At 42.5% G+C, this 47756-nt stretch carries 30 protein-coding genes and 1 other RNA gene; 17 read left to right on the top strand and 14 right to left on the bottom strand.

The genetic code is table 11. The features are described from left to right. Together RMX89_RS28045 and RMX89_RS28040 are read left to right on the top strand one after the other, a co-directional pair. On the top strand, positions 1-219 hold a 219-nt coding region (locus RMX89_RS28045; RefSeq protein WP_322691231.1), incomplete at its 5' end, for a hypothetical protein. A gap of 82 nt (positions 220-301) precedes the next feature. After that, complete coding sequence (locus tag RMX89_RS28040; protein WP_322691230.1) at positions 302-2638, top strand: EF-hand domain-containing protein; 2337 nt, start codon at positions 302-304, stop codon at positions 2636-2638. A 211-nt stretch (positions 2639-2849) separates the two neighbouring features. Here the strand turns inward: RMX89_RS28040 and RMX89_RS28035 are convergent, their stop codons facing one another. Then, complete coding sequence (locus tag RMX89_RS28035) at positions 2850-3080, bottom strand: hypothetical protein (protein ID WP_322691229.1); 231 nt, start codon at positions 3078-3080, stop codon at positions 2850-2852. Positions 3081-3235: 155 nt separating this feature from the next. Here RMX89_RS28035 and RMX89_RS28030 point away from each other — a divergent pair, with 155 nt between their 5' ends. The 3 genes from RMX89_RS28030 to RMX89_RS28020 all read left to right on the top strand — a co-directional run bounded on the left by RMX89_RS28030 (position 3236) and on the right by RMX89_RS28020 (position 12217). Beyond that, entirely contained in the window at positions 3236-7501 is a 4266-nt protein-coding gene (locus tag RMX89_RS28030; RefSeq protein WP_322691228.1) for an ATP-binding protein, read from the top strand. A gap of 442 nt (positions 7502-7943) precedes the next feature. Next, the gene (locus RMX89_RS28025) at positions 7944-10166 is read left to right on the top strand and encodes an EAL domain-containing protein (RefSeq protein ID WP_322691227.1); all 2223 of its coding nucleotides are present in this window, start codon (positions 7944-7946) and stop codon (positions 10164-10166) included. A gap of 467 nt (positions 10167-10633) precedes the next feature. Beyond that, positions 10634-12217, top strand: coding sequence for a mechanosensitive ion channel family protein (locus RMX89_RS28020; RefSeq protein ID WP_322691226.1), 1584 nt, complete (start codon positions 10634-10636; stop codon positions 12215-12217). Positions 12218-12537: 320 nt separating this feature from the next. On the opposite strand, the gene RMX89_RS28015 is transcribed toward RMX89_RS28020, so the two are convergent. Then, entirely contained in the window at positions 12538-13479 is a 942-nt protein-coding gene (locus tag RMX89_RS28015; RefSeq protein WP_322683090.1) for an N-acetylmuramoyl-L-alanine amidase, read from the bottom strand. A 586-nt stretch (positions 13480-14065) separates the two neighbouring features. Between RMX89_RS28015 and RMX89_RS28010 the strand changes: the two genes are divergently transcribed. From RMX89_RS28010 to bchH, 3 genes are all read left to right on the top strand, one after another. Further along, positions 14066-15220 carry an L-histidine N(alpha)-methyltransferase gene (locus RMX89_RS28010; protein WP_322691225.1) on the top strand — a complete coding sequence of 385 codons (1155 nt, stop codon included), beginning with the start codon at positions 14066-14068 and terminating at the stop codon, positions 15218-15220. A gap of 8 nt (positions 15221-15228) precedes the next feature. Continuing rightward, positions 15229-15840 carry a hypothetical protein gene (locus RMX89_RS28005; RefSeq protein ID WP_322675507.1) on the top strand — a complete coding sequence of 204 codons (612 nt, stop codon included), beginning with the start codon at positions 15229-15231 and terminating at the stop codon, positions 15838-15840. 84 nt (positions 15841-15924) lie between these two features. Continuing rightward, positions 15925-19644, top strand: a complete 3720-nt coding sequence (gene bchH / locus RMX89_RS28000) for a magnesium chelatase subunit H (protein ID WP_322691224.1) — start codon at positions 15925-15927, stop codon at positions 19642-19644. A gap of 158 nt (positions 19645-19802) precedes the next feature. Here bchH and RMX89_RS27995 read toward each other — a convergent pair whose 3' ends face one another. Next, entirely contained in the window at positions 19803-19979 is a 177-nt protein-coding gene (locus RMX89_RS27995) for a hypothetical protein (RefSeq protein ID WP_322691223.1), read from the bottom strand. Positions 19980-20180: 201 nt separating this feature from the next. On the opposite strand from RMX89_RS27995, the gene RMX89_RS27990 reads away from it, so the two are divergent. The 7 genes from RMX89_RS27990 to RMX89_RS27960 all read left to right on the top strand — a co-directional run bounded on the left by RMX89_RS27990 (position 20181) and on the right by RMX89_RS27960 (position 36544). Next, on the top strand, positions 20181-20621 hold the full coding sequence (locus RMX89_RS27990) for a hypothetical protein (protein WP_322691222.1): 441 nt from the start codon (positions 20181-20183) through the stop codon (positions 20619-20621). A gap of 1121 nt (positions 20622-21742) precedes the next feature. Then, entirely contained in the window at positions 21743-28408 is a 6666-nt protein-coding gene (locus tag RMX89_RS27985; protein WP_322691221.1) for a HAMP domain-containing protein, read from the top strand. Positions 28409-28465: 57 nt separating this feature from the next. After that, positions 28466-29206, top strand: coding sequence for a cytochrome c biogenesis protein CcdA (locus RMX89_RS27980; RefSeq protein WP_322674274.1), 741 nt, complete (start codon positions 28466-28468; stop codon positions 29204-29206). A 31-nt stretch (positions 29207-29237) separates the two neighbouring features. Continuing rightward, the gene (locus RMX89_RS27975; RefSeq protein WP_322691220.1) at positions 29238-30638 is read left to right on the top strand and encodes a cytochrome c biogenesis protein; all 1401 of its coding nucleotides are present in this window, start codon (positions 29238-29240) and stop codon (positions 30636-30638) included. Positions 30639-30866: 228 nt separating this feature from the next. Further along, positions 30867-31946, top strand: a complete 1080-nt coding sequence (pstS, locus tag RMX89_RS27970; RefSeq protein WP_322674276.1) for a phosphate ABC transporter substrate-binding protein PstS — start codon at positions 30867-30869, stop codon at positions 31944-31946. Between the two features lie 412 nt (positions 31947-32358). Continuing rightward, entirely contained in the window at positions 32359-32955 is a 597-nt protein-coding gene (locus RMX89_RS27965; RefSeq protein WP_322674277.1) for a hypothetical protein, read from the top strand. 292 nt (positions 32956-33247) lie between these two features. Beyond that, on the top strand, positions 33248-36544 hold the full coding sequence (locus RMX89_RS27960; RefSeq protein WP_322691219.1) for a filamentous hemagglutinin N-terminal domain-containing protein: 3297 nt from the start codon (positions 33248-33250) through the stop codon (positions 36542-36544). 420 nt (positions 36545-36964) lie between these two features. Here RMX89_RS27960 and queF read toward each other — a convergent pair whose 3' ends face one another. The 6 genes from queF to RMX89_RS27930 all read right to left on the bottom strand — a co-directional run bounded on the left by queF (position 36965) and on the right by RMX89_RS27930 (position 39318). Beyond that, positions 36965-37351 (bottom strand): preQ(1) synthase, encoded by a 387-nt coding sequence (queF, locus tag RMX89_RS27955; protein ID WP_322674279.1) that lies wholly within the window; start codon positions 37349-37351, stop codon positions 36965-36967. A 114-nt stretch (positions 37352-37465) separates the two neighbouring features. Then, positions 37466-37867 (bottom strand): hypothetical protein, encoded by a 402-nt coding sequence (locus tag RMX89_RS27950; protein WP_322691218.1) that lies wholly within the window; start codon positions 37865-37867, stop codon positions 37466-37468. A gap of 164 nt (positions 37868-38031) precedes the next feature. Beyond that, on the bottom strand, positions 38032-38418 hold the full coding sequence (locus RMX89_RS27945; protein WP_289795595.1) for a phasin family protein: 387 nt from the start codon (positions 38416-38418) through the stop codon (positions 38032-38034). Between the two features lie 25 nt (positions 38419-38443). Next, positions 38444-38540, bottom strand: an RNA gene (gene ffs, locus RMX89_RS27940) — signal recognition particle sRNA small type. A gap of 37 nt (positions 38541-38577) precedes the next feature. Next, entirely contained in the window at positions 38578-38844 is a 267-nt protein-coding gene (locus RMX89_RS27935; RefSeq protein ID WP_289795594.1) for a YciI family protein, read from the bottom strand. Positions 38845-38982: 138 nt separating this feature from the next. Then, the gene (locus RMX89_RS27930) at positions 38983-39318 is read right to left on the bottom strand and encodes a KGK domain-containing protein (protein WP_322691217.1); all 336 of its coding nucleotides are present in this window, start codon (positions 39316-39318) and stop codon (positions 38983-38985) included. A gap of 116 nt (positions 39319-39434) precedes the next feature. On the opposite strand from RMX89_RS27930, the gene RMX89_RS27925 reads away from it, so the two are divergent. Next, positions 39435-39986, top strand: a complete 552-nt coding sequence (locus RMX89_RS27925) for a 2'-5' RNA ligase family protein (protein ID WP_322691216.1) — start codon at positions 39435-39437, stop codon at positions 39984-39986. A gap of 18 nt (positions 39987-40004) precedes the next feature. On the opposite strand, the gene RMX89_RS27920 is transcribed toward RMX89_RS27925, so the two are convergent. Both RMX89_RS27920 and RMX89_RS27915 read right to left on the bottom strand, forming a co-directional pair. Further along, a complete protein-coding gene (locus tag RMX89_RS27920; RefSeq protein WP_322691215.1) occupies positions 40005-41306 on the bottom strand; it encodes a response regulator in 1302 nt (433 codons plus the stop codon). 106 nt (positions 41307-41412) lie between these two features. After that, positions 41413-43794: a hybrid sensor histidine kinase/response regulator gene (locus RMX89_RS27915; protein WP_322691214.1), complete on the bottom strand. Its 2382-nt coding sequence runs from the start codon at positions 43792-43794 to the stop codon at positions 41413-41415. Between the two features lie 713 nt (positions 43795-44507). Here RMX89_RS27915 and RMX89_RS27910 point away from each other — a divergent pair. Next, complete coding sequence (locus RMX89_RS27910; RefSeq protein ID WP_322691213.1) at positions 44508-45842, top strand: lipid-A-disaccharide synthase; 1335 nt, start codon at positions 44508-44510, stop codon at positions 45840-45842. A 149-nt stretch (positions 45843-45991) separates the two neighbouring features. On the opposite strand, the gene RMX89_RS27905 is transcribed toward RMX89_RS27910, so the two are convergent. From RMX89_RS27905 to RMX89_RS27895, 3 genes are all read right to left on the bottom strand, one after another. Further along, positions 45992-46378: a hypothetical protein gene (locus tag RMX89_RS27905; protein ID WP_322691212.1), complete on the bottom strand. Its 387-nt coding sequence runs from the start codon at positions 46376-46378 to the stop codon at positions 45992-45994. 141 nt (positions 46379-46519) lie between these two features. Next, positions 46520-47209 (bottom strand): Uma2 family endonuclease, encoded by a 690-nt coding sequence (locus RMX89_RS27900; protein ID WP_322691232.1) that lies wholly within the window; start codon positions 47207-47209, stop codon positions 46520-46522. A 94-nt stretch (positions 47210-47303) separates the two neighbouring features. Next, positions 47304-47606 carry a hypothetical protein gene (locus RMX89_RS27895; RefSeq protein WP_322691211.1) on the bottom strand — a complete coding sequence of 101 codons (303 nt, stop codon included), beginning with the start codon at positions 47604-47606 and terminating at the stop codon, positions 47304-47306. Positions 47607-47756: the final 150 nt, after the last annotated feature.

Below are 47756 nucleotides of genomic sequence, written 5' to 3'. Positions count from 1 at the left end.
GAACTTTCTGGACGAATGTTTGAACTTTCTGGACGAATGTTTGAACTTTCTGGACAAATGTTTGAACTTTCTGGACAAATGTTTGAACTTTCTGGACAAATGTTTGAACTTTCTGGACGAATGTTTGAACTTTCTGGACGAATGTTTGAACTTTCTGGACGATATGTGGCATCATCTTCACGACTAACAATCTGCCAAGCGCCGAACCTACTTACTTAATATAATTAAACACCATTGAAGTAGCTGTTATAAAACATGGTAATAAATTTATTAGTGATAGATATAGAATTGGAACAAAACCATGATTGATGAACAAGAAATAGAAAAATTGTGGCAAGCTTTCAAAGTATTAGACGTAGACGGCAACGGCGCGATCTCAACCGAGGAACTAGGGGAGGTAATGCGATCGCTAGGGCAAAATCCCACAGAAGCGGGGCTGCGTGACTTGATTAAGGAGATTGACGTTGACTTATCAGGCACTATCGATTTTGAAGAATTTAAAACGCTGATGATTGCGAAAGTAGGCGATCGCCAAAGTCGCCTGAAATTAGCCTTCAGTGCCTTTGATGAGGACGGTAGCGGTGAAATTACTGCCGTTGAGTTGCGGACAGTGATGACTCAGTTTGGGCTGACAGACGCTGAGTTGAAAGAGATGTTGCAGGAAGTAGATCATGATGGCGATGGCTCAATTGACTTTGAGGAATTCTGTCAGCTAGTACCGGAGGAATCAGAAAGCAAAACTGGTTATCAAGATTCACCGATTTCCCTGAACAGTTCGCTCAAGACAGTTGCTACTTCCAATGAAGCCGCAGCAGCCAGCAGCCAGCCGACGCCAGAAGCAACGACTCCAGAGTTGGCACAGCTAAAAGAACAGTTAGCGCAACACCCAAACTCACCGAATCAGAAAAAAAGCGGTACGTCTCCCTTACAAATGCAGATAGGTTTGTTTCGTTTGATTCAAGGAGCAGCCTACCGCAGTTTCCGTGAGAGTTTCTCTGCAAATCACGAAACTCACTTGCGGGTGAAAAACTTGCCATACAGAATTACTGATTTTGTGGAGTTTGTTAAACAGGCGATCGCACTTTACAAAGCATTAGGTATAGTATCCGAAGATTGCTACCCCGTTCTAGATGCAGTGGTGAAATCAATTGCTGATGAATACGCCCGATTGCAGGAGCGGATTAAGAACTGGCAAACAGTGGCAAAGACACCAGAAATGTTGGCAGAACAGCAAGCGATTTTAGAAGCGCGGAGTAAATTTGCCAATGTCAAAGAAAAGTTTGCTGCCGGAGTCGAGTTTGCAATTACGATCAAAAAGAAAAGTCTCAGCTTGGGTGACATCGTAGAAGGTGTGCTGGCCATTAATGAACTCAATCGTCTCAGAGGAATAGAACTGAACGAAGAAATGGCTCCACCACCAGTTAAATCTCAGGCAAATCCAAAAGACTATTTGCACAAGTGGAACCGCGTCATTCTCTCCCAAGCAACTGAGGAAATAGATGGTGCAATCATGCCAGTAGCATACTGGTATGAGGACTTTATGCCGAAATTGTTGGCAGCCTTTAGTGTTTCTAGCACAGCAGATATCCAAAGTAACACCGTACCCGACCAAGCGGCTTTGGATGAATGGTATCAGTGTACAAAAAACTCAGGAGAATTTAACCGCTACGGGGCGGATGTTGCCGAAAATTTTCCCCGTTGCACTCCCAAACAGAAATTGATCCTCAAACAAGCATGGCGGTTAACGCATCACTACCTGAATGGAGTCCAGAAACGCCGCGAACGCCTAGAATTTGGGCGAGAATCAGGAGCGCTATCGCAGTATGTAGCATTCATTGATGTCTATCTAGATCGGACTGAGGTGAAGGATTCCCAAATGCGAGTCAGCTTCCCCTACTACATTGGCCCGGCAGTGTGGCGCTTTTTCCATACTACAGCTGAGATTGTGTCTACCAAGACCGATGTACAGCAAAAAGCCGCAATCGCAATCTTCAAAGATTTCTTCCAACTGTTTGCCACAATGTACCCCTGTCCTTACTGCCGACACCACCTGAATATGTATGTTGTCCAAAATAAGGAAGTGGATATGTATCCTGTAGAATACCTGGTACTTGGGCGCGACCCCAAGCTGACTGACTTTGAGGTATCATTGGAGGCAAAATTATCTACCGTCGTAGATGGTTCTTCCCTGCGCTTATTCTTCTGGAAACTGCATAACACCGTTTCTTCTTCCATTGCGCGATCGGAAGAATGGTATCACAAGGATGAAAAAGCATTCTACACCACCCGTTTTTGGCCCAGCCTTGACTCTGAGTTAGCAAGAGCCAATGCACTCAAATACACCAGCATAGAAACTGCTCGCATCTACAACATCTATGGAATTCTGAAGCCATTGGCACGGCTGACAGGGGTAAAAACAGAATTGCCAAAGCTGCTGGAGAAGGGCGATGCGAATAACCTCAAGGAAGCGTGTATAGTTGCACAGAACCACATCAAGGATTTAGAGGAAGCTGTCATTAACGGACAATTTCTCCAAGAAACATACTACTTTGAACCTAGCCTTGTGGATAAAGCTCCACTCTTCACCCCTGAAGAAGAAGAGTTTGCCCGAACCGGTATGTTTACAGAAACGATTTAAATACTTATAAGACTATCCCTTCAACGTAAGTAAAAGTTTTGGTCAAAAAATTCCTCTTTAATCTTTTTGCTCTGTGTTTTTTCTGTCTGAAGTAGTTAAATAAATTACTTTTAAATTGCACAGACGCGGAGCGCACAAAGAGAAAAAGAGAGATTTTTCCAGTCACCTTGAAAGGGGTAGTCTTAACTTAGAATGCTTTAATTCCCCTCCTTCAAAGTTTCCTCGGCAGGGGAATTAAAGCGCGATCCATTATTAAAACGCGTCTGCTTGAGCTACAGCGTGCCAAATGCTTGTGGCTAGCGATCGCCGTTGCAACATCATTGTCTAATGAGAATTGCCCTTGGTAGCTAGCTTGAAATATCGATGATATAAAGGAGACAATAAAAATAGCCAAAGTAGAAGCTTGCCCCGAAAAGGCAATTTCAATGCTTTGAAAAGTCACAGTAGAGTTGGTATCTCACCCTGTATATGCCTTTGAATATCCTCTAAAATAAGTGTTTAGAAGCGTAAAGGTCTAGTCTAATTTATAGAGGATTTTTTCTAAAAGATAACCACCGATGTAGCCTGTAACCGTACATGACCAATCGAGAGGAATTAATGAAGAACGAGTCAACGTTAGCAAGCAACGCCAACGTAAATTTCCTTATCGGTGGAGGTGAAATGGGGGCTAGGATGCGAGAACAGGATTGGTCAAAAACGTCCCTTGGCCCAACACAGCAGTGGCCGCAGAGTTTGAAGACTGCCGTGCGAATTATGCTAACTTCCCGTCAACCCATGTTTGTTTGGTGGGGCGAGGAACTGATTAACCTTTACAATGACGCTTATAAAACTATTATTGGCGGCAAACATCCAGAAGCATTTGGACAGCCGGCTTCATACGTGTGGCGGGAAATATGGGATCAGGTTGGGCCTCGCGCCGAATCAGCAATGCTGAAGAATGAGGGTACTTACGACGAAGCGCTACTGCTAATTATGGAGCGCAATGGCTACCCAGAAGAAACCTATTATACTTTTTCATATAGCCCGGTTCCTAATGACCAGGGCGACACAGGTGGGATCATCTGCGCCAACACAGAGGACACGCAGCGAATTATCAGCGAGCGTCAATTGGCACTTTTGCGCGAACTAGCGGCGAGGACAGCAGACGCACGGACATTCGATGAAGCCTGTACGCTAAGTGCGAGTTGTCTGGAGAGCAACCCTTACGATCTCCCGTTCGCCATGATTTATCTGGTCGATCCCGATAAGCAAGAAGTTTTTTTGGCTGGAACGTGCCGCATTGGGCAAAATCACGTAGCAGTTCCAGAAACAGTGGCTCTCGATGCTGATGGGGTTTGGCCCTTTGCGGAAGTGAGCAAAACGCATCAAGCCAAACTGATTTCCGATTTGGAAGTGTCTTTTAGTAGTCTACCCTGTGGTGTTTGGCAGCGATCGCCCCATCAAGCGATCGCAGTACCCATTGCCGCATCTGGTCAAAGCGGAAAAGCTGGTATATTAATCGCTGGTTTGAACCCCTTCAGGCTATTCGACGACAATTATAAAGGATTCATTGATTTAGTTGCGGCTCAAATTGCCGCCAGCATCGCTAATGCCCAAGCTTACGAGGAAGAACGCAAACGCGCTGAAGCCTTGGCAGAAATCGATCGCGCCAAAACCGTCTTTTTCAGCAACGTCAGCCACGAGTTCCGTACCCCACTGACTCTGATGTTGGGGCCATTAGAAGACACCTTAGCCACCTGTGCTACTCTGCTTCCAGCCAAAGAACGAGAGCAGCTAGAAATGGTGCAACGCAACGGACTTCGGCTGCTGAAACTGGTCAACAGCTTGCTAGATTTTTCACGCATTGAAGCCGGAAGGGTTCAAGCCTCTTATGAACCCACCAACCTTGCCACCTTCACCGCAGAACTAGCTAGTGTATTTCGTTCCGCAGTAGAACGGGCAGGGATGCAGTTATCAGTTAATTGTCCTGTCCTGCCAGCACCAGTGTATGTAGATCGAGAGATGTGGGAAAAAATTGTTCTTAACCTACTCTCGAATGCCTTCAAGTTCACGATGGCTGGAGAAATTGCAGTCAGTTTGCAGTGGTTAAATGACCATGTTGAGTTTGCAGTCAAAGACACAGGAATCGGTATCCCAGCCGCAGAAATCCCCCACCTTTTTGAACGATTCCACCGCGTCAAAGGGGCGCAAGGACGAACTTTTGAAGGGTCAGGAATTGGATTATCACTGGTGCAAGAATTGGTGCAAATGCATGGTGGAACAGTTAATGTTACCAGTCTTCTTGGAGTAGGCAGTTGCTTTACTGTGTCAATTCCAACAGGATATGCTCATTTGCCTCCAGACCGAATTAGTGCCCCGCGAACTTTAGCTTCAACTGCATTAGGTGCAACACCTTATTTAGAAGAAGCCCTGCGGTGGCTACCGGAAGAGGCAGGGGAGCAGGGGAGCAAGGGGGCAGGGGAGCAGGGGAGCAAGGGGGCAGGGGAGCAGGAAGTATTTTCCCTTCTGCCTCTTTGCCCCTCTGCACCCTCTGCTCGGATTCTCTTGGCGGATGACAACGCAGATATGCGCGATTATGTTAAGCGGCTATTAAGTCAACAGTATGAGGTGGAATCAGTGCCGGATGGTTTAACTGCTTTGGATTCGGCTCGTGGACGTGTCCCCGATTTGGTACTGACAGATGTGATGATGCCTGGATTAGATGGCTTTGGACTGCTGCAAGCATTACGAGCCGATCCGCTGACGCAAAAAGTTCCCATCATCCTGTTGTCGGCACGGGCGGGAGAAGAGGCACGGGTGGAAGGGTTAGAAGCGGGAGCCGATGATTATCTGATTAAACCTTTCTCTGCCCGTGAATTGTTGGCGCGGGTAGAGGCAGCCCTAAAAATGGCTCGTCTCCGCCAAGAGGCAATGGAACGCGAGCAAGGGTTGCGAATTGAAGCTGAGGTCGCCAAAGCACACCTAGAGACTGTTATCGCTGGTATTCAAGACCAGTTCTTTGTATTGGATCGAGAGTGGCGTTATAGCTTTGTCAATGAACAGGTAGCAGAAATTGTTGGCATCCCCAAAGAAGAGTTGCTAGGTAAGATCGTTTGGGAAGTGTTTCCCGATATGGTTAAAAGCGAGTTTGATACTGAGGTTCATCGGGCGATCGCCCAAAATACTGTTGTTCAGTTTGAATACTTTTATCCAGCTTCGCAGCGCTGGTTTGAAAACCGCGTCTACCCCTTTGCAGAAGGAGTCAGCATTTTTGTTACAGAAATTAGCGATCGCAAACAAGCAGAAAAAGCACTTCGGGAAAGCGAAGAAAAGTTCCGCAACATGGCTGATAATGCCCCCTTCATGGTTTGGGTGACAGACACCAATAGCTACTGCACCTATCTCAGTCAAAGCTGGTACGATTTTACAGGTCAGAGCGAGGAAATGGGTTTGGGATTTGGCTGGTTAAATGCTGTGCATCCAGAAGACAGCAATGACACCAGGAATGTTTTTCTGGAAGCTAGTAGCAGTTATTCGGCTTTCCGTTTGGAGTACCGCTTGCGGCGCAAAGATGGCAAATATCGCTCTTGCATCGATGCTGCGAATCCGTGGTTTGGAGTGGACGGTGAGTTTAAAGGTTATATCGGCTCAGTGATTGACATTACCGAACGCAAAGTCGCAGAAGCCGAACGCGATCGCCTCCTAAAACTCGAGCAAACTGCCAGAACTGAAGCCGAAAGAGCCAACCGGATTAAAGATGAGTTTCTGGCGGTACTTTCCCATGAATTGCGATCGCCTCTGAATCCGATTCTTGGTTGGGCGAGACTGTTGCAGACTCGTGAGTTTGACACAGCAGCCATAAAGAAAGCGATCGCAACTATCGAGCGGAATGCTCAATTACAAGCTCAACTAATTGAAGATTTGCTTGATGTCTCTCGAATCTTACAAGGCAAGCTCAACCTGAAGATGTTACCTGTCAACCTAGTACTGGTGATTGAGGCGGGATTGGAAACAGTCCGTTTGGCAGCAGAAGCCAAAAATATTCAAATTCAGACGATGCTGGATGCTTCTTTCGGGCAAGTTTTGGGTGATTCCGGTCGTTTACAACAAGTTATTTGGAATCTCTTATCGAATGCCGTTAAATTCACTCCTGAAGGAGGAAAAATTGATATTCAACTAGAGTACGTTGGCGCTGAAGCTCAGATTACCGTCAGCGATACAGGTAAGGGAATCAGCCCTGAGTTTCTGCCTTACGTGTTTGAATATTTTCGTCAGGCTGATGGCACGACAACCCGAAAATTTGGTGGATTGGGGTTAGGGTTAGCAATTGTGCGTCATTTGACCGAATTACATGGCGGCACGATTCAGGCAGAAAGTTTAGGTGAGGGGCAAGGAGCTATTTTCCGAGTCCGGCTACCACTAATTAAAAAAGATTTAACCCCAAAACCAAACATAGATATTGCTGCACTAAATCCTTCTCCTGCGATTGAAATCCTGGCAGGCAGCCAAATCTTAGTTGTAGATGATGACGATGATACCCGTGACTTTCACACATTTGTACTAGAACAGGCTGGAGCAATGGTGACAGCAGTGACATCAGCAAAAGAAGCATTACAAATTTTGGCAGAGTCAGAACCAGATATGCTGCTCAGTGATATTGGAATGCCAGAGATGGATGGCTATATGCTAATGCGCCAAGTTAAAGCATTGCAGGCAAATCAAGCCAAACAAATTCCGGCGATCGCTTTAACTGCTTATGCTGGAGAAATCAATCAGCAACAAGCACTTGAATCGGGGTTTCAAAAGCATCTGTCTAAACCCGTCGAACCAGAGGAATTAATCAAGGAAATTGCAATTCTAATTGGTAGAAGTGGGCATGTCTAAGTATAGTGGAGCCAATTTCAAAGTCTCTCTCCCAACATTGGGAGAGGGATTTAGGATGAAAGCTCTTTGATTCATGGCTTAATTTATTAACTTGTTTTAAATATTTTGTTATTTATTGAGGTCTATTCATTCTTCAAAAAGATATATTTACTCTGAATTAATCTAGCTAAACGCTGTCACTAATTTGGCTAACTTTACTTTTACTTTGTAACTTAAATTGTTAATATAACTCCTCTTTTTGTTGCTTGATTGTACAAAATACCTCGGCAATTACTTGGGCTTCTAGTATAAATTTTGGTATGTGTCGCAAAGTCACTTACTCAGCTAAATTATGCAGTTTACTTAACTCATCAAATCTTCATGTATTTGAAGTGTAGTTTATCTTTTACAGTAAAAATAATGGGAATAATAGAATAAATCGGATTGAGCAAATTATTTAGCTATGAGCCAAATATGTCCTATCTCCAAAACCTGTGCTTGTCGCAATATTGCACGCTGCCGGACTAAGGAAGCAGGTAAGCTCTTTCTCTGGTTCCCCGTTTCACATACCCTGATAAAAGTCACCTCCTACCTACAGCAGTTTTCCCTTAAGTATGAACTGATGCACGAGCGACCAGGTTTGAGTTTGGAGTGTAGACCCGGACAGTCTCTAGAAATTGCCCGTAACCTGGCCAAACTACTTGCACCAAGAGAATTAAAAGAGACGCAAGTCCTTTTCATGCAAGGCACTTTCCAACCTCAACTCCATGATTTTAGTGACATAGCCTCATTACAACGCTTCATTAAGTTAAACCAATCCGACTGGCTGGTTGAAATGCTGGCAACAGAACGATTTACCAGTTACTTTCAACCAATTGTTTCAATTAACGATACATCGCAAATTTTTGGATATGAATCGCTTTTGCGCGGTCTAGATGAACAAGGCAATTTAGTACTACCGACATCTATTCTGGAGTTAGCAACTGAAGCCGGACTTCTACCACAACTCGACCAAGTTGCTCGTCTGAGCACAATCACTCAATTCAGCCGCCATCAAGTGAATGGGCACATCTTCATTAATTTTGCACCAACGTCACTTTATGACCCAGCTTTTTGCCTACGTAGTACGGTAGAGGCCATTGATACTGCCAGAATTCCCCACGATCGCGTTGTTTTTGAAGTCGTGGAGTCAGACAATCCTCAAGATTTAGCTCACCTCAAGGCAGTGCTTCAATACTACCGGAATGCTGGGTTTTTAATCGCTCTTGACGATCTTGGTTCTGGTTATTCCAGCCTAAACTTGCTGCATCAGTTACGTCCAGATTTTATCAAGCTGGACATGGAGTTAATTCGAGATGTGCATCAAGACCTTTACAAAGCTTCGATTACCGAGAAGCTTCTAGAGATTACTCAAAAGTTAAATATTCAAACCGTTGCTGAAGGGATTGAGTGCATTGAGGAACTGAACTGGCTGCGAGAACGAGGTGCAAATTTTGCTCAAGGCTATTTGATTGCTAAACCCAGTGCAGCGCCTGTCACTACAACCCCTTTCTTTGAGCAAATCGCATCATTAACTCTAGCATCGGCACATTCTCAGCAGGTTGAGCAGCGTGTCCAACACCAAAGTGAGTCTGAGCGAATTGTTGCGGCTGTAACGCAGCGCATTCGACAATCGTTGGAGTTAGACGAGATTTTGCAAATCACGGTAGCCGAAGTGCGACAACTGTTTGAGGTAGATCGAGTGGTGATGTATCAGTTTAAGCCAGACTGGAGTGGATTAGTCGCTGTAGAATCCTTAGCAGAAGGGTGTATGTCGATTTTGGGATTTCACGTCATGGATACCTGCTTTCAATCCACGCGTGCAGCTTACTATCAACAAGGTAATACCAGAGCGATCGAAAACATTGAAACTGCGGGATTATCACCGTGCCATGTTGACCTCCTTAGAAGTCTGCAAATCCGGGCAAACCTTGTCGTACCAATTTTACAGCAAGGGCGTTTGTGGGGACTATTGATTGCTCACCAATGCCGTCATCCGAGACAATGGCAGCAATCGGAGATTAACTTGTTTAACCAGTTAGCAGGCCAAGCTGCGATCGCTATTCAGCAATCAGAACTTTACCACCAATTACAACAAGCAAACCAGGAATTACAGCGCCTTGCCTGTTCCGATGGTCTAACCCAAGTAGCAAATCGCCGCTGCTTTGATGACACGTTAAATACACAGTGGCAATGGTTGGCACGAGAGCAAGGTTCGCTATCTTTGATTTTGTGTGATGTCGATTACTTTAAGCTTTACAACGATACGCATGGACATTTGGCAGGAGATGATGCACTTAGACAGGTTGCTAAGGCAATCTCTCAGACAGTTAAACACCCCGCTGATTTAGTGGCTCGTTATGGCGGAGAAGAGTTTGCAGTTATTTTGCCGAATACTGATATTGAAGGGGCTATTGCAGTTGCAAAAGATATTCAGATCAATGTTAGTGCATTACAAATGCCTCATCCCCGTTCTCAGGTCAGTAAATTCATTACTCTAAGTCTTGGTGTGGCAACCATCACTCCTCATAGCCAATTATCTCCTGCAACCTTAATTGCTGCTGCTGACCAAGGACTCTACCAGGCAAAAGCACAAGGGAGAAATTGTGTCGTGCAGATGGATTGTGAAAATGCTGATGCTAAATAATCCTCTTTCATCCCGTCTACCAGCTTTCGTTGGAAGAATCGTTATTTCCCCCTGACAGTGCCAGTAAATCTTTTTCACAGCTAGCCGTTGCTGAAATGACTTTTTCTGAATTTCAATGGAACAAAAATCTTTTCTCGATTGGATAAATTCAGGGGTAATCATCTATCAGCATCGCTTAAGGAAAGCGGCATCAATAATGCAAAGTTTGTAGTGAGAGCAAATGAAGGCTGAAGCCGTCACTAAAAAATAATCTCCAGATTTTTTACATTACTTAATTTACTTCGATTTATTCTCACTTACGTTGAGTTGGTGAAGATAAGACGAAAAGTAAACGTGTGAATAAAATGTTAATGGCTTGACAAGTTGTGATTATATGAAATAATAATCATCTATGTATAAAAAAACTTTGACGATCTCAATAGATTTTGATATACAACTGTTAAACTGATTCAGTTTTCTGTTCATATATGAATGTATTAATTATTTTGGCTGAAGTCAGCCTGATAATCTTTGTTTTTTTATTACTAAACTGGGTTTTCAGCAAATTATTCAAGCTATTTACTAAAACCTTTATACCTAAAAACGACAATAGAAGTATCAAAACCCTCCGCCGAAATATCACAGGGTTATTGTTATTTGCTTGCGTGGTGTCGTGCATTCTGATTGTGGGTGCTAATGGTTATCTAGTTTATCGGGGCGAAAACCTTCAGCAATACACACTCTTGTTGATTGAGCGTATCCCATCAGGATTTTGGGTGACACTAGGAATTGGCATAGCTCAGAGTATTGGCACTTTGATTTTAGCGGCGATCGCGCTGAAATTTCTCAAATATTGGCTGAAGGTAGCCAGCACTCGCGCCAAGAACTTAGAAAAAAATACTGCTGACGATGAAAGTATTGATGCTTTCTTTAACGCTTTGTATGACAGAATCAGTGGTGGAATTTGGCTATGGGCTACTATCTTGTGTGCCCAGTTTCTCAAATTACCAACTACGGTTTCGGAATATTTGTACATCGCCCTGCGAATTTATCTAATCATTGCCGTTGGCTTGCTTATACTCAAAGCAGCCGCTGCGATCGTTGATAGTCTAGATGCTCTCAGCATCAGATACTCCAATCCTGATAACCTGCTCAGATTCTACGATCGCCTCCGACACTTAATACCCTTTTTAAAGCGCTGCTTGGAATTTGTGATTTATGTCTGCATGGCAACATTGGTGATTCAACAGGTGCAGTTAATTGCCAATGTCGCAACTTTTGGCCCGCGAATTATCAAGATAATCGGTATCATCTTCATTAGTCGCGTGTTGTTTGAGGTAGTTTACTTACTGATTGAAGAGGTGCTGTTCAAAGAGCAGAATCTAACTGATATTCAAAGAAGTAGACGCCTGACGCTCGTTCCTCTATTTCGTAGTTTCTTACAATACTTAATTTACTTCGGTGCTACAGTTTTCATTCTCTATGCCCTGAGTATCGATCCAACTCCCATACTTGCGGGTGCTGGTATTGTCGGCATCGCTGTGGGGTTAGGGGCACAAACATTAATTAACGATATTGTTTGCGGCTTCTTTATTTTGTTTGAAAACTACTACTTAGTAGGTGACTATATTGAAGCCGGAAAAGCCGAAGAGAAAGTTGTCGAAGGTATTGTCGAGGCGATTGAACTCAGAACCACTCGTGTCAGACATCCTAACGGTCAATTGCAGATTATTCGCAATGGCGATATTGGCTCAATTACTAATTACTCCAAACAGTATATCTTTGCAGTAGTAGAAGTTGGCGTGCCTTATAATTCCAACTTAGCGCACGTGTACAAAGTCATTGAGGAGGTGGGACAGCAGTTAAAAGCAGAAGATCCAGATGTACTAGAAAGCACACAGGTGGATGGAGTCGAAAGTTTGGGAGAGTCTAACTTGTTGCTACGAACATTGACGAAAGTAAAGCCAGGAAAACATCTTCAGATTCAGCGCGTTCTTCGGAAGATTTTTACGAATGCACTGCAACAGGAAGGAATTATAATTCCCGTGCGCGCTGAAAGTGCCGAAGGTTAAGTTGAACAGATTCTTGTCAGCAGAATAGGTGATTTCCTACGCTTTGGTTATTTCTTTTAATTAATTTAGCTCAATGCCTTTAAGCAATATCAATGCTATCTTAAATGCTTTGGCAGTTTGTGTATTTGCCAAAGATGTTATGAACAAAATATGGTTGTAATTTGCTAAAATTAGCTTCTTCATTTATTGATTAGGCAAAAAAGTTTTGTTAGCTGTAACGCGGCGTTTAACCCGTTCTCAGTTCTGAGTAAAGATGTTAGATTCCCAACTTCTTTACTCAGCACTACTACCCCAGTCTCTAGTCTCTAGTCGCCATCAGTCTAACCAATTAATTTCTGCCAACTAGCAGGGCCGATAATTCCATCAGCATCTAAACCATTTTGCTTTTGAAAGTTTTTAACTACAACCTCTGTTTGCGGCCCGTAGACACCATCATTCTCAACACCTAAACGGTATTGCAAGTATTTGACAACTGCATTACCAGCATGATTTGGTCTAAGTATTCGTTTTGCCAAAATTTGATTTATGGCACTCCATGTAGCTTCATTAGCAATTCCAGTTGACTGAACCCCAACAATAGTCTGAAATTTTTCTACAGCAGATTTGGTGTTAGCCCCTGTGAAGCCATCTTCCACTAATGTTTTACCATTTTTATCAGTTATTTTTAGTCGATTTAAGGCTTTTTGCAGTCTGAGAATCGTGGTATCTACATTATCTTCTTCATCTGGTACAGGGTTAACAGGAACACTTGGCACTTTACCAGTTAAGCCTTTGACAATTGCATTAGCCATTGCTTCAGGATTAAAAAGATTTATATCTTTTTGCGAATCGAGGAAGCAACATTCTATCAAGATAGCAGGCATATCTGTATTTTTCAGAACAAACAAGTGGGAACCACTCTTAACGCCACGATTAAAAAATCCTAACTTGATGATTTCATCTAATACAGGTTTAGCAATTTTTCTACCTGTATCGCTAGTTGCAAATACTTCTGTGCCGTTAGCTTGCCCGTTAAAAGAGTTAAAATGAATCGAGACGTAAATATCTACTTTACTCGCATTAGCTGTAGAACATCTTTTTGAGAGTGATTCACGTACTGTACTAGCACTACTTGGTTTACATACTACGACTTCATTTCCTAAAGCTCTTAATTTGGTTATAACTCTATTACCGACATCTAAAGTTAAATTATCCTCGATTTTAATTCCTCTAGCTCCTGTATCTGGTGGACAATTGTGCCCGCTATCGATTCCGAATTTCATTATTTCATCCTCAAGTTAATTGTTTTTACACTAATTCAAAACTCTTCTAATTATATAGACAAAGTTTTGTTAATAACTTTGTGAAAATACTTGTTAGCAATGGCTGCATTATTCTCAGCATGACTATGCTATTAAACCAAATAAGTTTTTGTGCGAACCTGAGCAGTAACTTTGATTTGGTAAAATCCATTAATTACAAGCTATATTGTAACCAAAAACACAACTATTATAAATTATCAATATCGAGAATAACCAGTAAAATTTTGCAATAAATTGAAATCTAGTAATTGCCTCCATTATTTAGATAATAACGCTTTGTAAAACTGGAAAGCCATGACAAAAGTACTTAGTTAAGATGCCCAAATCCCGAAACCGAACGCACCCCCTGATGTGAACCTGGGTTTATAAGGCCGTAAACCCTTGACAGACTCTACCCTTGGCTTCTTGTTAACCCTGAGCAGCTTAACACATAATGCTTTACAGTATTAATGAATACGCGTTCGCCCCTGGTGTTGGCGGAGCCATCGCTTCTAGACACACCTGTACGAGATTTATCAAATAAACTGCTCAAGAAACGAGGCTCAATATGGGATCTTTAAATTTTGTGAAGCTACTGGAGAATTCCATCAATGAACCCGGCTTAGGGTGGACTCTTTGTTTCATAGGGGAAGATCAATCTAGCAAACTTGCAGAACTCACGCAAGAATTGAGAGGGGAATTTTCTGCAACAGGCGATGGAAAAGAGATTTTATCTGGTTTTTCCTATTGGGGAATCGGCCCAACCATCGCCTGGGATCGTGCTTGCAACGATCGCTTCTATCTTGTAATGAAAGAAAGTATAGAATCTTTTAGATATCGATGGCATCAAATTCATTTTAATAATATCAAAGATCGGCAATATCATTATGTAAGTTTAGGTGTCGGCACCGGTGAGAAAGACCAACACATTTTAAGTTTATTGATTAACGTAAATCCCGATTTACTCTACTTTCCAGTTGATATGAGTTCGGAAATGTTAAGACTAGGTGTGCAACAAGCAACGAGAGGATCGCAATTGCAAGGTAGCCATGTATTGCCAATTCAAGTTGACTTCTCAATTGAGAGAAATGTTAACGAGTTACGAAAACTACTAGATAGAGTTATCAATAACAGTCCTGTGCTATTTTCGCTCCTGGGGAACACATTAGCTAACTTTCAGCAAGACACAGAACTTTTGCAAACTATTTCTAAACTAATGCGACCTGAAGATAGACTACTCCTAGAAGTAGCTACCACCGAAGAATTAAGCGACGAAGCGGCACAAAATGCAGCCAAAGAATACGCAAAAACTAAATCGTTTAAAGAGTTTGTCACCAGCGCGTTGCTGCAAAATACTGATTTACATCTCGACTTAAATAGTGTGTTTTTTGAAGGTACTGTAGAAGCTGATAGAGGAATATTAATAAAAATCCTGTATCGCAATCTAACTAAAAACAAAATTGAAGTAATGTTACCCGATCGGTCAGTAATGAATTTTGAAGACCAAGATACGATTCGTTTATATCTGAGTCGGAAATATGCTTCTAATGGTATCCAGAAAACTATATCAGACTGCAACCTGGTGCTTGTTGATAGGCTACACACAGTATTGGAACCGCGTTTAAAAAATGGATTTGGCATGGATTTAATCTTAATTGCCCCTGACTCTTCAGGAATTAACAATAATCCTTCTGTAGCAAATGATATATGGTCTAAAAGGTAAGATGTGATATGAGTATGAAAAACCTAGTGAGTTTTATCACGTTTTTCCCTCTACTTTTGGGATTTATTTTAGCTGCCGTCTGGTGGACTAAAGATGAAAAAAATTTAGAACCAATACTAACAGGTCTGGGATTATTAGCCACAATTACCGGGATTTTTGGCGAACGATGGGCATCAGCTAACGAAAAGAGGATAGAATTTCTGCGTGCCTTACTGAATGAGTGCAGATCGAATGACGTAATTTTATCTGACGAACGATTTAATCCAAACTCACATAGACCAGGACGACCGATAGTTTTTCCGCGATTAATTATATCAGTGACGGAAACAGCGATCGCATCTAATGTGTTTGCAGAACGTCAAGATAGAGAGTTATTTTCGCTTATACATCAATGGCGACATACTGCCAATGAGTTTAACCGGAGATTAGATATTACCGAGTTGCGTACATTCACAAACTTGTCAGCACAAGAAATTCGTTTGCTATACGAAGCGCTACAGCAGTCAAAAGAATTCAATGATGCACTGAATTTGACTCAACATATTACAACTTTTTTGCAATCAAAATATCCTAAAGGCAGTAGTGATAGTGAAGTCCTCATACCTTCAAGGAACTACTGACCAAAATCTGTGGGTAGATATTTAATAATCAGCCTGGAAGCACGTTTAAAATTTAAGTAAAGAAATATTTCGTAGCTTACAGGCATGAAACGCATCGTCTTGGTTGCTGGGTTTGAATCATTCAACGCTGACTTGTACAGAAAAGCAGCCTTTTTGGCTAACTCTCGCTGTCCTGAGTTGGATATTCGGGTATTTAGCGATCGCGATCTTACAACCAAACGCGCCGAGGTAGAAACAGCACTCGATGGCGCTGATGTGTTTTTCGGTAGCCTACTATTTGATTATGACCAAGTTGTGTGGTTGCGCGATCGCATTGCCCAAATTCCCATCCGCCTAGTTTTCGAGTCAGCCTTGGAATTGATAAGTTTAACCAAGCTGGGTGATTTTGCCATTGGCGACAAACCCAAAGGAATGCCCAAACCAGTTAAATTCATCCTCGACAAATTTAGCAACGGACGAGAAGAAGACAAACTCGCTGGTTACATCAGCTTCTTAAAAATTGGCCCCAAACTACTGAAATACGTGCCAGTGCAAAAATTCCAAGACTTACGCAACTGGTTAATTATCTACGGTTACTGGAATGCAGGCGGCCCAGAAAATGTCGCTTCATTATTCTGGACACTGGCAGAAAAATACTTAGATTTAAAAATCGGCGACATTCCCCCGCTAATTGAAACCCCCAACATCGGATTACTCCACCCCGATTATCAAGGGTTTTTTGAATCGCCCCGCGAATATTTAGAATGGTATCTTGTGGGGCAGGCGTCTCGCCTGCCATTCCCGAAGGGCGGGCAAGATGCCCACCCCACAAAACCAGTTGTCGGAATTCTCCTCTACCGAAAACACGTCATCACCAAACAACCCTACATTCCCCAACTGATTCGCAGTTTTGAATCAGCCGGTTTAACTCCTTTGCCCATCTTCATCAACGGCGTAGAAGGACATGTGGCGGTACGAGATTTAATGACAACCGACTATGAAATTCAGCAACGACAACTAGGTAATATAGAAACTCCCTCACTATCAAGTGAAGCAGTAAAAGTGGATGCGATCGTTTCCACAATTGGCTTTCCTCTCGTGGGTGGCCCGGCTGGTTCAATGGAAGCTGGCCGTCAAATAGAAGTAGCAAAACGCATCCTCACTGCCAAGAATGTACCTTATATTGTTGCTGCACCACTATTAATTCAAGATATTTCCTCGTGGACGCGTCAAGGTATCGGCGGATTGCAAAGTGTCGTATTGTACGCATTACCAGAATTAGATGGCGCTATTGATACCGTTCCCCTTGGTGGTTTGGTGGGTGAAAATATTTATCTGGTTCCCGAACGGGTGGAGCGATTAATTGGTAGGGTAAAAACTTGGGTGGCTTTGCGGCAAAAACCTGCATCGGAACGCAAAATTGCCATTATATTATATGGATTTCCTCCAGGTTATGGTGCTGTGGGTACAGCTGCATTATTAAATGTGCCGCGTAGTTTGCTGAAGTTTCTCCACGCACTCAAAGAACAAGGTTATACCGTCGGAGATTTACCGGAAGATGGCGAAGAATTGATTCGCTGGGTAAAAGAAGCAGATGAAGCTAATCCCCTTGTGGGGTGGGCATCTTGCCCGCCCCTAGAGAAAGATGCCCATCTCACAAGTAGTGTCAATGTTCGCACTCTAGAAAAATGGTTGGGATATCTGCAAACTTCCCGCATCGAAAAACAATGGAAATCTCTCACGGGAACTGGTATTAAAACTTATGGTGAAAAATTCCAAATTGGCGGTGTGCAATTAGGCAATGTGTGGATAGGTGTACAACCACCTTTGGGAATACAAGGTGACCCGATGCGCTTAATGTTTGAACGGGATTTAACGCCTCATCCCCAATATGCTGCTTATTATAAATGGTTGCAAAATGAGTTTCAAGCTAATGCTTTAGTTCACTTTGGAATGCATGGGACGGTGGAATGGTTGCCTGGTTCTCCGTTAGGTAATACTGGTTATTCTTGGTCGGATATTCTGTTAGGAAATTTGCCTAATCTATATATATATGCGGCGAATAATCCGTCTGAATCGATGTTGGCAAAACGTCGCGGTTATGGTGTATTGATTTCTCATAATGTACCGCCTTATGGACGTGCAGGTTTGTATAAGGAATTGGTAGCATTGCGCGATTTGATTGCAGAGTATCGGGAAGATCCGCAAAAGAATTATGTTTTGAAGGAAGGGATTTGTAAAAAAATTGTGGACTCTGGATTGGATGCTGATTGTCCGTTTGCGGATGCGAAAAAGTTGGGACTTGCGTTTACTCCTGAAAATGTGCGGATGTTTAGCAATCATGCTTTTGATGATTATTTGGTGGAGTTGTATGAATATTTGCAGGTTTTAGAAAATCGATTGTTTTCTTCGGGGTTGCATACTTTGGGGGAAGCACCGAATGAAGAGGAATTGGCTTCTTATTTGGAGGCATATTTTGGGGAAGAGGAAGGAAAAAATGAAGAAAGAGAAGAAGAGGAAAAACTAATAAAAGATTTGTTGATGCAATCTACGGATGAGTTGACGAATTTGTTAAGGGGGTTGAATGGGGAGTATATTCCGCCTGCGCCTGGTGGGGATTTATTACGGGATGGGGCTGGTGTGTTACCGACTGGGAGAAATATTCATGCTTTAGATCCTTATCGGATGCCTTCGCCTGCGGCTTATGAACGGGGACGAGAAATTGCTCAAAAAATTATCGCCCAGCATTTGGATGAACATGGGAAATATCCAGAAACGGTAGCGGTGATGTTATGGGGATTGGATGCGATTAAAACTAAGGGTGAATCTTTAGGGATTTTGCTGGAATTGGTGGGGGCTGAACCTGTTAAGGAAGGAACTGGTAGAGTTGTTCGTTATGAATTAAAGCCGTTGGCGGAGGTTGGACATCCCCGCATTGATGTGTTGGGTAATTTGTCTGGAATTTTCCGAGATAGTTTTGTAAATATCATCGAATTGCTGGATGATTTATTTCAACGGGCGGCTGATGCTGATGAAGCGGACGATCGCAATTTTATCAGGAAACACGCTTTAGCTTTAAAAGCCCAAGGTGTGGAAAATGCCTCGGCGAGATTGTTTTCTAATCCGGCGGGTGATTTTGGTTCTTTGGTGAACGATAGAGTAGTGGATGGTAACTGGGAATCTGGCGAGGAATTAGGCAATACTTGGCAAAGTCGCAATGTGTTTAGCTATGGGAGAGAAGATAAAGGTCAAGCTAGACCAGAAGTTTTGAATACGTTGTTAAAAACTAGCGATCGCATTGTCCAAGAAATCGATTCGGTAGAATATGGTTTAACTGATATTCAAGAATATTACGCCAATACTGGCGGTTTGAAAAAGGCAGCAGAAAAACAAGGCGGTAAGAAGGTGACAACCAGCTTTGTAGAAAGTTTCTCGAAGGATACCACACCGCGCAAGTTAGATGATTTGCTCAGAATGGAGTATCGCACTAAGTTGGTAAATCCCAAATGGGCGCAAGCGATGGTGAATCAAGGTTCTGGTGGTGCTTTTGAAATTTCCCAACGGATGACGGCGTTGATTGGTTGGGGTGGTACTGCTGATTTTAGCGATGATTGGGTTTATGACCAAGCCGCAGATACTTATGCGTTAGATGCAGAGATGGCGGATAAATTACGTAAGGCAAATCCTGAAGCTTTTCGCAATATTTTAGGGAGAATGTTAGAGGCGCATGGGCGGGGTTTCTGGGAAGCTGATGATGATAAGTTAGATAAGTTGCGCCAATTGTATGAGTTAACGGATGAAGAGTTGGAAGGTGTGACAGTTTAGAAGGTAGATGCGTTAAAAGTTCAAATAAAAATTATTGTAGAGACGGCGATTTATCGCGTCTTCACTTAACCGAACCGTATTGAAAGCGATGTCTACGACGGGCTACGCCTACGCTATTACGCTTGAAGCTGTAAAAATTTAAACCTTTGCAGCTAAGATTACTTCATGTATAAGAAAGGCTTGAGTTTTTCTGGCAAATGTATAAGCCCTTGCTGGAAAGGCTTAATACTTTGCAACAAATATTCTTCCATGTATAAGAAAGGCTTAAGTTTTTCTGGCAAATATATAAGTCCTTCCTGCAATTGTTTAATGCTGTGCAACAAATGTTCTTCCATGTATAAGAAAGGCTTAAATCATTGCAGCAATTGTTGTAACAAAATTATGACTCTATTTAATACCGAAAATAGAATATAGTCTAAGTGAAATTAACTAAATTTTGAGAAATATAATTGCAACTGATTTGCTATATTTTCCCATGACAATCATAAATATTTTGGTATAAAACAGTACTAATAACCTAGTAGCAGAGATGCATTATGGCACGTCGTAAAAGAAATTCCACCGCTTTAGAACGAGCCGATCGCCGGATTGAAAGTTTACAATCTATTAATGTAAAACTTGACTTTGGTGAAGGATTGACTATACAAGCTTACACCACGACAATTAACGATCTCCGGTCTAAGCTTGCTGCTTACAACACTGCATTATCTACCATTGACAAACTTACAGATGACGTGAATAACGCCGAAAAGGCTGTAATAGCGATGTCAGAAAAAATGTTATTAGGAGTTGGCAGCCGTTACGGTAAAACCAGCCGAGAATACGAGATGGCGGGTGGTGCTAGACGAGGTAATACCAAGAAGAAGCAAAGCGTAGTAGGCAATTCCAAACCCACCAATTCTTTAGCAGCCGATTCTGTTCAGCTTTCTTCTGCAAATGGATCTATGAATGGGGTGTCGGGTGCGATCGTCAGTTGAGTAAAATCCAATAGGGTTTAGTGTCAACTTAAGCTCAAACACTCAATTTACCCTGGTTTGAGATCCCCCAACCCCCTTAAAAAGGGGACACTAGTTCCCCCTTTTTAAGGCTAGGGTGTGTATACGCAAGTCAAATTACCCCCCTTAATCCCCCCGATGCATTGGGGGAGACTGGAAATTTAGTTCCCTCCCCTTTGCAAGGGGAGGGTTAGGGTGGGGTAAAACTGACGCGAAAAACCAAGTGAGTAAACTATTTCAGACTTGTGTATTTCTGCAACTGCTGCACAAACGCATTATGTTCCGGTGACTTCAACCCCGCTTGCACCACCTCCAACACTTGCACCATCTGATTGTTTAACAGCGCCTCCACCGCTAACCACAAACCCGGAAACACCCCAGAGCGAATAATTCCATCTGCACCGGGAGATAGAGCGGCAAGTTAATCAACAATTATAAAGAGACGCGGCAAACCCACCTACAGCCTTGTTGACTGCGTATTTTTTGGTAACAACAAGTTTTGGGCATCGACTCAGTAATCAAAGACCTAACCCCCCAGCCCCCTTCCCTACTAGGGAAGGGGGAGCCAAACTCCCCTCTTTGTCTCAAAGAGGGGTTGGGGGAGAGGTTCTTTCTCAATAGTGAATTTCTTCACTGCCCTACTGCATTACCTCTTGAGAAATTTTAATTTCCTCCGTTATCATTAGAGTTAGTACGCATTACGGAGTGCAAATCAAAATATTGAGTCATTAACTTAAGACAACAATAAATTAAAAGTTAAACTTGATTATTGTCTTTACAAGCATAATAGGATTTTGGTTATTAAAGCTAAACAAACTAACCTCACTAAAAGTTTTACCTAACTGACAGTAAAGCTGATTTCCTCACTCAAAAGTTAGATTTAAATTCAGCTTCACTAACCTTTGTGCTATGCACAGTCAGTAATGAGGACATTTGGCAATAAAATAACTAGGTACTCCAAGCTAATCAGATTATGAAAATTTTTTGCGATCGGCAGTACCAGAAAAGCTAAAAGCACTAATGAGAGTTACAATCACAATTCTGTGCTTTGAGAAAGTCTTTTTTAAACACGAAAAACTAGTAAATTCTTTAAATAAAAGGCTATGGCAACCGAACAGTTAACTAGAGACAGCGACAATCTAGATTTAAATCAGCTACTAAGAACGCTGAATGCTGTTAAACAGGGTGACTTCTCTGCTCGGATGCCCATAGGCCATACTGGTGTGGCGGGGAAAATAGCTGATACGCTCAATGATATTATTGACCAGAATGAGCGGATGGCGGCCGAACTACAACGGATTGGTAACGTTGTTGGCAAAGAAGGAAAAATTGCTGAACGCGCCTCTCTCGGAGATGTTCGTGGTTCTTGGTCAGATTGCGTGACTTCTGTCAATACTCTGATTACAGATTTAGTTCAACCAACAGCTGAAACTACGCGGGTAATTCGCTCAGTTGCTAATGGTGACTTATCGCAAACGATCGCTACAGAAATTGAAGGCAGACCTCTGCAAGGTGAGTTTCTCCAAACTGCGAATATCGTCAACACGATGGTAGATCGTCTCGGTTCTTTTGCCTCGGAAGTAACGCGGGTGGCGCGGGAAGTCGGAACCGAAGGAAAATTAGGTGTTCAAGCCGAAGTGCAAGGTGTAGCTGGCACTTGGAAAGATTTGACTGATAACGTTAACTTGATGGCGGGTAATCTCACCGGACAAGTTCGCAACATTGCCGAGGTTGCCACTGCGATCGCCAATGGTGACTTATCCAAGAAAATCACTGTCAATGTTAAAGGCGAAATTCTGGAACTCAAAAACACCGTCAACACGATGGTGGATCAGCTTAATTCTTTTGCATCGGAAGTAACGCGGGTGGCGCGTGAGGTGGGAACTGAAGGGAAGTTGGGCGTACAAGCCGAGGTTAAAGGTGTAGCAGGAACTTGGAAAGATTTAACCGACAACGTTAACTTGATGGCAGGAAATTTAACTGCTCAAGTCCGTAACATTGCAGAAGTTACCACGGCGGTAGCAAATGGCGATTTATCCAAGAAAATTACTGTTGATGTCAAAGGCGAAATTTTAGAGTTGAAAAACACCGTCAACATCATGGTGGATCAACTGAATTCCTTTGCATCGGAAGTTACTAGAGTTGCGCGTGAGGTGGGTGCAGAAGGAAAATTAGGCGGTCAAGCAGAAGTGCGCGGCGTAGCGGGTACGTGGAAAGACCTTACCGATAGCGTGAATTTCATGGCGGGAAGCTTGACGGCACAGGTGCGGAATATTGCGGAAGTCACAACGGCGGTAGCAAATGGCGACTTATCCAAGAAAATCACCGTCGATGTCAAAGGTGAAATTCTGGAGTTGAAAAATACCATCAATACAATGGTGGATCAACTGAATTCCTTTGCATCAGAAGTAACGCGGGTGGCGCGTGAGGTGGGAACTGAAGGGAAGTTAGGCGTACAAGCAGAAGTGCGGGGAGTTGCGGGGACTTGGAAAGATTTAACCGACAACGTTAACTTAATGGCGGGTAATCTCACCGGACAGGTGCGAAATATTGCCGAAGTTGCCACTGCGATCGCCAATGGCGATTTATCTAAGAAAATCACCGTCGATGTTAAAGGTGAAATTCTGGAACTCAAAAACACCATCAATATCATGGTAGATCAACTCAGTTCCTTTGCAAGTGAAGTAACACGGGTTGCGCGTGAGGTGGGAAGTGAAGGTAAATTGGGCGTGCAAGCCGATGTGCGCGGTGTCGCGGGCACTTGGAAAGATTTAACCGACAGCGTAAACTTCATGGCGGGAAGTTTAACGGCACAGGTGCGAAATATTGCCGAAGTAACTACGGCGGTTGCAACAGGCGATTTATCCAAGAAAATCACTGTGGATGTCAAAGGCGAAATTCTAGAACTCAAAAACACCATCAACACAATGGTGGATCAACTCAATTCCTTTGCATCAGAAGTAACGAGAGTTGCGCGTGAGGTGGGAAGCGAAGGGAAGTTGGGCGTGCAAGCAGAAGTACGCGGCGTAGCTGGCACTTGGAAAGATTTAACCGACAGCGTGAATTTCATGGCGGGAAGCTTAACGGCACAGGTGCGGAACATCGCCGAAGTAACTACGGCGGTTGCAACAGGCGACTTATCCAAGAAAATTACTGTTGATGTCAAAGGTGAAATTCTGGAGTTGAAAAATACCATTAACACAATGGTGGATCAACTCAGTTCCTTTGCATCAGAAGTAACAAGGGTAGCGCGTGAGGTGGGAACTGAAGGGAAATTGGGCGTACAAGCGGAAGTAAAAGACGTTGCCGGAACTTGGAAAGATTTGACTGACAGCGTAAACTTCATGGCGGGAAGCTTGACGGCACAAGTGCGGAACATTGCCGAAGTGACAACTGCGATCGCCAATGGTGACTTATCGAAGAAAATTACTGTTGCCGTCAAAGGCGAAATTCTCGAACTCAAGAATACCATCAATATAATGGTGGATCAACTCAACTCCTTTGCCAGTGAAGTAACGCGGGTGGCGCGGGAAGTGGGAAGCGAAGGTAAACTAGGCGTACAAGCAGATGTGCGCGGCGTAGCTGGAACTTGGAAAGATTTAACTGACAGCGTAAACTTCATGGCGGGAAGTTTAACGGCACAGGTGCGAAACATTGCCGCCGTTACCACAGCTGTAGCTAATGGCGATTTATCTAAGAAAATCTCCGTTGATGTCAAAGGTGAAATTTTAGAGTTGAAAAATACCGTTAACACAATGGTTGATCAACTTAATTCTTTTGCAAGTGAAGTAACGCGGGTTGCCCGTGAGGTGGGAACTGAAGGTAAATTAGGTGTACAAGCAGAAGTTAAAGGTGTAGCCGGAACTTGGAAAGATTTAACCGATAGCGTAAACTTCATGGCAGGAAGTTTGACGGCACAGGTGCGGAACATTGCCGAAGTTACCACGGCGGTAGCAAACGGCGACTTATCCAAGAAAATCACCGTTGATGTTAAAGGTGAAATTCAAGAGCTTAAAAACACCATCAACACAATGGTGGATCAGCTAAATTCTTTTGCATCAGAAGTTACCAGGGTTGCCCGTGAGGTAGGAACCGAAGGTAAATTAGGCGTACAAGCTTACGTTAGAGGAGTTGCAGGTACTTGGAAAGATTTAACAGACAATGTGAACTCGATGGCGGGGAACCTCACCGGACAAGTTCGCAACATCGCGGAAGTTACCAAGGCGGTAGCTAATGGCGACTTATCGAAGAAAATTACCGTCGATGCCAAAGGTGAAATTTTAGACTTGAAGAACACCACCAACACAATGGTGGATCAACTTAGTTCCTTTGCCAGTGAAGTAACGCGGGTAGCGCGGGAAGTGGGAACTGAAGGGAAGTTGGGCGGACAAGCGCAAGTCCAAGGTGTTGCAGGGACTTGGAAAGATTTAACAGATAACGTTAACTCGATGGCGGGGAACCTGACGGCACAAGTGCGCGGTATCGCCAGAGTTGTAACCGCAGTTGCTAACGGTGACTTAAAACGGAAACTAATGTTAGATGCCAAAGGAGAAATTGAAACCTTGGCAGAGACAATCAATGAGATGATTGATACCCTAGCAACATTTGCCAATCAGGTAACTACAGTAGCGCGGGAAGTGGGAATCGAAGGGAAGTTAGGCGGACAAGCGAGAGTACCTGGCGCGGCTGGAACTTGGAAAGATTTAACTGATAATGTGAACGAACTTGCTGCTACACTGACAACTCAGTTGCGAGCGATCGCCGAAGTTGCTACAGCTGTAACTAAAGGCGATTTAACTCGTTCAATTGCCGTCGAAGCATTAGGGGAAGTAGCAATACTCAAAGACAACATCAACCAGATGATTGCCAATCTGCGCGAGACAACGCAGAAAAACACCGAACAAGATTGGTTGAAAACTAACTTAGCCAAATTTACCCGAATGCTGCAAGGGCAGCGCGACTTGGAAACCGTATCGAAACTAATTCTCTCAGAACTCGCGCCCTTGGTAGGAGCGCAACACGGCGTATTCTTTTTGATGGAGTCTGCTGAACATACACCCTATTTGAAACTAATTAGTAGCTACGCTTACCGCGAACGCAGACATCTAGCTAACCGCTTCCACTTGGGTGAAGGTTTGGTGGGGCAATGCGCTTTAGAAAAAGAGCGAATACTGCTAACGGATGTACCCAGCGATTATGTCAGAATTGCCTCTGGTTTAGGAGAAGCCACGCCCCTGAATGCCGTGGTGTTACCTGTACTTTTTGAAGGACAAGTGACAGCAGTCATCGAATTAGCATCCTTCCGCCGCTTTAGCGAAATTCATCTGACATTCTTCGACCAGCTTACCGAAAGTATAGCGATCGTCCTCAACACGATCGCCGCATCGATGCGAACTGAAGAATTACTCAAGCAATCGCAATCTTTGGCTGAAGAACTCCAAACCCAGCAAAGCGAACTCAGGGAAACTAACAAGCGCTTAGAACAACAAGCACAATCACTCAAAACTTCAGAAGATTTACTCAGAGGACAGCAGGAGGAATTACAACAAACTAACGCCGAATTAGAAGAAAAGGCAGAGTTGTTGGCGATGCAGAAGAAAGAAGTCGAGCGCAAAAATCGAGAAATCGAACAAGCAAGAATGTCTTTAGAAGACAAGGCTGAACAACTCGCCCTTTCTTCAAAATACAAATCAGAATTTCTCGCCAATATGTCCCACGAACTGCGGACACCGTTGAACAGCTTGTTGATTTTGGCGAAATTGTTGTCAGATAACATCGATCGCAACCTTACCGCCAAACAAGTCGAATACAGCCAAACAATTTACTCAGCCGGTACCGATTTGCTGGCATTAATCAATGACATTCTGGATCTCGCCAAAATTGAATCTGGAACTATGTCGATTGACATAACTCAAATGCCATTGACAGAATTGGGCGATCAGATTGAGCGCACCTTCCGACAAATTGCTCAGAGCAAAGGACTTGGTTTCGCAATTGAATTGGCTCCCGAATTGCCCACGACCATCTATACAGATGTCAAACGCTTACAACAGGTCTTAAAAAATCTCCTCTCCAATGCTTTTAAATTTACAGAAAAAGGAGAAGTACGCTTACAGATTGCGGTGGCGAAACAGGGATGGAGCAAAGACCAAGAAAGTTTGAATCGCGCCCAAAATGTCATCGCCTTCTCAGTCAGCGATACAGGCATTGGCATTGCTCCCGACAAGCAAAAAGTTATTTTCGAGGCATTTCAGCAAGCCGATGGCTCTACCAGTCGGAGATACGGCGGTACCGGATTGGGCTTATCAATTAGCCGTGAAATCGCCCGTCTCTTTGGCGGCGAAATTAAACTAATCAGTCAACCCGGCCAAGGCAGCACCTTTACATTCTACTTCCCCCAATTGAGTCCAGAGTTCCGAGTTCCGAGTCCTGAGCCAACATCAACTCAATCCAGCACAGACGCGATTAATCGCGTCTCTACCCACTCCTCACTCCTCACTACTTCGGCTCCTTTCGACTTCGCTCAAGGCAAGTCGCTCAGTACAAGTCCTCACTTACCACTGATTAATGACGATCGCAGTACTATCGGCGTAGGCGATCGCGTGTTACTAATTGTTGAAGATGACATTAATTTTGCGCGTATCCTGCTAGAGATGGCGCAACAGCAAGGATTCAAGGCGATCGCTGCCCAAACAGGCACTACAGGTTTGATGCTAGCGCAGCAATTCTTACCTTCAGCCATTTTGCTAGATATCAGGTTGCCAGAAATGGATGGTTGGACTGTATTAGATCGTCTCAAGCATGACCCAAATACCCGCCACATTCCTGTACATATCATGACCGTTGAGGAAGGAAGACAACGCGGTTTGCAATTAGGTGCGATCGCATATCTGCAAAAGCCTTTAACCAGCGAGACAATATCCGAGGCGTTGACCAAAATTAAAGGTTTTGTGGAGCGCCAAGTGAAAAATTTGCTAGTAGTCGAAGACGACGACACTCAACGGCTGAGTATTGTTGAGTTGATTGGTAACAGCGATGTTTCGACCACAGCAGTGGGCACTGGTGCAGCAGCTTTAGAAGCTATTCGCGCCCAGCATTTTGATTGCCTGGTTCTCGATTTAGGGCTACCCGATATGACTGGGTTTGAACTGATCGAGCAGATAAAGCTTCTACCTCACGGTAAAACTTTACCAATTATTGTCTACACAGGTAGAGAAATTAGCAAAGCTCAAGAAACGGAACTCAGACGAATTGCCGAAACAATCATCATTAAAGATGTGCGATCGCCCGAACGTCTCCTCGATGAAACAGCATTATTTTTACATCGAGTCCAAGCAAATTTACCAGCACCCAAACGAGAAATACTCGAACAACTGCATTCTATAGACTACTTACTCGCTGGCAAAAAAGCGCTAATTGTAGACGACGATATGCGGAATATCTTTGCGCTGACAAGTATGCTGGAGCGTTATCAAATCCAGGTTTTATATGCTGAAAACGGCAGAGAGGGGATTACTCTGTTGGAAACTACACCAGATATTGATGTTGTTTTGATGGACGTAATGATGCCAGAAATGGACGGTTACGAAACAACACGCTTAATCCGCCAAAACGAGCAATTTAAATCTTTGCCGATTATTGCACTGACCGCTAAAGCCATGCAAGGCGATCGCGAGAAGTGTATTGAAGCGGGCGCATCAGATTACATCACCAAACCCGTAGATACTGAACAATTGCTGTCGCTATTGCGTGTTTGGCTATATCGTTAACGGAATAACTAAGCTACAATTCAAGCAGAGTAAGCATTTCCCGCTCAGAGACTCCCCATGTTTGATAACCTGCAAACCCAAATTTACCAACTAGAACAATTTGCCAACAGCCTTGTTTCTAACCAACTGACACACCTTAGCGGGGTAAGCGTTGGCATCATCTTTGTTGCTGGCTTGCTTACCAGTCTTACACCCTGTATGCTTTCGATGCTGCCAATTACCATTGGTTACATTGGTGGTTATGAAGCCAAAAGCCGCTTGCAAGCTGCTGCCCAATCAACTTGGTTTGCTTTAGGTTTAGCAACTACACTAGCAGGGCTAGGTATTATAGCAGGTTTAGTTGGAAAAGTCTACGGTCAAGTGGGAATTGGTTTGCCGATTATCGTCAGCATTATCGCCATTCTCATGGGGCTGAACTTATTAGAAGCACTGCCTCTACAATTTCCATCCTTGAATGAAACCAATTGGATTTCGCCAGATTTGCCAGCAGGATTGCGTTCTTATTTGCTGGGGCTGACTTTCGGTTTAGTCGCATCTCCTTGTAGCACACCTGTTTTAGCGAGCTTGTTAAGTTGGATTGCTAGTACACAAGACTTAATTTTAGGCGCTGTTTTGCTACTTTCTTATACAGCCGGTTATGTAGCACCGTTGATTTTGGCGGGTACTTTTACAGCTTCAATTAAAAAATTACTAGAACTGCGTCGCTGGTCTGGTTGGATTAACCCAGTTAGTGGGGCATTATTGGTAGGATTCGGTGTATTTTCCTTAATTTCTCGGATTCCTCTTGGCAGTTTTTAATCTCAATACGTTGTATTAGATTTTACACATAATGACTTTAGAAGATTCAGCGTCCAAAGAAATAAAATGGTGGGTAGTACCTGGGCAGTTCTTACGCCAAGAGCTTTTGCCCGTACTGACTAACTTAAAATTAGCGATCGCACTACTGCTATTGATTGCCATCTTTAGCTCTACCGGTACTGTTATTGAGCAAGGTCAATCACCCGCATTTTACCAAGCCAATTACCCAGAACATCCAGCTTTATTTGGTTTCTTAACTTGGAAAGTAATTCAAGTAATTGGGTTAGACCACGTATATCGAACTTGGTGGTTTCTGGCATTACTCATCTTATTTGGTACTAGCTTAACTGCTTGTTCATTTACCCGTCAGTTACCAGCCTTAAAAGCTGCCCAGCGCTGGAAATATTACGAAGAACCACGACAATTTCAAAAATTAGCTTTAAGTGCAGAACTAGATACTGCTTCTCTAAATTCCCTCAGCGAAATCTTACAAAAACACCGCTATAAAATTTTTCCAAATCAAGAAAAAGCAAATCTTCTTTACGCCCGCAAAGGAATAGTCGGACGCATCGGCCCAATTATTGTTCATATTGGGATCGTTGCTATTTTGCTAGGGGGAATTTGGGGGGCGATGACTGGGTTTTTGGCTCAGGAAATGGTTGCCAGTGGCGATACATTTCAAGTGACAAATATTGTCGATGCTGGGCCTTTAGCCGCAGCGCAAGTCCCGAAAGATTGGTCTGTGCGCGTCAATCGTTTTTGGATTGACTACACACCATCTGGCGGCATCGATCAATTTTATTCGGATATGTCTGTTTTGAATAATCAGGGAGAGGAAGTTGACCATAAGAAGATTTTTGTCAACGAGCCTCTGCGCTATCATGGCATAACTTTCTATCAAACTGATTGGGGAATTGCAGGTGTTCGCGTCCAATTTAACAACAGCCCGATTTTTCAGTTGCCGATGGCGCAATTGAACACCAACGGTAACGGACGCATTTGGGGAACCTGGGTTCCGACTAAACCAGATTTGAGTGAAGGTGTCTCTTTGTTAGCGAAAGACTTGCAAGGGATGGTATTAATTTATGATGCCACTGGCAAACTTGTTGATACAGTCCGCGCGGGGATGTTCACCGAAGTTAATGGCGTGAAGCTGAAAATTCTAGATGTAATTGGTAGCACCGGCTTGCAAATTAAAGCCGATCCAGGCATCCCAATTGTTTACACAGGGTTTGGCTTACTCATGCTGGGTGTGGTGATGAGTTACTTTTCACACTCGCAAATTTGGGCATTGCAAAAAGGCGATCGCTTATATATTGGTGGCAAAACTAATCGCGCCCAAGTTGCTTTTGAACAAGAAGTTTTAGAGATTTTAGATCGGCTGAGTTCACAGCCAAAAGGTGAAGAGAAAGAGGCAGCGATTGAAGTTTAAACACAAAAAGGCGCATTCGCATTAGCGTTCGCGACGTTAGGAGCGTCAGCGTCTCCCAGAGAAGGAAATCGCAGAGGAACGCAGACGCAGAAGATTACTTTGCGTACCTTTGCGTTAACCTCCGCGTCCCTTTGCGTTTCAAAATTATTTACAACTAATTACACCCACACGCCTACAAACATTGAAATTACTAGAGGTATTTATTAAACATTGGAACAAAAAATTTCTATGTCTGCCAAACTTCAATCTCAGGGACGGGTTTGCCTTCTACCTTTAATCGCTATCTTGTTGAGTATTGCTTCTTGCGCTGCCGAGCAAAAAAACATCAAGCGTGTTTCCCTTGTTGGTACTGGGGCAAGTTTTCCCGCACCTTTGTACGAGCGTTGGCTTTCAGATTACAACCAGCAAAATCCCAATATAGAAATTAACTATCAAGCTATCGGAAGCAGTGCTGGAGTGCAACAGCTCATCGACGGTACTGTAGATTTTGCAGCTAGTGATGTGGGAATTACAAGGGAACAAGCAGCCAAGGTAAAACGGGGAGTCATTGCTTTGCCAATAACTGCCGGTTCTATTGTGCTAGCTTATAACCTCACACCATCTATAGGGCAGTCGCCTCAAGTGAATGTGCCACCCACTCTCAGGCTACCACGCCAAGTTTACGTAGATATCTTTCTCGGAAAAATTAAGAATTGGAATCATCCTAGAATAGGTGCAGCTAATCCAGGTGTAAGTTTGCCCGATTTACCAATTCAAGTTGTAAATCGAACTGATGGTAGTGGAACTACAAGCGTATTCACGCAACACCTAAGCGCCATCAGCCCAGAATGGAAAAGCAAAATTGGGGCTGGTAAATCTGTAGCATGGCGAATAGGAATTGGTGGAAAGGGTAACGAAGGTGTTACCGCCCTGATTCAACAGATACCAGGAGCTATTGGTTATGTAGAATACATTTACGCCAAACAAAATAAGCTTCCTGTGGCTGCTTTAGAAAATAAATCTGGTAATTATATTACGCCGACACCAGAATCTGTAGCACAAACTTTAGAGGCAGTAAAATTACCAGGTGATAATTTGATTGCTTTTATCACCGATCCTACAGGTACCCAGTCTTATCCCATCGTCACTTACAGCTGGCTTTTAACTTATCACCAATATCCAAACCGAGTTAAAGCTCAAGCACTGAAAAACTTTGTAAATTGGGCTGTAATTGACGGGCAAAAATCCAGTTTGGAACTTGGATATATTCCTTTATCAAAAAAAGTTGTGCTGCAAGTGCAATCTGCCGTCAAGAAAATTGCTGAATAAATATAGCAGTTCTCCTGTGGATGCAACATAGACTAAATGGTTGAAAAAGAGGCAAGGGAGCAGGGGAGATAGTTCAGATATTGCGTTTAGTTATAAACTTTGTAAAGAATAAGAAATTTTTTAGCAACCCAATAATCATTGCAGTTTTATTATGAAATAGGAAACAGCTAATAACTTTATTCCTAGTTGACTGAAGTTTAGTGCTGTTATTTGGTGGAGGGTGCAATGTCCGGTGATTTGGATTTTGCTCCTTAGAGTGCTTTGGCTAGGAATTGTGCACTTGCTCAATTAACTTCAGATAGCGGTTTTTCCAATATTTATAAGCTTCTAACTTAATGGAAGTAACTGCCAGACCCTGACCAAATAGTACTTTTTTGATTGATATTCCCATTATTATCTGGAGGCTATTGCTATGTTCAATGAACAAGCTTACTTGCTAGCATACCCTGATGTAGCGGCGGCTGTTAATGCTGGCTCTTTTACCTCAGGACTACAACACTATGAACAGTTTGGACAATTTGAGAACGATCGCTTTGGCTTTTTTTTTGGAACCAACGGGAATGACACCGTAACTGGCTTTGGTGAAGGTAACAAACTCATTGCTGGACTTGGTTTTGACGTTTTATCAAATGGAGCAACAGTTGCAGGAGTCGGTCAGATCGATACCCTAATTGGCACCCAAGCACAAGATGTATTCCTCCTTGGCCATCCTACATTGTCTTCATTAACCTCCACGCCTCAACAATTTTACGTTGGTGGCGGTAATACAGATTATGCTCTAATCCAGAACTTTGAGCCAGGCATTGACAAGATTGTGCTAGAAGGAGCAGCACAGAACTACACGACTCAAGTAATAAACGGAAGTTTAAACATCTCTACATTATCGGGAGACTTAGTTGGTATTGTGGAGGGGGTTACTTTTTTAAGACAGGTTCCGGGTGATTTTATTGACATTACACAATTCAACATTCCATTTAATGCTATTGGACAGTTTTCTGTTTTTTTGTAATGCAATGTACGACTTCCTTTGCGACGAGATTGTCAAACTGTAACAGTTTTTGAGTATTACAATGCTCTTCGCTTCCTCCAATACCGAAGCAAAGCCAGCTTAACACAACAAGGTTGGGCGGCATGTGCCTAATCGCAGAATGACTTCCAGGATGGAGTGACACGAACCATCGCATCACGATTATTCGTAACATATCATGAGTAATTCAGCAGTGTTAGCTCCTCATTTATCCTTAGTGCTAATCATCTGTAGTTCACTAGGTGTTGTTGCTTTATGGAGTTAAGTTTACTGAATGTTTATTAGCTGGAAAGATTGGAACTGGTTGTTGGCGTTAGGGAGTTTGTTAATTATTGATGGTGCAATCTCAGCCTCTATCAATTGTGCTCTTGCCCAACCCATAGCTGATGATACCTTAGCTAAAAATTCTATTGTTAAACCTAGTATCATTCCGTTAAACAAAGATGTATCTAGTATCCTGATCGATGGTGGAGTCACTAGAGGAGCTAATCTTTTGCATAGTTTTAAGGAATTTAATATTGGAGAAAAAGAAGGAGTCTATTTCATTAATCCTATCGGCATTAAGAACATTTTGAGTCGAGTTACAGGAGATAAAGGCTCTGAAATTCTAGGAACTCTGGGAGTATTGGGCAATGCTAACCTGTTTTTGATTAATCCCAATGGGATCATCTTTGGGCCAAATGCCAGCCTGAGTCTCAACGGTTCGTTTGTAGGAACAACAGCAAATGCCATCGGGTTGGCTAATGGTGACATTTTCAGTGCAAATCCGCTTAAAAACCTGCCAACCGGACTGTTGAATGTAAATCCTTCTGCATTTTTTTTCAATCAAATTGCTGCCCCAATTCAAAATAACTCAGCTAACCTAAAGGTCAAAAATAATCGTAGTTTGCTGCTAATGGGTGGCAACGTGAGAATAGATGGTGGCTCCTTGAATGCCTTTGGTGGGCGAGTGGAGTTAGGAGGATTAGCACAAGAGGGGACAGTTGATCTCAATATCAGTGATGATAATTTCAGCTTAAATTTTCCGGCTAACATAGTGCCAGCAGATGTGTCGCTCACCAATGGCGCTGAAGTTAATGTCGCGTCTAACGGTGGCGGTAGTATTGCTATCCACGCTCAGAATATAGATATTTTAGACAGAAGTAGCCTGCGTGCTGGCATCAGCCTACTTGCAGGTATCGATGACGCTCAAGCAGGAGATATTATGCTTAGTGCAAAAGGAGCATTAACGGTAAAAAATAGTTTTGTTTACAATGCTGTTTTTGATAGGGGGAATGGCGGTGATTTACTTGTTGACACAGGAAAATTGATTATTCAAGATGGAATAGTAGCGACTGCTACTACTTCTAGTGGTAGTGCTGGGAATCTAGTTGTGAAAGCCTCTAACTCAATAGAACTAACTGGCAGTTCCTCATCAAACGGTACAATTGACATCAATGTTCCGATTAATTCCGCCGATAATTCTTCCAATTTTCCTGTTCCAATTGGCTTGTTTTCCGCTTCCTTGGATGTCAAGAATCTTCTTGCCCAGAATCTTCGTAATGCTCCTCCTTATTTAAAAAATTTTATAATTTCTTCTCTACCTACTGCAAGTGGAAATGCCGGAAACCTGACCATTGAAACTGGGCGGTTAATTGTCTCTAATGGGGCAGTAATATCGGCAGGGAGTACTACCCCAGGGCGAGCCGGAAATTTATTCGTGAACGCAAAAGACTCTATAGAACTTAGTGGCACCTCAGCTAATGATGCTCCCCAAGGACTAGGACTGTTCACCATAGGCGACAGAGTTCCCAGTGGATTGCGTAATGAAACTACAGGTTTGGGGCAAGGAGGCGACTTAACTATTGATACTGAAAGATTAATTGTCCGTGATGGGGCTTGGGTGACAGCAGGTACTGGTGGAGAGAAGCCAGGAGGAAAATTAACTGTGAATGCTTCAAAGTTAGTAGAAATAAAAAGCATCGGCAGAGACAATAATGTTCCTAGCGTCTTAGCTAGTGGAACACAGGGATCTGGAAAATCGGGCGGTATGGCTATTACTACTAAAAAGTTAATAGTCAGTGATGGGGGAATCATATCATCGGGTACTTCTAGCTTGGGAAAAGGCGGAGATTTAACTATCAACGCCTCCGAATCTGTAGAACTCCTCGGCACCTCAAAGCAAGGAGTGTCCGCCGATGTCTTAGAGCAACTAATTGGAATTAGTGGAGGCTTAGTCTCTAACGTCGTAAAGGATCGTCCGTTTCCTAGTGGTATAATTACAGGGACTACAGGTCAAGGAAATGCTGGAAACTTGGTAATTAAGACTGGACAGTTGTTTATCCAAGATGGGGCACAAGCATCAGTTTCAACAACCAGTGTAGAGAAAGGGAATGCGGGTTCCTTGACTGTTAATGCCACTTCTATAAAACTGAGTGGAACTTCACTTGAAGGCTCCAACCTCAACGATGTTGTGGGTCGGAGCCTGTTAACGACTGCTACCAGCAAAGACTCAACAGGAAAAGGCGGCGATATTAATTTATACACCAACTCCTTAGAAATCATCGATGGTGCTGCACTGACAGCTAGTACTTCAGGGCAAGGAGATGCAGGTAAAATAACTGTTAATGCTACTGATAAAGTAATAATTAGTGGTAGTAATTTTAATTATGATGACCTAGTTAATAACTTTACTGATAAGGTAGAAAATATCGGCGTTAGCAGTGGCTTATTTGTCAGTTCTACTGGTTCAGGAACCGCAGGTGACATCGAAATCAACTCACCTAAAATTATTTTAGACAACCAAGGTAAACTCAACGCCGAATCTGCATCCGGTAACGGCGGTAATATCAACATCAATAGCGACTTACTTTTACTCCGTCGCAACAGTCAAATCTCCACCAACGCAGGTACAGACAAATTAGGTGGCAATGGTGGTAACATCATTATCAATAACCTCCCAAATTACCAAGGCTTTATCGTTGCAGTTCCCAACGAAAATAGCGATATCACTGCCAACGCCTTTGAGGGTAGCGGCGGGAAAGTTATTATCAACTCTGCTGGCATCTTTGGGCTACAGCCGCGCAGTCGGCAAGAGCTTGAGCAGCAGTTGCATACAACCGACCCGAACAAGCTAAATCCTAGTCAGTTACTAACAAGTGACATCACTGCCATCTCCCAAAGCCAGCCTTCCTTAAATGGTGAGATAAATCTCAACACACCTGATACTGACCCTAGTCGCGGCTTAATTCAACTACCCTCTAACCTCGTCGATGCATCTCAACAAATCGCTCAAGGCTGCACTCCCAGAGGACGACAAACCGCCAGTCGTTTTATTGCCACAGGACGCGGTGGATTACCCCTTAGCCCCAACGAGCCTCTGCGGGGACGAGCAGTAATTACTGGTTGGGTAGATTTGCCCCCACAAGCAACACAGAGAGTCACGGATAAATTATCTACATCTGTTACTAAATCTACTAATCAGATTGTGGAGGCTCAAGGATGGATTGTTGATGGTAAAGGTGATGTTATTCTTGTGGCTCAATATCCCCAAAGTTCTTCTATTCCCTCTCCTATGTCCTGTAGTCGATGATTCATTATCCCAAGAGTAGGGGGAACAATTCCTATGAAACCTAAGAGTCATAAAAGTAACAAGTGGCCAAGAATGTGTAAAGGATGCTTTGAACCCACATTCCGCACCCCAACTGTCACAGAACATCAACAAAATGTAAATAAAATAGTACAAGAAAACTAATAAGAACGAATATTTAAATTGAAGCTAAGGGAGAAAAAGGAGATTACAGTACAAAACGTGTAAAATTTAACTCTAATCGCTTTAGTTAACTTGACGTTACATACTTGTAAATTTTGCCGCCCACTTACTTATATATATCCTGTCCGGTTAATCAACCTTCCTTCAAAAATATTTCTAGTCAGGATTTCAGTCCTGATTTTGTATCACGTAGCGTCTTGTAAAAAGGACTAAAGTCCTCTCTAAAAGCCAAAGGTTTCATTATGGGTACTTGTGATGACGCACTTCAATCACAGTATGTACATTGCCGCGAGGCGTAAAATCTGCTTTCACAATGACTTCCAACGGATCGCAAGCAGCTACAAAATCATCTAAAATTTGATTGGCAGATTCTTCGTGGGAAATGTAGCGATCGCGGTAACTATTAATATAAAGTTTGAGTGCCTTTAATTCCACTACCCGTTCATCAGGCACATAGCTAACATAAATTGTCGCAAAGTCAGGATAGCCGGAAAATGGACATTTACAAGTAAATTCCGGCAAAGTAATGTTAATGTCATATCGCCTACCCACACGCGGATTGGGAAAGGTAATTAGTTTACCTTCGGCAATGTCGCGTTCGCCATACTTCATTTCTTGGTTTGTCATTTGTCATTTGTCATTTGTCATTTGTCATTAGTTATTCTACTTATCTTTACGTCCTTTTAGTAATTTTGTAGCTTGTTAACTCCTAACTCCAAACTCCTAACTCCTAACTCCCCCTCAATACTCTTCCTTCTCCCAGTCTGGACAATTCTCATCTTCGCACCCGTGGGGATGCATAGCACAAACTAATAAATTACCACCATAAACTTGACCGTGGTAATTACTACAACCAATACAGGCAGGATTTTTTTCAGATGTAGGTTCAACTGAATAAGGAAAACCCGGATCTACATCTGCTACCATGTCTTCCAGTTCCCAGTAAGCTTCTAACATCGGTTCAGCCAAATCCTGTAGATACTGATCGACTTCAGTAACAATATTATTATGTACTTGCTCGCTGACTTCTTCCGTTAGCTCAAAAAATGCGTCTACCACTTCACTCATTCCCAGGAAGAAGCGCTCTACTTCATCAGCTACTGTTTCGACGATTTCTACTAAATCTTTTTGCCACTGTTCCATAAACTTGACACCTTTGCAGGCTATAAACAGGACGCTTTGTGCTATCTGGCTTGACGCACTAAAATACACACTAGGCAATGTATCTTATCAAGTTTTTATCCAAAGTGTCATGTCAAAATGCCACTTATTAGTTATATTTATTGCGCTCAAAGAATGAATGCTTTTTATCGATCGCGTTGCAATCGTTTTAACTCATCTTGCAGTTTTAGCACTTCATCGCGCAATTTATCTACATTCTCATCATTTGACGCCTCTTTGACCGTTGGCTCTTCATCTTCCTCTAAAATTTCAATGCGGCGAGGTTGAGAAGGGGGCGTTTCTGGTGAGGTTTCAACAGATGGTTGGGCTTGTTGGGCTTGCTTCATCATGTCCTCAACGAAGCGGCGGGCTTCTTCTGTGTTCATTTCGCCCTTTGCCACCATTTCATCTGCCAGTTTTTGGACTTGCGATCGCACTTCGGCTAATTTTCCCCCTGCTTTCTCACCCGCGTAAGAAGCTAATCCAACACCGAGGTAAAAAGCTTTTTGAACAATATCTCCAAAACCAGGCATGGTTGCTGACCGCTCCTAAAAATAGGGCGACCCGGAGACTACGCCTACCACAAGCCTCCCGTGTTGCTGCTACCTTCCGGTTCTGACAAGATTTGGGTGTTGCGATCGCATAGATCCAGGTCTTCAATAAGCATAACATTAAAATTCAGTAAGTGTGTGTTATTCCATAACAATTCGCCATTCATAAAGCTGATAGTTGACGCAGCCGTGTTTCACCAAAGGGTCGTCAGCCACAATCGCTTCTGCTTCCTCCTTTGAGGCTGCTTCAAACAGCAACATTCCGCCTCTTTGCTCTACCCAATAGCCTGTTCGCGCTTTGTGTCCTTTAGTAATTAATTCCCGAATGTAGGCTTTGTGAGCAGGTACATATTGGTCAAAGGTAGGTTTATCGACTTTCCCTTCTTCAATTTTTACAAACCACGGCATTGGTTTCTTAACTCCAGTTACAACAAACAGTCTGCTTTAGTTATGACTGTTTTTGAGTAGCAAATTAGCAATATACATGAACTACAGCGTTCTACTGAAGATTTTACTAAAACAGCAGAAGCAACGCATCTGTGAATGTTAGACTTCTAGGTGCGATCGTAGATCATCCAGTGGAGATGCCGAGTTAGTGGAAATCAATGGTTTTGTTGGTTTCGGGTTCTCAGAAACAAATTCAAAGAGAATTCTGATTTTACCTTTCTGCCAGCCGCCACCCTGAGCCAGTAAAAGCTTACAGTTCGCACCATCTTCAAACCAATCTGAAGCCTTATCCGCTTGTAAGTTGCTGTTCCTATGCACTAAATACTTCAGACGTTGCATCAATTCTTCACCTGTTGATGTTGAAGCCCCAGTCAAGTTAGCATCCTGAGCCATAGAAACAACATCCTCATCAGACAGAATAATTTGATCGCTCATTTAATTTTCTCTTTCAGTAAACAACATGACGGATCAAGCGCCAACTCGATCCATCTTTCCTAAGTTTTCCCATTAACCACCAATTACTAAGCAATAAAAATAATTGATATAGATATATGAGCCGCTTTTTTGTTGCCCTCCTACCACCGCAAGATATTCAAGACTACGCCAACGAGATTAAGCAATACTTTGCCTCACGCTATGCTAGTAGCGGGGCGCTAAAGTCTCCGCCTCATATTACCCTGCAACCGCCCTTTGAATCGACAGATGCTAACTTGCCACTATTAGAAGCATCCTTGAAAGAGTTTGCCAGTGGACAACAGCCAGTAGCAATTACACTTAAAGGGTTTGATGCTTTTGTACCTCGTGTTATATACATTAATGTCATCAAAAGTCAAGAGCTTTTAACTTTGCAAGCTGATTTAATCGCTTATACAGAAAGCAACTTGGGAATTGTTGATAAGGTTTCTAAAACCCGCCCTTTTTCCCCCCATTTAACGGTTGCATTTCGGGATTTAACAAAGCAGAATTTCAAAGCTGCTTGGCCAGAATTTGAAAATCGTCAGTTGCATTTTGAGTTTACTGCTGACAAATTAACCTTGCTGCTTCACGACGGGAAGCGCTGGAATATTAAACGAGAGTTTGCTTTTTTATCTGGTAGTAATTGAGTTTGTTAGGATTCTAATTTATCGTATAGGTAATTCAATCACAAACTCGGTACCCTCACCTGGTGTTGAATGACAATTTAGCTTACCGTGGTGATTGTTAACTACAATTTGGTAAGCAATAGATAAACCTAGTCCTGTTCCTTTACCGATAACTTTTGTAGTATAAAAAGCCTCAAATATCTTTGTCCGATTTGCTTCACTGATTCCTGAGCCATTGTCTGCAATTCTAAGAATAACTCGCTCTCCAATTGCTTCAGTTTTAATCCAAATCATCCCAATATGTCGAAAACTTTCATCAAAATATTGAGTTTTATGGATTTCTTCAATTGCATCGATACTATTAGCAATCAAATTCATAAAAACCTGATTTAGTTCGCCTAGATAGCACTCAACAAGTGGTAATTCTCCATATTCTTTGATTAATTTAATTGCTGGACGATGACCATTTGCTTTAAGTCGATGTCCAAGAATGAGTAGTGTAGTTTCTAAACCTTCATGCAGGTTAGCTAGTTTTTTACCTGCTTCTCCGTGTCGAGAGAATTTATTCAAGGATGACACAATTTCTGTAACGCGATCTGTACCTATTTGCATAGATTGAATAATTTTGGATAAATCATTTAACAAATAATTGATATCTTTTGTTTTAATAGCATTTTGAATTTCATCCGGGGGATCGGGTATATACTTTTGATATAGTTCGAGCAAATTAACAACCTCTTGGAAATACTCTTCAATAAAATGCAAGTTTCCAGCAATAAAATTGATGGGATTATTTACTTCATGGGCAATTCCTGCTGTCATTTGACCCAAAGTTGCGACCTTTTCTGCTTGAATCAGTTGGGTTTGAATCTGTTGTAATTCGGCGTTTTTGTCAATCAAGGTTTTCGTCAAATTTCTCAGTTTCAGTTGGTGCTCTATTCGCACCAATACTTCTTCATACTGAAAAGGTTTAGTAATATAATCTACGGCTCCTAATTGCAATCCTTTAACCTTGTCAGCAGTATCTGAAAGAGCAGTCATAAAAATGATCGGAATATCCCGAATACGGGGATTGCTTTCACTTTTGAGGTATTTACAAGTTTCAAACCCATCGATACCCGGCATCATGATATCAAGCAGGATTAAATCAGGTAAATTATCATTGTCTAATCTCTGAATGGCTTTTTCACCACTGCGAGCTGCCCAAACTTCAAAGCTAGACTGATCCAAAAAGCTCGATAAAACTTGTAAGTTGGCAGGGTTATCGTCCACGACTAAAATAATTCCTCTACTAGGATTGCTATTTAGGAAATTTTTTTGGTCGCCTATAGTTACTGTCATAATATTTCTATCCTATATTGATTCACGTTGCTTCTTTGCAAAACGTTAAAGGAGAAAACTCTCAATTCAAAATTCACGGCATAAAATCACCATAAATTTAGGAAAATTAATCCTTTGAATTTTCGCTCAAAAAATTAAGGATTAAATCTTCATCAAACTGCCTCGCTAGCTGCCGCAATTGGTTAGCAAAGAGAGTGAATTTTGCGTCTGTTTCCTCTAGTTTATCTGCCCATTTTAAAATGTCATTGAAGTTACCTTTACTGGCTAAATTCATCAATTCTTGCAATACATCGGGTGAAGGAGGAGTCAATTTATCTGGTGTATCAAGTGTTGTAGGCGAAGAATTGATTTTTTGTTCCTCAGATTGCTGGTAAATCCATGTCAAACCTAAATTGCACTCTAATTGATGCAGTAATTCATCTGCCTGTACAGGTTTGCTCAAAAAGGTGTCACCTCCTGCTTGCAGACTGCGATGTTGGTCGGCTTCAAAGACACTAGCAGAAGAGACGATAATCTTGACATCGTGGATATCTGGGGTATGACGCAGGTGTTTAATCAATTCAAACCCATCCATTTCTGGCATTAGCAAATCTGTAATTACCAGGTCTGGTTTCAGGGCGATCGCTTTTTCTAAACCTTCTTTACCGTTGCTGGCTTCAACCACCTTGAAACCCAATGGTTGCAGTAAATTTGTAATTACTGTGCGATTCTCCCAGCGATCGTCCACCATTAAGATCGTGCGGGGTCTACCTGCAAAGCCAATGATTTGCCCCTTGGATACAGCCATCGCAGACTGTACCCATTCGTTGGCTTGGGCGATCGCAATTTCAAACCAGAAAGTACTACCCTGACCGATCTCACTTTTAACCTGGATATCGCTACCCATCATCTGCACCAACTGCCGAGTAATAGCTAAACCCAGCCCCGTCCCTTCTATCTGATACTTTTTTGCACCTACTTGTTCAAATGGCAAAAAAATGCTGCCCAATTGAGTTGGAGTTATGCCAATTCCTGTATCTTTTACACTAAAGTGAATCCGATATTTCTCTGTCTGTTCATCAGCAGTCAGTCGATCGATTACCTCAACCTCGAAGCTAACTTTACCCTCATCGGTAAATTTAATGGCATTTCCCAGCAGATTCAAAAGAACCTGACGTAACCTTTTGACATCAACATGAACCCCTGTGGGTAAGTTGCTTGTGGGTTCATAGACAAACAAAATGCCTTTTTGTTCTGCCCGAATCTGGCAAATTTCGACAATACCCTGTAAAAAAGACGGAAAATGCACATCTTGAGGATTCAGTTCTAGTTTTCGCGCTTCAATTTTGGAAAGATCCAAAATGTCATTAATTAAAGTCAGTAGATGAGAGCCACACTGTTCAATAATGTTTACATGATATTGCTCTGACTCTGGCAAAGCTTTGGAACGCAGCAAAATTTGAGCGCAACCCAAAATACCATTCAAGGGCGTTCGCAGTTCATGGCTCATGTTGGCTAAAAATTCGCTCTTAGCCCGGTTTGCGGTATCAGCCGCTGCTTTAGATTTTTTCAGTTGAGCTTGTTCAAAAGCTTGTACCTGCCACAAGACAGTGACGATAATCGCTGTCAATCCGCCCACAATTAGGGCGATCAGATCGAGGAATTGTAGCCGAGATTCAATGTTTTGGCGCGGAATTACCAAAGCCACAGACCAATTAGCTTCTTGTAACGGTACATAAGCAACATACTTTTTAGTGCCGTCAATTTCCATCAATTGAATTCCCTGTTGTTTTTTTACCATCTGCTGCGCGATCGCATTTAAATTCCGATCTGGAATTTTCAGCAGGCTGGGTGCAGGTTTTTCTAACGTTGACATTAAGGTTGAGTTGGGATAGACGATCGCTTCTCCTTGGGAATTGAGGGCGAATGCATAGCTGTTCTTGCCGTAGCGCAACGAGTTAACCACCTTTGCAATGCGATCGACTTTAACATTGCCGTGGAAAACCCCAATCGGTGAACGATTGGTAGGAGAATCAGACCAGATTGGAGTGGCGATCGCAATTAAAGGAATACCTGTGGAACGGCTGATAAAGGGATCGGAAATGTTGCTTTTTCCCGCTAATGCTTTTTGAAAGTAGTTTCGATCCTTAATATTCTTATTTGACCGACCAATCTTAGTATTAAAATACGAACCATCCGGGGTAACTATTTGGAAAAAGAAAAATTCATCGATCCGCTCAACTTCTGACTTTAAATAAGGTTCTGCTATAGACCAGTTTAAGGAGCGTACAGTTGAAGTATGAGCAAGGGTTTGTACCTCGACTTTGCGAATATGTAACCACTCCTCAATTTCATCAACTCCTCTCTGTACCTCTAAAAAAGCTTTTCCTCTCAAGTCTTGTAGCGTTATTTTCCGAGCAGCTTGATAGCTAAAATAAGCAGAAATACTCACAAGAAGAGTAGTGCCGCCAAGAATAAATCGGATCAGTAAATTGCGTGAAGAATACATTTTAATGTCAGATGGGCTGGAATTGCCTTTGATCGCAGGGTTCACCCTCTAAATAATGGGTTTGATAAGCAAAAAAAAGGGCTATATTTAGATTGCCCAAAAAATTATTAATAATCGCAGCTATGATTGTTACCCATCGCTGCGATTGTCAATACCCTAAACTTTGCTAACCATTCTTTAAAGACCTGTATTGCGAAGTACGTATAGGCTTACCATCGGGTAATACCAATTCTGTATGAAGATGCGCTAAACCATCTTTAAGTAGAAGAAAGAAGAAAGAAAAACGAACCGCAAACGACGTAAATAATACAAAGAAATAAAGAAAGTAAAGAAATAAGTTCAAAGGGTTTGGCGCAGCCTTAAAAAAAATGGTATAATTTCAAAAAATATATTTTATAGAAAATATAATAATCAAATTTATCGTTATATTATTTTGATAAACTAGATAATATTACTGATATTTAAATTTTATAAAATGGTCAATTTTTATCTAGTAAAATAGGTATTTAAAATTAAAAGTTTTGGATGATTGGGTAATCTCAACTAAATGTAGGTGAAAGCCAGTAGTCGCAATCTAGGTGACAGTGGTAGCGATTAAATAACTGCCAACTCTATGCAAAATTAATGTGAAAGAGGTTATCAAATCTCATTAACAAGCTACAGTATATACCTATAGCATAAGAACAAATTAGGTAATATTTGCCTTTTGACTAATGACTCAAGTAGATATTCTGATCCTTTCAAATGGCCCAGGTGAAGTAACAACCTGGGTGCGTCCAGTAGTAAAGGCGTTGCGGCAAGAACTAGGGGATGACCGTTCTGTAGTGAGAATTTCTGTGGTATTATCGCCTTGCTCAAATGCCAGTGGTAAAGAAGCAGCGATCGCTCTTTCTTACCCCGAAGTAGATAGAGTTCAGGGAGCAGAACATTTTTGGCAATTTTTGCTTTGGGGTAAAACATTTGAAAATTGGGATTGGAGAAGTCGCGGTGTTATCGTTTTTTTGGGCGGCGATCAAATTTTTCCAGTGATTATAGGCAAAAAGCTCGGATACCGCACAGTTGTTTACGCTGAATGGGAAGCCAGATGGCATAACTGGATCGATCGCTTTGGCGTGATGAAACCCGAAGTAGCAGCCAAAGTCCTAGCAAAATATGCTCACAAATTCACTGTTGTCGGTGATTTGATGCTAGAAGCTAGTAGTCATTCGTCATTAGTCATTGGTCATTTGTCCTTAGCAAACGACAAAGGACAAATGACTAATGACACAGACGCGTCAACAGTTTCCCAGAAGGTAGAACAAGAGACTGAATTGATTGGGTTACTCCCTGGTTCAAAAGCAGCAAAATTAGCCCAAGGAGTACCATTATGTTTAGCTATTGCCGAATACATTCATGCAAAAAGACCGCAAATCAGATTTGTGATTCCTGTAGCCCCAACTTTGGATTTACCAACTTTAGCTAGTTTTGCCAATCCCCAAAAGAACTCTATTGCTGAAATCTTTGGCTTTGGCGGTGCTTCCTTAATTATCCCAGAGGATGCTCAAGGCAAGGCATTGCTCAAAACTGCAACGGGCTTAACTGTGGAACTGTGGCAAGAAAATCCTGCATATCACCTATTATCCCAGTGCTGTATCTGCTTGACTACGGTGGGTGCAAACACTGCTGAACTTGGTGCTTTAGGAGTGCCAATGATTGTTTTACTGCCAACGCAGCAACTTGATGCCATGCGTTCTTGGGATGGTTTACCTGGATTGTTGGCAAATCTGCCAGTAGTCGGTACGCTATGCGCTAAGGTGATTAATTGGTCATTTCTGAGATTTGTGAGACGCAAAGGTTTATTAGCATGGCCAAATATCTGGGCACAAGAAGAGATAGTCCCAGAAATTATGGGTAAAGTTCAACCACAAGATATTGGAGAAATGGTTTTAGACTTTTTGGCGAATCCAGAAAAATTGGATAATATGCGCGCTAAACTCCGAAATATTCGCGGTGAAAGCGGTGCAGCGCAGAAGATAGCACAGATTGTTGGTGAGGAGATTGGGAAGTAGGAACAGTTCGGCAGAATTGAAGTTGAATTTTTAATAGTGGGACTTAAACAAAAATTAAGTCCAAATGTAGCCCAAACTGGCTTTATAAGTAACAAACACATCACGATAAATGGTCAACCAATCGAAAAATTGAAAAGGTATAACCGCAATTAATCTGAAGATTCACCATTGCGGCGTCCCAGTTCAAAAATGCCACAACTAATACACGCAAGTATACCTAAGCTGATTCCCCAACTAGGCCCTAAACTGAGTTCTACACCCCAGTTAAATAAAGCGCCAACTACCAAAAAAGGCACAATGCTAAACAGTGAGGCGTAGAAAGCGTTTTGGGATTCTCTGGCTTTACGAGTCTTTTCAAATTCTGACTCGCTGGTATAAAGCGATCGTTCGGCAAAGTTAAACCAGCGATTGAGTTGATCGATTACCCATTCATTGACTTTGGAAAAACCTAGATATAGCGCCAATGACCACAAACTCGCTCCAGCGATCGCGATCGTGTCTAATTCAAAACGGAAAGGTAAAATTTCAGTCAGCATTGCTTAGGTGAGTCCTGCAAAGGGTTAACTTTAGCTGTCAGTAGATGCTAAATAAACCTCTTGTGCAATTTTAAGCATAAAAGCTAACAAGATTTCAACTACTTAACAAATTCCCGCTTTTTAGCTAGAAGCAAACCTAATTTACGGATTGCTGGGTAAATTATCGGGGTCAATACCAAGAGAACGTAAATGCTGTGCAAACTTTTCTGCTTTTTCTTCTGCCGTTAAATACCGATTTCCTTGTTCGTCATACCAAGATAGAAATTCCTGACCAATTCCACCAATAACACCTTGATGTCGTCCAATTCCTAAACCAACCTCTGGCATCCAATGAGGTTCGCCAATTTGTAATTGATAATTTTTATCTACCAATTTGTAAATTTCAAATGGTTGGTGTCGATCGCGTTGCCAATATTCGGGGTTGTAAATAATGTAGTAAAGTACGCCAAGTTTCCGATAAATTTCTAACTTTTCGTCGTATTCACTTGCTGGGGAATGGGATACCATCTCCAATGTTAGTATCGGTACTACCTCATTTTCTTCCCAGACAGCGTAACTTCTACGCGATTTACCACCTTTTTTGCGATCGACTCCCAAACTCAGAAACCCATCTGGTACTATGGGGACTCTCGCATTAGCCCCTGTCGTGTGGTAGATTGCCATGTCTACGCCGAAAAACCAATCGGTGCGCGTTGCCCAAATCGAGGTTAATAGGAACAGTAGAATGTTGGGCAGAAAATTTTGATCCTCATTATCCACAGGTATATCGTCCGAGCAGGCTAGTTCGTCAGTGCTTGGAAGCCCAACGACTTTAAGGTTTTCTGACAGCATGACTATTACCGCGGTGGCTTCGGTTTCTTTGATCATAGGTAAATTCAACTTGCCAAGGGTGCAGAACACATTCTAATGACGTTGTACCTTCAATTTATTTATCAAGCTTAGGCTGAGGAAAGGCATCATTTAATCTAGAATTGGCTAACCATTTTTCATTTCTTGTAACAGCGTTAAATATTAAGTCATCATGCTGTCTTAGGTTAAAGGCAAGCCATACGAGCAAAGCATGAATCGCATCTTCTGGGCTGTCATGTAAAAAACCTGTTTCATTTTCGCCAGTCATGCCGTTTAAGTAATACCATTCCCAGTACCCATCTTCATTTTGTTCAATCTTTAAAAACGCTTCTCGATCATTATTAATCGCGTCTATTAATTCTTGGATTCCACGTGCCATAGTGTATTCCTTGTATATTTTTGGAACTTATCTGATAAAAGATGCACAAGTGAAGTAATTTTGCATACCCCATGCATATACTAAAACTCCTCAGAAATCTGACTTTTCCCGTTAAGTCTTGAAAAGCTTGCTCACAAAGGATTTAGGAAA

Source organism: Nostoc sp. DedSLP04 (assembly GCF_034530775.1).
Taxonomy (GTDB): Bacteria; Cyanobacteriota; Cyanobacteriia; order Cyanobacteriales; family Nostocaceae; genus Nostoc.
Note: the sequence above shows the minus strand (reverse complement) of the source record. Positions and strands in the feature narration are given on the sequence as shown.

What these genes read in the sequence shown, in the direction of transcription:
- RMX89_RS28040 (WP_322691230.1), top strand. Translation starts at nt 302, where the DNA reads ATGATTGATGAACAAGAAATAGAAAAATTGTGGCAAGCTTTCAAAGTA.
- RMX89_RS28030 (WP_322691228.1), top strand. Translation starts at nt 3,236, where the DNA reads ATGAAGAACGAGTCAACGTTAGCAAGCAACGCCAACGTAAATTTCCTT.
- RMX89_RS28025 (WP_322691227.1), top strand. Translation starts at nt 7,944, where the DNA reads ATGAGCCAAATATGTCCTATCTCCAAAACCTGTGCTTGTCGCAATATT.
- RMX89_RS28020 (WP_322691226.1), top strand. Translation starts at nt 10,634, where the DNA reads ATGAATGTATTAATTATTTTGGCTGAAGTCAGCCTGATAATCTTTGTT.
- RMX89_RS28015 (WP_322683090.1), bottom strand. Translation starts at nt 13,479, where the DNA reads ATGAAATTCGGAATCGATAGCGGGCACAATTGTCCACCAGATACAGGA.
- RMX89_RS28010 (WP_322691225.1), top strand. Translation starts at nt 14,066, where the DNA reads ATGGGATCTTTAAATTTTGTGAAGCTACTGGAGAATTCCATCAATGAA.
- RMX89_RS28005 (WP_322675507.1), top strand. Translation starts at nt 15,229, where the DNA reads ATGAGTATGAAAAACCTAGTGAGTTTTATCACGTTTTTCCCTCTACTT.
- bchH (WP_322691224.1), top strand. Translation starts at nt 15,925, where the DNA reads ATGAAACGCATCGTCTTGGTTGCTGGGTTTGAATCATTCAACGCTGAC.
- RMX89_RS27995 (WP_322691223.1), bottom strand. Translation starts at nt 19,979, where the DNA reads ATGGAAGAACATTTGTTGCACAGCATTAAACAATTGCAGGAAGGACTT.
- RMX89_RS27990 (WP_322691222.1), top strand. Translation starts at nt 20,181, where the DNA reads ATGGCACGTCGTAAAAGAAATTCCACCGCTTTAGAACGAGCCGATCGC.
- RMX89_RS27985 (WP_322691221.1), top strand. Translation starts at nt 21,743, where the DNA reads ATGGCAACCGAACAGTTAACTAGAGACAGCGACAATCTAGATTTAAAT.
- RMX89_RS27980 (WP_322674274.1), top strand. Translation starts at nt 28,466, where the DNA reads ATGTTTGATAACCTGCAAACCCAAATTTACCAACTAGAACAATTTGCC.
- RMX89_RS27975 (WP_322691220.1), top strand. Translation starts at nt 29,238, where the DNA reads ATGACTTTAGAAGATTCAGCGTCCAAAGAAATAAAATGGTGGGTAGTA.
- pstS (WP_322674276.1), top strand. Translation starts at nt 30,867, where the DNA reads ATGTCTGCCAAACTTCAATCTCAGGGACGGGTTTGCCTTCTACCTTTA.
- RMX89_RS27965 (WP_322674277.1), top strand. Translation starts at nt 32,359, where the DNA reads ATGTTCAATGAACAAGCTTACTTGCTAGCATACCCTGATGTAGCGGCG.
- RMX89_RS27960 (WP_322691219.1), top strand. Translation starts at nt 33,248, where the DNA reads ATGTTTATTAGCTGGAAAGATTGGAACTGGTTGTTGGCGTTAGGGAGT.
- queF (WP_322674279.1), bottom strand. Translation starts at nt 37,351, where the DNA reads ATGACAAACCAAGAAATGAAGTATGGCGAACGCGACATTGCCGAAGGT.
- RMX89_RS27950 (WP_322691218.1), bottom strand. Translation starts at nt 37,867, where the DNA reads ATGGAACAGTGGCAAAAAGATTTAGTAGAAATCGTCGAAACAGTAGCT.
- RMX89_RS27945 (WP_289795595.1), bottom strand. Translation starts at nt 38,418, where the DNA reads ATGCCTGGTTTTGGAGATATTGTTCAAAAAGCTTTTTACCTCGGTGTT.
- RMX89_RS27935 (WP_289795594.1), bottom strand. Translation starts at nt 38,844, where the DNA reads ATGCCGTGGTTTGTAAAAATTGAAGAAGGGAAAGTCGATAAACCTACC.
- RMX89_RS27930 (WP_322691217.1), bottom strand. Translation starts at nt 39,318, where the DNA reads ATGAGCGATCAAATTATTCTGTCTGATGAGGATGTTGTTTCTATGGCT.
- RMX89_RS27925 (WP_322691216.1), top strand. Translation starts at nt 39,435, where the DNA reads ATGAGCCGCTTTTTTGTTGCCCTCCTACCACCGCAAGATATTCAAGAC.
- RMX89_RS27920 (WP_322691215.1), bottom strand. Translation starts at nt 41,306, where the DNA reads ATGACAGTAACTATAGGCGACCAAAAAAATTTCCTAAATAGCAATCCT.
- RMX89_RS27915 (WP_322691214.1), bottom strand. Translation starts at nt 43,794, where the DNA reads ATGTATTCTTCACGCAATTTACTGATCCGATTTATTCTTGGCGGCACT.
- RMX89_RS27910 (WP_322691213.1), top strand. Translation starts at nt 44,508, where the DNA reads ATGACTCAAGTAGATATTCTGATCCTTTCAAATGGCCCAGGTGAAGTA.
- RMX89_RS27905 (WP_322691212.1), bottom strand. Translation starts at nt 46,378, where the DNA reads ATGCTGACTGAAATTTTACCTTTCCGTTTTGAATTAGACACGATCGCG.
- RMX89_RS27900 (WP_322691232.1), bottom strand. Translation starts at nt 47,209, where the DNA reads ATGCTGTCAGAAAACCTTAAAGTCGTTGGGCTTCCAAGCACTGACGAA.
- RMX89_RS27895 (WP_322691211.1), bottom strand. Translation starts at nt 47,606, where the DNA reads ATGGCACGTGGAATCCAAGAATTAATAGACGCGATTAATAATGATCGA.